Below are 46245 nucleotides of genomic sequence, written 5' to 3'. Positions count from 1 at the left end.
ACAGAATTGCGATTTCTCCTATGTGTCAGTATTCGGCCGAAGATGGATTGGCCGGCGACTGGCATTTTGTTCATTACGGCAGCAGGGCTGTTGGCGGTGCGGGACTGATCTGCCTGGAGGCTACAGCAGTCTCTCCCGAAGGAAGAATATCCCCCAAAGATTTAGGTATTTGGTCCGACCACCAGATTGAACCTTTACAGCGAATAACGACATTTATACATGGTCAGGGTAGTGTGGCAGCAATTCAGCTTGCTCATGCCGGACGTAAAGCTTCGCATAGTGATCCGGGGAATGGTGATTGTCAGTTGCATCCGTCTCAAGGTGGATGGATAACCGTTGCGCCCAGTCCCATTCCATTTACCGAAGGCGAATCGATTCCTCAGGCATTGGACACCGAAGGTATCGACAAAGTAAAATCCGATTTTAAATTGGCTGCAGTCAGAGCCTTGAAAGCCGGTTTTAAGGTAATAGAGATACACGCGGCTCATGGATATCTTTTACACCAGTTTTTATCTCCCCTCAGTAACGAACGTTCCGATGCGTATGGAGGTTCCTTCGAAAACCGAAGCCGCTTGCTTATGGAAGTAGTACGCGAAGTACAGTCTGTTTGCCCGGATGGATATCCGTTGTTTGTGAGGTTGTCTGCAACCGACTGGACCGAAGGGGGATGGGACATAGAAGAAACGGTGCGCTTGTCGGCACAACTAAAAGAGGCCGGAGTTTGTCTGATCGATTGCAGCACAGGAGGAAACGTGTCCGGAGCCCGTATACCCGTTGCCCCCGGTTACCAGGTACACTATGCAGCCCGGATCAGAAAGGAGGCAGGTATTGCTACCGGTGCAGTAGGTATGATAACCAATGCTGCTCAGGCCGAAGAAATTTTACAACAAGGCAAGGCCGATCTTATTTTTATAGGCCGGCAGTCGCTCCGCGATCCATATTTTCCCCTGCATGCAGCTAAGGAGTCGGGCGACGAGGTATTGTATCCATATCAATATGCACGTGCTAAGTAAGTCGTGAACTTTCATTATATTTGTATCATTACAACAATCATAAACTAGTTAATATGAAAAGGTATTTGCTTATCCTGCTTACAATCTGTGCATTTGTCTCCTGCGCCAAAAAGGAGGAGGGTTTTGTTATTAACGGCGAATTAGCCAACACATCCGAAGGGATGATCTATTTAAAATCGTTCCGTAATAAAATGTTTTTCAATGTAGACTCAACCCAGATCGTAAATGGAAAGTTTACGTTTAAAGGGAAAGTGGACATGCCTTCTCTGTATGGATTACAGACAGAGGATATGCAGTATCCTATTCAATTCTTTGTGGAGAATGCAACTATGACGGTTAAAATAGCAGACGACCTGGATGCTGTAACAATTACAAACTCTCCTGCAAACGATTTGTATCTGGGTAATGCCGAAGCAGTGCTTGAAGATAATTATAACATTGATAGTCTGGTTACTGCTAATACGACTTCGCCTGTAGCAGCATTTTTCTTGTATCGCTACTTTACCTATCGTGTTCCGCTGGATCAGCTTAAAACGATCCGTGCTAAATTCGCTCCGGAGCTTAACGCTACACCCTATCTGCAGGATCTTGATAAAATTATCGCCACCCTGGAGAATATTCAAATAGGTAAGGTTGCTCCGGAATTTGCGCTTCCTGACACAGCCGGTGTGTCTGTTTCGCTCTCTTCTTTCCGTGGTAAATATGTGCTGCTCGACTTCTGGGCTTCCTGGTGTCCTCCATGCCGTAGGGAAAATCCCAATGTAGTGGCTACTTACAACCGCTTTAAAGATAAAAACTTTACGGTGGTGGGTATTTCTCTGGATGAAGATAAATCAAAATGGTTGCAAGCCATCGGCGACGATAACCTTACCTGGACACATCTGTCTGATCTCAAATATTGGGATTCCGAAGTGGCAGAGCTTTATGGTGTAAGAGCTATTCCATCCAATGTTCTGTTGGACCCGGAAGGTGTAATTATTGCTAAGGATATCCGCGAAGAGGCATTGCCTGCAACGTTGGAGAAGCTATTAAAATAAACTACCTATGAAAAGAAAACTTTTGTTGACCTTAATGGCATGTATCGGATTGCTAGTCTACGCAGGCGAATCAGATCCGTTTGAGGCTTCGGTTCGTACCGCAGTTGAAAGGCAATTACAACAATATCCTAAATCTACGCTGAAAGATCTGTATAAGAATTTCTTTCAAGATATTTATGGCCCCGGGCACCTTGTCAACGACACGGCTTCGTCCGGGGCTTATCTGCGTAAGGAACTTGCGGGAATGCGTCATTCTTCTGGAGCGATCTGTGAGCCAACCGGAAGAGAAGGTAACTTCTACCGGGTCAATCTTTCTGTAATCAAGGAGAATCAAATAGGTTATGAGACCTTTTTCGATGCTTTTGTGCGCAGTGTAAATGGTATCAAACCTATGCCTGTAAGGGAATGGGCTGTACAATGGGAGCAGATTCAGAAGGTAATTGATAAAATGAATCTGCAGCTCGACGATTATGAAGCCGACAAGCTCTTTATCCGGTCAAACCTGGATAAAGGCGAGTTTGTTGGTCACCACAGTAAGGCTTTCGAAGTCAATTATACCCCTCATTACAGAATAATCAGTAAAGAGGTTTTTGAAAAAGAATTTCTTCCGTTGCTTCGTAATAGCAACAAGCCTTACATCGTGGCATACGTAACATCGTGGTCGGCTAGTGTACCCGATACACGGTATGTGACTCATATCAACTATGCTTTTGGTCATGTAAATGAGCGGTTCGATGGATTGAAAATTGACAATGAAAGCCGACTTACGGAGATTGCCCAACTTAAAAGGTATTCTCCAACATTGAAAGTGCTTCTGTCTGTGGGTGGATGGGGTAGCGGCCGGTTTAGTGAAATGGCTGCTAACGAAACAACTCGTAATCTATTTGCGGCAGATTGTAAACGGGTGGTCGATCAGTTTAATCTGGATGGCATTGATATCGACTGGGAGTACCCAACCAGCTCGGCAGCAGGAATCTCGTCGTCGCCCGGGGATAAGGAGAATTTCACCTTATTGATGACATCCATCCGCCGGGCAATCGGTGCCGACCGGTTGCTAACGCTGGCTTCGGTTGCTACAGCTAATTATATTGATTTTAAAGCCATTGAGCCTGTGGTTGATTTTGTTAATATAATGACATACGATATGGGCAGACCTCCGGTACATCATGCGCCGCTATATCGCTCGCATCTGGTACGTGGCTTGTCGGTTCACGAATGTGTAGAGGCATATGTGCAGGCAGGTATGCCTCTTACTAAATTAACTATGGGAATCCCTTTCTATGGACATGGCAAAGAATATCTTCCCGATTTTATTGACTATAAAGATATTATGAATCTGGAGGGTTATGGCTGGCGCTGGGATGATAAGGCGCTGGTTCCCTACATCACCAATGATAGAGGGCGCATTGTTTGTACATACGAAGATCCGAGATCTATAGCTGTTAAATGTAGCTATATTCTTGAAAAGGGAATGTTGGGTGCCATGTATTGGGAATACGATGGCGACGATACGACAGGAACTTTGCGGAAAGCTGTTTTTGAAGGCGTAAGAAAATAAAATGTAAAGAGCATCTTGATGCTACTTACGATGTTTAATAGAAAAAGAAAGAGGCAGTTTCGTGGTTGAACTGCCTCTTTCTTTTATTCGTATAGTTGAACATTTATTTATACTTAAGCCATTTGATCATCTCTTTAATGGTTGGTTTTTTACCATACATCAGGATTCCTACTCTGTAAATTTTGGCAGAGAACCATATAATGCCGATAAATGTAATATAAAGCAATCCAATTGATAGAAGCTTTTCCCACAAAGGAATCTCAAAGGGTAGCCGAATCATCATTACAATGGGAGAGGTGAAAGGAATTATAGAACACCAGAAGGCTAATGGTCCGTCCGGATTTTCCATACTATAAATTCCTGCGTAGAGCGAAAACATCATGAATACCATAATGGGAGTCATAAACTGTTGCGTGTCTTCCTGACTATCAACTGCAGAACCTATGGCTGCAAATACAGATGCATACAACATATAACCGCCAATAAAATAGATAACAAAGAAAAAGCCAATTTCTGCCCAGTTGATCGTCTGAAGCATTCCAAGTATTTTAACAGCTGGCTCCTGAGATGCTTCAGCCATCCCCGGCATCGTTCCGTTAGCACTCATCATAGCTCCTTGTTGCATCATTTGAGCATCTACAGTCCCCCCCATAAAGAGAAATTGACCGCCCATAATCAATGTCAGAGTAAGAATGGCCCATAAAAGCATTTGAGTGAGCCCAACGAATCCGATTCCTATTATTTTACCCATCATGAGTTGAAACGGACGAACCGACGAAACCATCAATTCTACAATGCGGTTGGTTTTTTCTTCCATTACTCCTTGCATCACCATGGCCCCATAAACCATAATAAACATGTACGAAATAACGGTGAATAACATACCAACTATTGATGCAACCAAAGCGGAAGATTCACTTTCGCCTCCATCTTCACTCCATTTAATCGTGTTGATTTCAAACTTGATCTGACTCTCTTTAATAATCTCTTTCAGGTTTGGAATATTATAGGTGGCCATCTTGGCATTTTCAAGGTACCTGCTTAAGGTTTGATTAACGATCCTGCTAAGCTCTCCCGGAATCTGTTTTTCGGAATATAAAGTGGCCGCTTTAGGATTTTCCAATAAATTGTCTGATATGCTTAAAATTGCAAAAACAGATTTGTCATCAGATGATTTATATTTTTCCAAAGACTCGGTACCTGCTATGAATTTATAATTATCCGTATTTTCGAATAAGGGTGCATACACACCTGTACGATCCAAAATTACTACATTCTTAACTTCATCTCCTTTGATAGATGAAAGCCAGAGGGGGACAAATATAAGGGCTGAAAACAATATCGGAGTAAGAAACGTGAGGATGAGGAACGATTTTTTACTTACCCTGTTCAGATATTCTCTTTTGATGATTATTCCTATTTTACTCATATTTGTGGTTTGTTTTTACCTGCAACGGTATTAATAAAAATTTCATTCATAGAAGGTAGCTCTTCTGTAAATGCAATGATTTCATTCTGCTTCAATATAGACATAAGCAGCTCAGCGTTGCTTACATCATTGCTTTTACGAAGCAATACTTCCAATGAGTTTTGTCCTTGCTTTTGCGATAGTATGGAATACTGATCGGCAGAAGACAGCAGGGCGGTACCTTTTAATTTTATTTTAAATGTATTGGTGCGAAAACGTTCCCTTACTTCTGTAACATGACCGGATAACACTACCTGTGCATGATCTATTAATGCTATTTCATCGCATATTTCTTCCACAGACGACATGTTGTGCGTAGAAAAGATGATGGTGTGACCGGCATCCTTGAGTTCTAAAATTTCTTTCTTAAGCAAATCAGCGTTTACAGGATCGAAGCCGCTGAAAGGTTCATCAAAAATTAATAGTTCGGGATTATGAATCACCGTTATTACGAACTGTACTTTCTGTTGCATACCTTTCGAAAGCTCTTCAACTTTCTTGTTCCACCAGGGCATTATTTCGAATTTCTCGAACCAATGGCTAAGTCTTTTTTTAGCTTCAAAATAATCCAGACCTTTTAATTGTGCCAGGTATAGGGCTTGTTCACCCACCTTCATTTTTTTGTATAATCCCCTTTCTTCAGGCAGGTAGCCAATTTTAAAAATATCTTCCTGCATGGAAGGCCTTCCATTAAACAATACTGACCCGCTGTCTGGTGCCGTAATACGGTTGATAATTCTGATCAAAGTGGTTTTTCCGGCTCCATTGGGACCAAGAAGTCCGAATACCTTGCCTTGGGGTACTTGTATGCTCACCTTATTCAGGGCCAGATGGTTAGCATACTGTTTAACCACGTCATTGGTTTCTAAAAAATTCATGTTACAATTGTTTTTACATTTTTAGTATGATTCTTTCACCTAATTCTTTTGCTAACGCACTTTTAATGGCATTCAGATTTGATAATTCTTTCATAAGCTCGATCGACTTATCCATATTTTTTTCTTTCTGCGCCTCTTTCAGCTTTTGCTGTGTATCCTTTATCCGGTTTATTATGTAAGCATCTTTCAAAGCATACAAATCCCTTAATACAAACGATTCAAGTCTGTCTTTTTCCTCTTCAATCTCTCTGTATTTGGTGTGATATTTACTAAGCTGATATTTATCGCTTAACAAATTGGCTGCCAACTTACTTACATCGGGGTTGGAGTGACTTAAAAAGTAACGCGAAGATACAAATCCGGATGAAGGACACATCGCGGCAGCAGATTCCAACATTTGTCTGTACATCGGATTCAAGAAGGTAAGATCGTCTTCCTCCAAGCTGTGTTTAATAAATTCTGCTACTTTTATAACTATATTTTGTTGTGTTTCAGTATCAGTATAATCGTATAAAACAGATTCGCCGTACCTAACAACGTAACGAAGCAATGCCAGTTCGTACACTTCATAGGGAGAAGGCCTGCGCAGGGAGGGCTGATGGATTTGTTGCCCGGCCTGAATAACAGCCTCTTCCGGAAGATATCCCTCGGGAGGGAATGGGGGAGCTTCAAAAGGCATTCCTTCGTCCATATATTCGGGTAAAGGAGGATAGTCTGGTACTGGGGTTGCCGGAACCTCTTGTACCGGAGCCACACCTGCCTGCTTTTCATTTTTAGTACGGACTATCTTTACTATTTCATTCAACAGCACCCGTTCGTCTATTTCCAACATAGAACTACATTCCCGTATATACACAGAGCGTGCAATTTCATTTGGAATAATGGCAACAGAGCGAACAATATCTGAGATAAGATTCGATCGTTTTATAGGGTCGCCCGCTGCATCATCCAGCAGTAACTGCGTTTTAAACCGGATGAAATCAGTCTCATTCCGTTGAATAAATTCGGTAAACTGACTGGCGTTTTGTTTTCGTGCAAACGAGTCGGGATCTTCTCCGTCCGGTAAAAGAACCACTTTGATATTCATACCCTCCTCCAGTAACAAGTCAATACCGCGAAGAGCTGCTTTGATACCTGCAGCATCTCCGTCATATAATACTGTTATGTTGTTTGTAAAGCGATGAATCAGCCTGATCTGTCCGGGCGTAAGAGCTGTGCCGGAAGATGCGACTACATTCTCAATACCCGCCTGGTGCATAGATACCACATCGGTATATCCTTCAACTAAAAAACAGCGGTCGGCTTTAACAATAGCCTGTTTGGCAAAATAAATACCATACAGCTCGTTGCTTTTATGGTAGATTTCGCTTTCTGGAGAATTAACGTATTTAGCAGTCTTCTCGTCTTTTTTTAGAATTCTCCCTCCAAAAGCCACCACTTTGCCACTCAATGTGTGAACCGGAAAGATAACGCGTCCGCGAAAACGGTCGGCCACCCCTCCATTGTCGTAGGTGATGATCAGTCCGGTCTTTTCCAGAAATTCTTTTCTATAACCACTCCTGGTTGCTTCCTGATAAAGGGCGTCTCGTTGTTCCAGGCTATATCCCAGCTGAAACTTTCGTATAATATCTTCCCTGAAACCTCTTTCAACAAAATATCTCAAGCCAATACTTTTACCTTCCATATGTTCGTGAAGCATGGAAGAAAAATACTTTTGAGCGAAACTGTTTACAATCAGCATACTCTCGCGATCGTTCTTTACCTGCTTTTCGGCTTCGGTAAGTTCACGCTCCTGTATTTCAATATTGTATTTTTTTGCCAGCACCCTCAGAGCGTCAAAGTAGCTCACCTGCTCGTGCTTCATTATAAAGTGCACAGCAGTGCCTCCTTCGCCACAAGCAAAACATTTGCAAATGTTTTTTGAAGGTGAAACGTAAAATGAGGGAGTTTTATCTGAGTGGAACGGACATAAGCCTACATAATTCACTCCCCGTCGCCTGAGGGTAACGAATTCGGATACTACGTCAACTATATTTGCAGCATCCAGGATTCTATCTATTGTAGGTTGGTCGATCATATTTTTTCATTAAATGAGTTACAAAGATAATGAAAGAAGCCGATAAATTTAGGAAGTTATATAATTTGGATTTTCGTTTGCAAGATTAATGTATATTTGCAGCATGCTAAATATAATAAAAACTGAATATGAAGAATCTTTTTTTGACGGCAATCCTAGCCCTTACTTTTATTGGAGCAAAAGCACAAAGTCCCAATGATGACCTGGTAAAGGTTGGAGATAAAATGCCTGCGTTTTCTATTGTTTCGGATAATGGCGAGGTAATTAGTTCGGATAAGTTTAAAGGGAAAGTAATACTGATCAATTTTTTTGCTACGTGGTGTCCTCCTTGTCAGAAAGAACTTGCATCGGTTCAACAAACATTATGGCCCAAGTACAAAGACAATAATAAATTTGAGATGTTGGTAATTGGCCGGGAGCATTCAGATAAGGAATTGGCTACCTACAACGAAAAGAAAGGGTTTACATTTCCATTGTATCCCGATAAGAACAGGGCTATTTTCGGGGCTTTTGCAAAGAATTTAATTCCCCGTACTTACTTAATTGGTAAAGATGGAAAAGTACTTTATGCCGGTAAAGGATATACCGATAAGGAATTTACCGAATTAATGGAAAAAATAGAGAAGACATTGTAATAATCTATTGCAAAGCAGATAAAAATAGGCGGAGTTCCGATTTGGATACTCCGCCAATTTTATTTGTTTACTTATTTACTACCAGTTTATAAATACATTTGCTAGTGTATTTTTCACCTGGTCTGAGTACAGTCGAGGGGAAGGCCGGTTGATTAGGGCTATCTGGATAGTGTTGTGTTTCAAGACAGAATGCACCGCGATGAGGGTAAACAGTACCACCTTTACCTTTGTCTTCACCTGTCATAAAGTTGCCGGTATAGAATTGCACCCCAGGTTCTGAAGTATAAACTTCAAGCGATATTCCGCTAGTCGGACTGGTGGCTTTGGCTGCCAATACATTAATATCTCCTTTAGAGTTTAAGATCCAGTTATGGTCATAGCCACGACCTTTAACCAATTGCTCGAATGTTAAGTCTATCTGTGCACCAATAGCAATGGGGTTGCGCAGATCCATGGGGGTACCTTCAACAGACGGTGTTTCACCTGTAGGAATCAACAAGCTGTCCACCGGAGTATAGGTGTCGGCATTAATCCTGATGTCGTGGTCAAGAATTGTAGAACCCGGTACACCAGATAAGTTGAAATAACTATGGTTTGTCAAGTTAACTACCGTTGGCTTATCTGTTTCTGCTTCATATGCCAGTTCGATGGCATTGTCGTCAGTCAGGGTATATGTAACTTTTATTTGCAGGTTACCAGGAAATCCTGCCTCGCCATCTTTAGATAGATAGGTAAGTTCCAGTGTCTGGTCGTTTAACTGTTTTGCATCCCAAAGTCTGGTATGATAACCTTCTGGTCCACCATGTAGACAATGACCGTTGTTGTTTTGAGGAAGTTGGTATTCTACACTGTCTAAAGAGAATTTACCCTGGGCGATTCTATTTCCGTAGCGACCGATCAAGGCTCCAAAATTACCATCGGATTTCAAGTAGTCGGATATGCTGTCGTATCCAAGCACTACATCAGTCATCTTTCCGTTTTTATCCGGAGCCATCAATGATACCATTCTGCCCCCATAGTTGGTGATACAAGCTTCTAAACCATTTTTGTTTTTCAGCACGTATAATGCAGTAGGTTTACCTTCTACTTCAGAAACGAAATTCGACTTTAAAAGACCGGAAAGTGTGGCCTCTTCTTTTTTTTGTGTACATGCAAACAGTGTACATGCAGCAAGAGCTGTAATAAAAAGTTTTTTCATCTCAATAGGACTTTTTTTTAATAATTAAACAATCCTTGCAAAGGTATACTTTTATCATAAATTATATGCTTTGAATAACAAAAAGTTAATGTCTTATCTAAAAACTATTTAAATATTTTCGTTTGCAGAGTCATATAACTTTTGTACATTTGCCAGCCTGGACTATATTTTACGACATGAAACAGTATTTATCATTGCTGGAAAGGGTTTTAGCTGAAGGAGTTAAGAAAGAAGACCGGACAGGTACCGGAACTTTGAGTGTGTTTGGTCATCAGATGAGATTTGATATGTCGGAAGGATTTCCTTTACTGACTACCAAAAAAACGCATCTGAAATCCATTATTTATGAATTACTTTGGTTCCTTAAAGGGGATACTAATGCAAAATATCTGCAGGATCATGGTGTTCGCATATGGAATGAATGGGCTGACTCCAATGGTGATTTAGGTCATATTTATGGATATCAGTGGCGTTCGTGGCCCGATTATAAAGGAGGGGCTATAGATCAGATAAGTGAAGCTGTACATGCAATTAAACACAATCCTGATTCAAGGAGAATAATTGTTAGCGCGTGGAATGTCGGCGATCTTGAAAACATGAATCTGCCTCCCTGTCATGCTTTTTTTCAGTTCTATGTTGCCAATGGTAAATTAAGCTTGCAGCTCTATCAGCGCAGTGCTGATATTTTCTTAGGAGTTCCCTTTAATATTGCATCTTATGCCTTGTTGCTTCAGATGATGGCGCAGGTTACCGGCTTACAGGCTGGCGACTTTGTCCATACTTTGGGCGATGCACACATATATAGCAATCATCTCGAGCAGGTAAAATTACAGCTCACAAGAGAGCCTCGTAAATTGCCTCGGATGTTGTTAAATCCGGAAGTGGATAGTATTTTTGATTTTAAGTTTGAGGATTTTGAATTAGTAGGATACGACCCACATCCGCATATTAAGGGAGAAGTGTCCGTTTGAATCTGGTGATACATTAATATTCTATATTATGAGTACGATTTCAATTATAGCAGCGATTGCAGATAATAATGCAATTGGAAAGAATCAGCAATTGTTATGGAGTTTGCCTTACGACATGAAACGATTTAAGAGTTTGACTACAGGCCATGCTGTTGTGATGGGACGTAAAACATTCGAATCTTTGCCCAATGGGGCATTGCCTAATCGGAAGAATGTAGTTCTTACCACTTTACCTGAAGCTATTTTTATGGATAGTTTTGCATGCGAATCTATGCATGACGCATTGAATCTTTGTGAAAACGAAGATGAAGTATTTATGATAGGAGGGGCGATGGTTTATCGGCAGGCACTTAAAATTGCCGACAAAATGTACCTGACCCTTGTGCACCATACTTTTGAAGACGCTGATACATTTTTTCCAGAAATAGATTATAGTGAATGGATAGAAACGGAACGTCAGGACTTTCCTGCAGATGAAAAGCATGCTTATCCATATACGTTTGTAACCTATATACGGAAAAAATAAAATAGTTTGGTGATACGATTCGTATTAATGGACTTCGTGCGCGTCTTTGTTTAAAAAACAAAGCAGTGTTTAATAATGTGTTATTCTAATAATAACATAAAATGGCTGTTGATTTATATCAACAGCCATTTTCCTTGAAATTAAAGGAGCTTTATCTTAATGAGAATGACCGCTTTTTCCGGATTCTTTAATTCCTCCAATAAGTCTTAATACAAGTGTGGTGACTGCAGAAATACCTAAAGCGATCATCGTGATGTTTTTTGCAGTTTCATCGTTAAATTCTGATGTGCCTACCAATACCAGGCCTATAACAGAAAGCATCAGCACGGCATCAATCAAGTCTTTGTTTATTTTCATTTTAGTATGAATTAATATGTTTTTATATCTATTTATTTACTTTCGCTGGATTCTTTTGACTCAGATTTGCTCAAGCTCTTTGAGATGCCATATATACCTATAATTAAGGATGCCATTACAACAACCAGTTTCAAATATACATTGGGGATAATTGATGAACAAGCCAGAATACAGCCAAGAATTGTAAGAGCTATGTAGAAATATGTTTTGAACTTTGATGAATTATTTGTTGCCATAATTTTGATATTTAAATAGTTAATAATCATAGATTTGCTCTATTTATGAATAGTTTACACAGAGCATATATATATTGTGTATGAATTTTTTCACACACAAATAATAAACATATGAATATTAACGATCTAAATAATAATCTTTCGCAGTGCAAATACATGATATCCTGCACTGGAACGCAAGGCAGAAACTAGCAACGATTCGGTCAGCGCTACTCCTTCAGAGGTTTTGCGTAATAAATTTTCTTCCTTGATCCGGACATCCTGAAGGATCTTCTCAGCCAGGCGGGTAATTCGTTCGCATAAAAAAGAAGGTGTAAGCTGAACTGTTCGTGGAGTTAAACAAGTTGAAGTGCTTAGATCGCTTTTGAGAGTCATGATGCGATCTTGTATGTCTGAATAATCGTTTTTTTCTTTTACTACTTCATTATTTGATGCAGCAAACTTGTCATTACCGGACCCGAATTGATCCGGGTTCAGCAAGAATATGCCACAGAAAAGTAATATCAGATAAAACAATTTTTTCATGTTGCAAATATAGGGATTTAAATAAGTTTTTCTTCTTTCGGGTTGCACAATTTTAGATTAACAGGTACTTTTGCATAAAATTTAATATATTGACATTATGGTAAAGATAGGCACCCCTCTGTCCCCTTGTGCGACAAAGGTAGTACTTTGCGGATCAGGAGAACTTGGTAAAGAATTTGTAATTGAATTGCAACGCTACGGAGTAGAAGTAATTGCCTTGGATAAATACCCCAATGCACCGGCCATGCAGGTGGCTCATCGCTCATATGTAGTTTCAATGCTTGACGGTGCCCGTTTGAGAGAGATTATTGAAAAAGAAAAACCCGACTATATTGTTCCGGAGGTGGAAGCTATAGCGACTACTACGTTAATGGAGCTTGAGAAAGAGGGATACCATGTTATACCTACAGCAAAAGCCACTTATCTAACGATGAATAGAGAAGGAATTAGACGTCTCGCAGCAGAGGAGTTGAATATTCCTACTTCACCCTATCGTTTTGCCAGTGATTTCGAAGAATTTTCGGAGGCTGTTAAAACGATTGGCATGCCATGCGTTGTTAAACCTATTATGAGTTCGTCTGGTCATGGACAAAGTGTTATCCGTAAAGAAGAAGATATACAACATTCGTGGGATTATGCCCAGGAAGGTGGTCGTGCCGGAGCAGGCAAAGTGATTGTTGAAGGTTTTGTCGATTTTGATTATGAAATTACACAACTGACAGTTCGTCATATCAATGGAACCTCTTTCTGTGAGCCAATTGGTCATATTCAGGTGGATGGAGATTATCGTGAATCATGGCAACCCCAGCAAATGACTTCTTCTGCTAAAGAAAAGGCTCGCGAAATTGCCCGTAAAATTACGGATGCTTTGGGAGGAAGAGGTATTTTTGGCGTAGAATTGTTTATAAAAGGAGACGATGTGATTTTTAGTGAAGTATCTCCTCGACCCCATGATACAGGGATGGTAACTATGATTTCGCAGGATCAGTCACAGTTTGCCCTTCACGCTCGTGCGGTACTTGGATTACCTATTCCAAATATTACTTTTCACGGACCATCAGCTTCACGTGCTATTGTAGTTGAAGGAGATAGCAATCAATTGCAACTTGGTAATTTGGATCAGGTATTAAGCCAGCCCGATACACAAATGAGATTTTTCGGTAAGCCGGAAGTTCACGGTCACCGTCGTATGGCTGTTTTACTTGCTCGTGGTGCTTCGGTAGAAGAGGCCCGCAGCAAGACCGGTTTTGCGTCAGATGCATTGGATATAATTTTATGAAATGAATAAAACTCCTATACAAGCTTGGATAGAAGCAGCCCGTCCCAAGACATTGCCAGCTTCTTTGAGTCCTGTTTTGGTTGGATCGGCATTGGCCTATCGTGATGGTGCCTTTGAAATGGCTCCTGCAGTAATTTGTCTTATGGTCGCCTTACTGTCGCAGATTGCCAGTAACTTTGCAAACGACTATTTCGATTATAAGAAAGGGGCGGATAAAGAAGATCGCTTAGGCCCCGAACGTGCAGTGGCCTCTGGATGGATTGCACCTAAAACAATGCTTATAGCTACGTTTATTACTTTGGGACTCGCTTGTTTGTGCGGATTATTGCTATTGTTTTATGGAGGCTGGGTGCTTCTTCCGGTAGGAATTGCAATTGCAGTATGTGTATTGGCTTATTCGGCTGGCCCGTTTCCTTTAGCATACAATGGTCTTGGTGATATTTGTGTATTATTATTCTATGGTATAGTTCCGGTTGTTTTCACTTATTTTGTACAAGCAGGTAGTATTACCTTGTTGACATTAATATTGTCTGTTGCCATGGGGCTTCTTTCTGTTAATATTTTAATAGTGAATAATTATCGTGACTATTTTCAAGATAAGGAAGTTAACAAGCGTACTACTATTGTGTTGTTTGGCAGGAGATTCGGCCGTTGGTTTTATCTGTTCAATGGAGTTGTGCCAATCTTATTGGTCATTCCATTAATAATGCAGAGCGCTGCATGGATAGTGGCATTGTTTGGAATCTTTTTTGTGATGTTTTACCAAACATGGCGAGAATTATGTTCTCTTGAAGGAAAAGCATTGAATGTTACATTGGCTTATACCGGAAGAAATGTACTGCTGTTTGCTTTGTGCCTTACTGCTTTGTTGTTATTTTAGATAATTTATTTATTAAATATCTTTGAATTTAACGGATAACATTCAGAGCATACGGCTGAATGTTATCCGTTTTATATTATATAAAAATGATCGTAATATTACTGAAACTTATTTATATGATAAAATCATATAAATAAATGTTTGTTGGATGATTAGTACTGAAATAATAAAGTTCCTCCTTTTAGCATCTCCCCATGAGATATGGAATAATTTGAAACTACCTTGCCGTTCATTGTAATTCGCTTGATTATATCTTCGGCTGTTTTACGTCCCTTTGTTTTTATCTCAAATGTCTTTCCGTTACCCATGTCGATGGATATACTGTCAAAAATCGGAGAAACTAATTCATAACTGTCTCCTCCCACCAGGAGTGGATAAAATCCCGCTGAGGCAAATATATACCAGGCACTCATCGTTCCATCGTCCTCGTCCATTTCCGGACTATAACCTTCCGGATGATTTTTAAAGGCTCTTCCAACGTAAGGAATCTTAAATTCTGAATTGCCACCATAACGATGAGTCATTTCTTTAGTAAGCAGATACCGAACCAGTTGTTGGGAAGATTCCGGTTTCCCAAATCTATTGAATAAAAAAGGAACATGAATGTCCGGTTCATTTCCTTGATTGTACAAGTTTTTTTCGAAAAAGTATGAGAGCTGATTGCTAAGAGTGTCCTTGCCTATCCAACGTATCATTTGGTCTATATACTGGGGGGCAGCCCAACGATATTGCCAACGCGTACCTTGATATAGTCCATTATTTTTCATTATTTCAAATGCAGGGGTGATTTGCATGAACTCCCTTGTCCATGTGTCTTCAAATAATTTCTCCGATTGTTCCCGGTATTTTTTTTCGTCGGAGCTATTACCCATTATACCTGCAATTTGGGATAATGCCCAAAGATCGTATGCCGATTCCAACTTTTGGTCTGGAGATGCCATTGGTAGCTCGTCTGCCTCTTTTTTCATACCTTCATATCCTATTGCAAAGTCTAGATCACGAATTCCTTTGCGATATGCATCAAGCAGCAATATAGATGCATGTTCAGTACGTACAGTGGGGGTTGACTCAAAAACTGTTGACCAATTTTTTTTACCGGTGCGATATAGTGATAGTAATGAGCGGCATATATCCCGCATTAATGTAGGCTCTGTAATAACAAGCAAAGGGAATTTACTGCGAAATGTATCCCAAATTGACCACGAGCTAAAATATCGCCAGCCATCTGCTTTATAAATCTGGCCATCTGATCCCAGATAACGGTGGTCGTTGGTGGTAACATCTGCCGGACTCATATAGATACGGTAGAGTGAAGTATAAAAAATCATCCTGTCATCGTTGCTTCCTCCCTTTAGATTTATTTTATTTAATTTGTTCTCCCAGAGATTATTTGCCTGCAGTTTGAGCTGTTTGAAGGATAATGATTCACTTTGTTTTGCTTCCAGGTTAGCTGTTGCAGCATCCAGTGGAGACACAGCAATACGTAGCTCTAACGGATTTTCACTTTTCTCAAAACGAAGTTCTGCTTCATAACTTTTATCCTTTCCCTTTACAATCGAAAAAGATTCATTGGATGACAAGTGAAAATAGAGTTTATACATTCCGTGACCACAAGTATTCCGTGCTTGTATAAACCCGATAATTTCATGATTGGATTTTAATTTAAATTCACAATCAACCATCCCTTCAAATGAAGAGGCAAAGTTAATCCATATCGATCGGTCAGCATCTTTTCCGAAGTCGTACTGTTGGACAGCCATATTGTTTGTAGCTGTGAAAGATCCTTTTACACCGTTGTTAAAAGTGACTTCATAATATCCGGGTGTCGCTTTTTCTGTGCTTTTAATAATGTGTAACTCTTGATCCGGAGCCGAAGTACGGACACTCAGATTACCTCCGCAACCACTACACCCTACACCAGACAGCCGATTGATAGATACCCCTGAAATTTTATCAATAGCATAATCGTATCCCGCATGAGTTCTGGGATTACTGTCCGGACCAACAGCTATCATCCCGAAAGGAACCGTTGCGGCCGGACTTAACTGCCCGTTGTCGCCAGATGTTCCCATAAATAGATTTACATATTTTGTATTCTGTCCATGTCCAAAAACAGAAACTAAAAGAAACAGAACTATAATTTTTATTTTCATCACTATACTCTATGAATTAAGAATTGTCAATACCGATTAAAAAGAAAAATGTGCTAAGAAGCTATGTATTAGTCCGGGGTTTAGCAGTAAAGGAAACACGAACCCATAAACCGCTCCGTAGAAATGAGCATTGTGATTTATATGATCTCCAGCTTGTTTAGCCATATACTGGCAATAAGCAAGATAAATAAATCCAAAGATAATGCCAGGAATTGGCAGAACAGCAAAAAAAAGTATTTTCCCCCACGGATTAAAAAAGATCGATGTAAACAAAACTGCAGAAACTGCACCCGATGCACCGATGGATATAAAGTTAGGGTTCCTCTTCTCTTTAATTATATCGTAAACAGATGCTATTACCATACCTCCGAAGTAAAGTGCAAGATATGCAATCCAGCCAAATCCATTTACCGCGAAAACCTGCTCCATATATGTTCCGAACGACCAAAATGTAAACATGTTAACCAATAAATGGGTATAGTCGGCATGTACAAAGCCATGTGTAATAAGTCTGTACCATTCATTGTTCTTTACAACGCGATAAGGAATAAAAGAGAGTTTATTAAATAATGAATGGTCTTTGAAGCAAAGGTAAGATACTAGTATTGTAGCGGCTATCAATAAATAGGTTATCATATCTGTTTATTTTAATTTGCTGCAAAAATAGGGATTGTTTATTCAAAAAAAGACTCAATATATTATAATTGAAACATAATTATACTCATTTACGTTTTGATAATGTATTTTTGTAAAATTAAACAGTAATTTATCGCTTGAGAAGTATAATCCTGCGAATGGATTTTGATTTTTATGGGTGATAAACGAAACAAACAATGTAATCCGGTTTTACAAATAAATACCTGTTTGTATGAGAAAAGTGATTCTAGTATTTGCCTCTCTTATGTTCTTTTCATGCATTGATAAAAGCGTTGCACAATGTTCTGACTTGAAGCATATAAAAAATCTTTGCGATGAGTCTTACTCTGTTATGTCTCCTAATTCTGAACATAGTATCCCCCTAATTGCTCTTTCTTCTTCCCAATATGGTGATAGGGGAAGCAGTGTATCTGGTACCTATGTGAATGCTATATTAAAGGCCGGCGGATTGCCAGTCATCATTCCTTTGATGACAGATGCCAAAACTGTCCGAATTTTATTAGAGAATGTTGACGGACTTATAATGACAGGTGGTGAGGACATCCGGCCGCATTTATACAATGAATATCCGATTGAGCAGATAGGAGCCGTAGATTCCATAAGAGATGTATACGATTTGATGTTAATTCAACTGGCTTCAAATCGGAATATGCCCATTTTAGGTATTTGTCGTGGTGAGCAACTCATGAATGTGGCTTTTGGAGGGAGCCTCTATCAGGATATTCCTACCCAGCATCCCTCTTCTGTGAAACATTTACAATCAGCACCCAAATCCTCAGGTACCCATTCGATTGATGTATTGTCCTCGTCTTTACTAAGTAGTATCATAGGTCGGGATAGCCAGATTGTGGTAAACTCTTTTCACCACCAGTCAGTCAAGGGGCTTGCCCCTGGTTTTAAGGTCGGGGCCTATGCGTCCGATGGGATTGTAGAATCAATTGAAACGACTGATGGCCGACCTATGCTTGCAGTTCAATGGCATCCGGAAGCAATGGTTAATGGTGGCGATACAATCATGGGTAAGATTTTTCAGTATTTAATAACACAGGCTGGATATTACAGAAAGGCCAGATCAATTCACCAGCGTATATTATCGGTCGACACTCATTGTGATACGCCTCTTTGGTTTCGTCGTTCAAATTTTAATATGGGGAAACGTGATACGAATCAGATAAATATTCCAAAGATGAAAGAAGGATATTTAGATGCCATCTTTTTTGCAGCATTTATAAGTCAGGGAAACCGGGATGTTGAGTCATCCGAAAAAGCAGTATCAGCTGTAACAAATCTCATCAACGGAATTTATAAACAAGTAAATATGAATACTGAGGTTTGTGGAATTTCGAGAACAGCTAAAGAGGCACAGCTTCTAAAAGAGGATGGTAAAAAGGCTATTTTTATTGGAATTGAAAATGGATATGGAATTGGAAAAGATCTGAAAAATTTATCTCTATTTAAATCTATGGGGGTAACTTATATGACGTTGTGTCATACAAAAAATAATGATATCTGTGATACTTCAAATCGTAAGATTGAAAAGGAGTGGGGTGGATTAAGTCCATTTGGTAGTCAAGTAGTAAAGGAGATGAATCGCTTGGGAATTCTAATAGATATCTCACATGCCAGTGATAGTACTTTTTGGGATGTAATCCACACATCTAAACAGCCTGTAGTTGCAACACATTCAGCAACCCGTACTCTTTGTAACCATGATCGTAACCTTTCTGATTTACAGTTAAAGGCCCTGGCGGACAAAGGAGGAGTCATACAGGTTTGTCCGTTTGCCAGCTATATAAATGTAAGTAAGGATAAGGCAACATTCAATCAATATATAGATCATATTGAGCATGCTATAAAAATTGCAGGTATTGACCATGTTGGTATAGGATCTGATTTTGACGGAGGTGCCGGTATAGCCAGAATTAACGGAGCCAATGATATGATTAATATTACGATTGCCCTTCTTCAAAGGGGGTACAATGAAGACGATATTGAGAAGATATGGGGTAAGAATTTTTTTCGTGTTCTTGATCAGGTCCAGGCGGCCTATGATTCACAAAGATCAAATCGGATTAAAAGTTCTAAAATCCAAAAAGCACATCAATTATCTTATTGAAACAAGAAAAATAGGTTATATAGAAGGAGGGTAGAACAGACCTCTTTCTATATAACCGGAGTAGTTAAAATAGAAGCTTAATCCCCCCAAAATAACTGCGAGGCAATGACGGCCCGTATATATATCCGGAATCCCGGTCTTTACCTTTATCAAAATCTTTCTGGTAGGCGTTAAACAAATTTTGGATTCCTCCACTTAATTCTAGTTTAACTTCGTCGTATAATGGGAACTCGTAACTTAATTTTAAATTTACATCTACAAAGTCAGGGGTATTAACTGCTACATCTTTATTAACACCCGATCCTATATGATGTTGCACCAACATGCTTCCTGTGTAGGTGCCTGAGATGGAGGCAGAAAAATGCTTTATGGGTGTTATTGTGGACGTGAGATATCCATAAGAATTTGGTGTACGGAACATTTGTTTCTCGGCTTTTACTGTAGGATCTGTACTCCATTGTTCGGGTTTTTTATAGTGGCTTTGCTGCCAGGTGATTCCTCCTTGCATTTGCAACCATGCGTTCAATACAGACCTGACTTCAAATACCATTCCTTTGACCCGTGCTCCCGATCCGTTCTGCCGTTCTTTGATTAATAGACCGTTGCTGTCCAAACCAACCTCTTCCAAAACAAAAACATTTTTGAGATTCGTGTAAAATCCTTCTACCAATAGATTAACCTGGATTCCATTTCCAAACCGGTGATAATAATCGATGGATGTACTTATACTGCGCGAACGTTCTTCTTTCAATCCTTCAGCATTTCGAACGGTTGACATTAATCCACTTCCGACAGACTCAATATGTAAGTCTTCATCAAATGCCTGTGGTGCCCTGAATCCTTCGGAATAGCTGGCTCTGACATTGATGTCTTCAACCGGATTATAGCGAATATTCAACCTCGGACTAAATACTGCGTGATTAATAAGACTATGTTTATCCATTCTGGCACCCAATAAGAAACTCCATTGATTGTTTTTCCACTCATTTTGAAGATAAGCACTTACTATTTCAACTTTTTGATCGGTATAGCGATTGTAACCTGTCATTTGATCCTTTAACCTGTCATAATTGTATTCGACGCCTGCGGTAAGATCGGCCGGTAAAAAGAGCATCCTGTCAAAACTCACTGCATATTGTGACCCGCTAATCCATGTTAAACCTGTTGTATAGCCATATGCATTGGGGTCCTGACCAACGCCGTAGTAACTATCCCTCACCACATTTTGAATCGAAGTGTAGATATTAAACCTATGTTTGTAATTACTCGAGAAAAGATCGAACTTTATTCCGCCTCCATCAATAGAATGTTCTAATTGTTCTGCAATAAACGCTTCATGTGCTGGTCGATCCAATAGATCACCTCCACGCCTGAATTCTTCCATGTGATGATATTCGAACGATAATTTTGAATAGGTTCCGGTTTTAAGATACGATCGTAAACCAATCGTCTGAGCTTTTAATTTGGGAACTTCTGTAAAACCATCCCCGTCGTGATCATATCCATCTCGATTCCGATTCTGACCATATAAATATAAACCCAGTTTCCGATTGTCTGTCACAAGAGAAGCATTAACTGAGGTATTGTTATCAATCGAAGAACTCCCGCCAATCGATTGAATTGTATGATTTATTTCTCCACTGTTACGTAAAGGCTCCTTTGTAATAATATTAATTGTACCTGCAATTGCAGATGATCCAAACAGAGCAGAACCTCCTCCGCGCATTACCTCTACGCGTTCAATCATGTTTGCTGGTACCTGCTCCAATCCATAAACCCCGGATAGGGCACTAAATACAGGTCTGGAATCAATAAGTATCTGCGAATAAGTTCCATCTAATCCGTTTATTCGTACCTGGGTGAACCCACAATTCTGGCAATTATTCTCGACACGTAGCCCTGGTTGAAAATTAAGCCCTTGTGCTAACGTGGGAGAGTTTGTTACAGTAAAGGCTTTCCCATCTAATATATTCACCAATGATGGTGCCGTTCGTCTGGATGTTTCGCTTCTGTTTGCAGAAACAACTACACCATCCAAAGCAATGTGATCTTCTTCAATTTCGAAATTAACTTCCATGGTTTTACCTTTTTTCAGTGCAACCTCTTTCGAAACCGCTTTATAACCTAAAGCTTTAACCTCCAATGTAAATTCTCCTTCCGGTAAATTTTTCAAAAGGTAATGCCCTGAAGCGTCTGTCGTTGTTCCAATGGTTGTGCCTTTTATAACAATATTGATATATGGTATGTGCTCGTTGGTCTTTTTATCTACCACATGTCCGAATATGTTTGCATCCGACTTATTATATTCCGGATCAATGTTTTTAGCATTTATGTGTGTAATTATGATGCAAAATAATATAACTACATAATGTTTCATATGAATTGTATTTAGTTTATGGGATATAACTTCTTGCACGAGATTGCCTCTTACTTAGCGGATTATCTATGCCCGTTACAAACCATTAATATTCTATTAAATTTGAGAATTGTTTGAATACCTGTTGTAAATAATTGATAAGTTGTCTTGTTTGTAAAACCAATACACCAATCAACTTAATCATATAAGAACATATATGATATGTTCGATATGCATTCGACAAGTTTAATCTGTCTAAAAAATTATACTTTCAGAAACAGGGTTATTGGCAAAACTAGTTATAAATTAGAGGGAGGGGCTCTCAGATTAAATGCATCCGTAGGAGAAAGAATAAACATATTGTTTACGGAAGGAAACAATAGGATAGTTTCATTTACATAGGTAGGTGTAAGCTGAATAGAACAATAAATATCTCCTTCAGCCTGGATGGATGAAAACTGTTGATAAAGCTGCAACTGCTGACCTGTATGTTGGTGATCAGAAGGAGGATTGGTTTGTTTATTATAGGGATGTGAATGGACTATAGTTACCCCATTTACAATGTGTACATGGGTAAACGATATGATGCATGCAAGATACCCGATAAATAATATCGGTAACACAACCTTAAGATATTTAATCCATGTTGCTTGTTTCATCTCTTTTGTCCTTGATCCTTTAACCAAAAATGTAAGGGTTAAGTTTGTTATTTTGCGTGTTGTTAGCATAAATTGTGTTTTGTAAATCTTTTTTTGCTTAATAATGATCGCATGCGATATGTTTATTTGTATATTTGTATTGTAAGCGATATATAAGTATGGAAAAGATATTTTATTCATTTAGTGCTCTCTCTTTAAAGGGTAAAGAGATTTGCATGGATCAGTACAAGAACAAGGTTGTTGTAGTTGTAAATACAGCTAGTAAATGTGGTTTTACCCCTCAGTATGCTCAGTTAGAGGAGCTATTCAAAAAATACAAAGAAGATGGCCTGGTTATTTTAGGATTTCCTTGTAATCAATTCGGCCAGCAGGAACCTGGTACGGATAAAGATATTTCAGAAGGGTGTCTTGTTAATTATGGAGTAAGCTTTCCAATGTTTTCAAAAATAGAGGTTAATGGTCCCAATGCTCACCCGTTGTTTAATTATCTAAAAGACGCACTTCCTGGTTTCATTACAAATAAAATCAAATGGAATTTTTCAAAATTTGTAATAGACAGACATGGTAAACCTGTAAAAAGATTTGCACCAATCACATCTCCTTTAAAAATGGAAGCACTTATTGTTTCTCTACTAAAAGATGAATAAGATCAGCCATCTTATCTAATCTTATTTTAGAACTTTACCGATTCCGATCTTCTTAATGATATTGCTGTTTCCTGTTTCTTTTTTAATAAAACCACGAAACATGCCGTTACTGTTGAATGACATGGCAATATTCCCATTCCGGTCGACGGCGATTAGCCCTCCGTTACCCTCTTTTTCATTCAACTCTTCAAAAATTATATGATCGGCTGCTTCTTGAATAGATTCCTTTAGCAGTTTAACCCGCGAACATAAATTATATGCAACAATATGGCGGATAAAGTATTCACCATGTCCTGTACAGGATACGGCAGAACTGGCATTATCAGCATAGGTTCCTGCTCCAATTAATGGAGAATCGCCAATTCTACCCCATTGTTTTTTAAACATACCACCCGTGCTCGTCCCAGCTGTAAGGTTACCCTTGCTGTCAAGAACGACACAACCTACAGTACCGTTTTTTTTGCTTTCTTGCTTTAGTTTATCAATCCATTCCATTGTTTTTGGGGTGGCAAAATACATATTATCATCAACCATCTCAAGGCCATGTTCCAAAGCAAAGTGATCAGCTCCGGCGCCGCTTAACATTACATGCTGAGTTTGAGTCATCACTGCATGTGCCGCCTTGATCGGATGCTTGGTAAGTTTCACCCCAGCCACGGCTCCAGCCATTAAATCTTTTCCACGCATTATTGATGCATCTAATTCAAATTGACCGTCGGCTGTACATGTTGCACCAATACCTGCATTGAAAAGTGGATTTTGTTCGAAATAACTAACCACTGACAACACAGCCAATTCGCCATCACCTCCTTTGGCAAGGATTTCATTTCCTATTTCTAAAGCAGAATCAAGAGCTGCATAATATGCTGCTGCATGAATTGAATCTTTTTCAAGATCCTTCATGTTTCCCGCACCTCCATGGACTACCAATACATAATCAACTTTTTGAGCCTTGACTTGAATGGATAAAGACGTTAATAAGGCAGCTAGTAAAAAATAATTACGCAGCATATGCAATTATGATTTAAAGTGAACGATTCATTTAAATTTTTTTTCTACTTCCCAATACCGGAAGCACTGTATCAATTAAAGTTACAATAACGACAAGTGCACCCCATAACAAGACCTCCCTCCAAGAAAGTACCTCAGTAAAAGAGGAGGAAAACTTCAGAACAACCAAGCCCAACCAGCTTAAAGGTGGTCCGGGTAAGATTGGCAGCAGACAGCCTGCCAGTCCGACCAAAAGCATTAACGATCCAATAATAATTAGTAAAATATCCAGAGTCATTTCAATACTATTTTACACATAATAGACGGTTTTAGAGTTGAGACAAGATATCTTCGAAAGATTGTTTTTGACAGAATCTCACCAATTATCCATTTCGTTGCTTTCGGAGATAGTGTAAGTGTCAAGTAGATAACATGTTAGTATTTTACGGATACTGTTGGAAATACCTAACGGATTTTTAAATTCGCATTCTTTGTTTAAAACGTACCATTCCAGGTTGTATAATGCCTTATTCTCAAAAGAATAGAGCGATACATCACTGATGGTAACCCTATATTTTCCATCTTTAATATCTATTCTAACTTTGTAACTTACAGCTTCACGAATGTATTCCCTATAATTACACCGACCTCCCAGTACAGATATTTTAGATACTTCGCCTAATAAGGTCTTGTCATCGAATTCTTTAAAATTAGTAATATTCTTAAGTTCTATAGCCTTCTTTATTTCTTTTGCAGATAAATTGGTCTCGAATATATTAATCCACGTTACCTTACAATTGGAAATATGATAATTATCTAAATCATAAGTATCAATTTTGCCTTTGGTCATATTCTGCGACGATAGGACTGTTGATATAAACAGCGTCAAAAAGAGAATCATGTATTTCATAGCGTATCAGTATTAATTTAAAATACAAATATATTGATTGTTGCTTATATTATGATTTAGTTTTGATTTATTATAAAAAAATATCGGGCAAATCAATAGTTTAAGATTTGCCCGATGATTTTACTTTGTTTTATTCAATGATTTGGCTATACCTAATTCGAGTCCCCGGAGTTCGGCCAAACCTCTAAGTCGGCCAATACAAGAATAACCAGGATTGGTTTTCTTCTTCAGGTCGTCAATCATTTGGTGTCCATGGTCCGGTCTCATGGCTATAGAGCATTTTCTTCGCTGCTGAAGTTCAAAAAGAGCTTTCATAACTCCGTACATATCCACATCACCTTCTAAATGGTTTGCTTCATAAAAATTACCTTCTTCGTCACGTTGAGTACTGCGGAAGTGAACAAAGTCAATTCGGTCACCATAACGTTCCATGATTCCAGCAAGGTCGTTGTCACTTCTTACGCCGAATGATCCCGTACATAAACATAATCCGTTACTCTGATTGGGAACAGCTTCGATAAGTTTTTTGAAATCATCTTCAGTACTTAAAATACGAGGCAAACCCAAAATAGAGTAGGGGGGATCGTCGGGATGAATAACCAGACGAACGCCTGATTGATCAGCAACAGGCGCTATCTCGCTGAGAAAGTAAATAAGATTTGCACGCAGACGATCTGCATTTACCTCTTTATAACGGTCAAGAGCCTGTTGAAATTGTTCTACAGTAAAGCTCTCTTCCGAACCGGGTAAGCCTGCTATCATGTTGCGGGTAAGAAGAACCTTATCCGCTTCGCTCATTTCCGCAAAGCGCGCTTTCGCTTTTTCTTTTTCAGCTTCTGTATAATCAGCTTCTGCACCAGGACGCTTCAGAATAAATAAATCAAAAGCCACAAAAGCAGCACGCTCAAAGCGTAATGCCTTGGATCCATCTGGCAATGTATAGGCCAAGTCGGTGCGTGTCCAATCTAATACAGGCATAAAATTATAGGTGACAACCCTGATATTACAAGCCCCCAGATTACGTATACTTTCTTTATAATTGTCAATATATCGTTGAAAATCGCCAGTCTGGGTTTTGATGTGTTCGTGCACAGGGACACTTTCAACAACAGACCATCGTAATCCTACGGATTCAATCAATTCTTTTCTTTTCATAATCTCGTCTACACTCCACACCTCACCGTTAGGGATATGGTGTAAAGCTGTTACGATGCCGGTAGCTCCCGCCTGTTTGATGTCCCAAAGGCTAACGGGATCATTGGGTCCGTACCACCTCCAAGTTTGTTCGCAAAGATACATGTTACAAGTTTTTTTAAGTTCGTATTTATTAGATCGAAAATGCATCGAAACCGCCGTCAACAGGAATCACAACACCCGTAACAAATGCAGAAGCGTCACTCACAAGCCATTGCAAAGTGCCTAACAACTCCTCGGGTTCACCAAAACGGTTAAACGGAGTATGTGCCAGAATAGTTTTACTGCGGTCAGTATAAGATCCATCGGGATTTAATAGTAAGTCCCGGTTTTGTTCAGTAATAAAAAAACCCGGAGCAATAGCATTCACTCGTAAACCCGGACCGAATTTGGTGGCAAGTTCACCAGCCATGTATTTAGTGAAATTGCTAACAGCTGCTTTTGCTGCTCCGTATCCGGCTACGCGAGTAAGAGGACGAAGCGCCGATTCGGAAGAAATGTTTATAATACATCCTTTTTTACTATTTACCATAGGTTCTGCAAAAACCATTGTAGGAAGTACGGTCCCAAAAAGATTCAGGTCCACCACCTTTTTAAATGCATCTATCTGAAGATCAAAGATAGTTTTATCGGGAGCAATGGTTGCACCAGGCATATTTCCTCCGGCAGCATTGATCAATACATCGATGCGTCCATATTTTTGCATGATATTCAACTTGTTTTGCTCCAAAATCTCCTTGTTAAGAACATCTGTTTCAAGAAAAAGAGCATCGTATCCTTTGGCAATCATTGAGTCTACCAATTCGTTTCCTAGCTTGGCATTTCTATCCAGAATTACAACTTTGGCTCCTTCGGATGCCAGATGGTTGGCCATGCTTGTGCCTAACACACCACATCCGCCGGTAATGATCACCACACGATCTTTAATGGAAAAAAGATTACTCATAGTTTTAGATATAATTATTGTAGTAACTGATATTTTCTTTTATTAAAATGTCGATAGGCATGAAGTTCATCTTCTTTACCTTTTCTTTCAAAATAAGATGTCTGAATAGATCTCTGACACAATTAACGCCTTGTACTTCTGGGCGTTGGGCAATAAGGTGTGTTACTAATCCGTTGTTAAGATAGGCCACATTTTCATCCAGAATATCGTATCCGATTAGCTTAAAGTCTTTTTTCTTCCGCGCTTTAAAGTAGTCCCCCAATACATGGACTCTCGAATTGAAAATAATACCAGCCTTCACATCACCGTGCAGCAGGAAAAATGAATCCAGGATATTTCGGTTGCCTTCGTTGTCGTCTGCATGGATATGAACCGGATAGATAGTGCCCCGGAAATGATTTTCATCCAGATAGGTCCTGAATCCTTCTTCCCTTTTAAGCACCTGAGTTGAACAACTATCTCCTTTGCGAATAAAGCGGAAAACAGCTAGTTTATCGTCCGGACCGATCTGCTGATACATCAATTTAGCTGCAATATAACCCGAATTGAAAGAATTTGTACCGTAATACGCAAGACAATGCGTATTTTCTATAAAGGCATCAATCAGTACGTATGGAATTTGCATTTTATCCAAGCGGGTTGTGAACCGGAGTACACTTTCCTTAAACAGTGTGGCTATTACGATACCGTGAAATTCCATACCTTCAAGTATCTCCATCTGTTTGTCAAAACTATCTTTATCATATTGATCGAAAAATACTCTTTCAATCTCAATGTGATAACCAGAAAGCTCCTCTTCTGCTCGCTCAATTCCCTGATTAACAATTTCCCAGTAGTCTCCTTTGGAAAATGCAGGAATAAGCATGACGAACTTGTAAGTTTTTTTTGAAGCAAGAGCACTTGCCACTATATTTGGTCTGTAATCTACTTTTTTTAGAACCTCTTCAACTTTAACCCTTGCTTCTTCCGAAACCTTGCCACGATTATGAATAATCCGATCTACCGTACCTGTGGAAACGCCAGACATAATGGCTATATCTTTGATTCTGTAACTTCCTTTTTTTCTCATGCAGTTTTATCTTCTATATAAATTAAAGTTAACTTATATTGCCATGTGTTCGTACACATGGCAAATATAAAGCAAAATATTAGTATCACAAATTAAATGAAAGAATATTAGCTGTATTCATAAAAAAAGCTCCTGCCAACGTCGTAGCAGGAGCTTTTGGATAAATTAGAACTTATTTATTCTTCTATCTTAACTGCATCAAAAACATCGGCAGCCATTGGTGCTGATAATACTCTATAAGAAGCAGCATACATCATATATATCAATGGGTAGGCAACAAATATACCTACTACGAATAAGAGTATTCCTAAAATGGCTATTCCAAAGAAGGTAAGCCCCAGTAAGAAGAGTGGCCAGAAATTTCCTTTGGTAATCTCCCAGCTTCTTTTCAAGCTGCTAATTATTCCACCATTATCTTCCACAATTACAGCAGTGAAATACTGTAGCCGAACTGCTAAATATATACCAGGAAGAATTAAAAGGCAAAATCCGATACATACAATAATTGACATTATAATGCTGGCAATAAAATAGGTAAGTATTTTGCGGGCCTGTTGGCCATAAGCCGAAAACTGTGGTTCGTCTCCATCAAGGGCCTGAAATATATTTTTTAGGTAACCTAAATTGAAGATACATCCTATGAGAGCAAATACAATATTCATAAGAATAATGCCCAGGGTGTAACCAGACAGTCCCTGACTAGGATCAGGAGTGCTGAATATACTTAATGTAAACGTAATGATAGTCCACCCGATCAACAATCCTGCTAATACCCATATTTGGGCACGGGTCTGTTTCCAGGAAATTTTAAATAAGTCCGAAATTTTTAAAATAGGTTTCATAGCCAATAGATTTTTATCTTTTAAGACTGTAAATGTAAACTTTATTGTTTAATAATCAAATATTAACTATTCTTTTATAACGAAATATTCCGGTTTTCCTGATCAGGAAAACCGGAATATTCATTTTAGGGCAGTATTTACTCCATTTTATCGCTTGATAGCTTTAACAACGGTTATTTTGTTGTTTTGATAAAGTCGGATGATATAATATCCCGGCACTAAGCTTTCCGTATTAATAACCGTTCCAGGCTTTGCTAGGTTTCGGACTAATTTACCCTCGGCCGAGACGATTTCAATCCGATCTATAGTATGTCCATTATCTATATTGAGCTGGTTGTAGAAGGGAGAAGGGTACACTTTCGGATCACTGGCTTGAGGTGTTTCAACTCCTGTATATACAATAGTGATGGATTGGTTGGCCGGATCGCTTTCAATAGCATTATACAATGTATTTACACTATAATAATGGCTTCCTTGTCCCACTAATAGATCCTTATAGCTGTTGCCTGTAAGTACCGAACTATTTAATCTGATATTGTTTCTATAAAGGTTATACCCTGTAATAACAGGAAAACTCAGAGGAGCATAGGCACGCACATCATATTCTGTAGCCAATGGAGTCGCTTCGGAAATTTTTAAGGTACGTAAATCTGTAGATGTTGCCAATTCTTTAACCAGATTTGCCTCATCCAGACTTTGGGTGATTACCCCCTCTTCCGAACTTACCAACGCCCTTACGATGAAGTTATAGTTATAATCGGCAGGAAGTTTTGTCCAGATGGTAGAATCAGTCGTAAAGATATTTCCCCTGTTATCAACAGCCGGTCCTTCATCGCTAGCTGCAGGATAATCTGCACCCTGATAATTGAATGCTTTAATTGTTACATATAATTGATTATTCCCGTCAATCACAAACGGAGTAGTAAGATAAACGGTTTGAAGCTTATTTACCTGTTCAGACGTAACACTACCGATATGCTGGTAATATTTGCGCGCTCCCTGAGCAATATAGATGGCATATACTGGTGTAATCCCGGTTGGAACATAACTTACAGCCTTTATTAGTTTCTTTTTTAACGGAGCAATATCGGTTTTACCCCAAGTCTGACCAAAAAAGAAGGGAGCAGCGTTATTTGCTTCAATTCCCCAGGCGTATTTAGTCGTTCCCCATTGGATAGTCTGCTCATATAAAGGAGCATTCCATGTTAAGTTAACGTCCTTAACTTCTTGCTGAGCAGTAAAGTCTACGGGCGATTTAAAACCAAAAACATACAATTTCTTACCAATTTCCTTTGATGAACTGCCATCATTGTATGTTGTAGTAATTGTATAGGTTTGGAATCCTTCGCCTGGATTGATGTCTGTATGATTGGTGCCTGTTTTGCTGGCTAATAAATTGCCGTTTCTGTAAATCTTGTATCCAGTTACATTAGAGGTGACAGATGGAGCTGTCCAGGAAATAGTAACGTTATAACCGGATTGTACAGCAGTTATACTTGATGGAGGCATATGCGTTATTATATCTACACTGTTTCCAACCGGAAACGATTCGAATCCTCCGGTATAGGTGGCAGTTACGCTGTAAAACACATTTCCCTGAGGTAAACTGTTGTCGGTATAGGTTAGCACAGAAGAGGATGTAGTGGTTAATACATTGTTATTCCTGTATATCTTATATCCAGTAAGTCCAGATGCAGACAAAGGTGCCGACCAGTTGATTGTTACAGTAGAGGCTACATTGTTATAATTAACGGACACATTTTCTGGACCAGCTTTAGGCGTAGACCGGTATCTGCCATTCAATGTATTAACATCTTGATTGTTTGGATTTAAGTAGATGTCCATCCGTGCAGTGTCGGCTGTGCTGAAGCCATTCCAGTGAACGGATAATTTACCATAAAGATTCAAACCGGTCAGATCCGTGCATGAAGAATTCCCTCCGGTCAATGTCCCCACAATCCTACTTTCTTGATTAAATAGCGGTGATCCGGAAGATCCACCTTCGGTAATGCCATGTCCATTGGCTGTTTGAGCAAAAACTACATTCCAGTGGGCGTTAGTCATTCCCTTTGTCGTGTCCGATCCATTCCATGTATAACCCGATGCAGGCTTGGTGAAGGTGGATATTTTCATTGCATCACCTGCAGGATGATGAATGCCAACACCCGACGTGGCAGCAGTTACGCCTTTATCCCAACCGTTGTAATACACATTATAATTGTCTGGGATCTCATTGTTAATCAATAACAGCATACCGTCGGATCCACCATCAATAGGGGTGGTTGCTTTTTTAGTACAACCTACCATTGATTTACGTATGAGGGTTGCACCGGATGCATTATTACATCCAGCCTCTTCGTAATGAAAATAAAAAATCCACTGGTTAAGATCCGATACGCTTGCCTCTTTGTCGTTGGGAATCAGGCAGTGATAAGCCGAAAGGATGTAAGGCTTAAAATCGACTGCCGTATTATTAACCAATGCTCCAGAGCAGATGTAAGTGGAAGAGCCATTTTTCATCACAAGCTGACAAACTCCATTTTTCTCATCTTGCCAGTCATTACCTTCAGAACAATTAATGTTGACGTTGCAGCTGCCAGAAGCCCCTTCTCCGGTAGCTCTCGGAGTAAGTACAACACTCAGGTGATTATATCCATATCCCACTTCTTCAATGCTGATACGGGCCTTTTCTCCCGAATCAGGAGCCAGGTATTCCAGAATAATATCGTCGCCAGCTACAAATTCGGTCGCAAACCTTCCCCCTTTGGGATGGGTTTCGTGTGTATAAGCACCTATAATTTGAGTATGATCTGCATTGTATATAAACAGCTTACCTCCTTCAGGAATATAAAAATCATTGTAATAAAGATTTATAGCAATGGCGTCTTTTGCTTGTATCTTTAACTGCCAAATTTGTTCACCTCCGGGTAATGAGATCCAATTCCCGGAATTTTCGATTGATAGTTGAACCGGAATGAGCGTAGCTACTTTCAAAGGAGCTCCTTGCGATACATTCCATGCATCCACTGTTTTAAGGTCTTCCACACTAAAGGTTACAGGTATATCAACGGCAGACGAACCGCTTTTAAGCAAATTGGTGTAACCAAAACTTGGCGGTAAGCCTCCTTCACTAATTTGCGCAGTTGCGGAAGAAGGGAACAGACAAATCAAACTTACGGCAAGAATGATATAAATGAGTGCAGAGCTTTTTTTGAACATGTGGAATTTTATTAAGTATGGATGCAAATCTAAGAAAAAAACTTACAATCAAAAGAAAACGTACGAGCTTTCAATCAGGTAATTATATAAAAAATGCCGGTCCTTTAGGCAACCGGCATTTTTCAGGTAAATATCTATTCAATATTTTTGCGGACTCTGGTCAGGAATTCTTTCATCGCTGCAGCATCTTTGCGATTTATAATATCGAGCAAGATAGTCAGCTGCTCCTGTATCCGTTCAATCTGGTTGGGGGTTCGCGGGTTAAATAAAATCTCAGTTAAGAGATAATCGTCTTCCGACAATAAACCGTGAGCAATTTTCATATGCCGTTTGAACGTTGTACCCGGAGCATCCTGATGCTTCATAATAGATGCAAATACAAGAGTAGAAGCAAAGGGTATTCCCAGCGAATAGGCTACCACCTTGTCGTGTTCTTCAAAAGTGTATTCGCAGATGTTCAGCTTCAACATGGTATACAGATCCTTGAAAAAGACCTTTCCCAAGTGATCACTCTCGGCAATGATAATTGTATTTTCCTTGCTTAAATTTCCCAGATTTGCAAAAGTCGGTCCAAACATGGGGTGTGTAGATACATAAGGGAAACCACAGGTCTGGTAAAACTCCTGCAGACCAGTCTTCACCGAAGCAATATCTGAAATAATACAGTAAGGCTGCAGGTAAGGAAGCACCGCTTTAAAGGCATCAATGGTGTAATTTAATGAAACACAGTTGATAACCAGTTCCGGTGCAAACTCACGAATCTCTTCAGGCGAACTCATCCGCACCGCATTGTAAATAAAACGCATTCGTTTTGGGTCCTTTTCCAATACGGCCACATCATGGTCGAAACTAAGCAGGTCGGTGAAGAAAGATCCCATCTTTCCAGCACCCAATATTAGTATTTTCATGCTTGTTCGTTCATTATAATCATCTGTTGTCGAACAGATTCTTCGTGAATTTCAGTTAAAATCTCCTTTACAAATTCCGGACTCAGCTCCAATGTCTTACCCATAGCCGAACGTTTTTCCAGAATTTCACTGTATCGGGGAGACTGCAAAATAGGCATATTGTGTTCCTTTTTATAGACACCTATTTCTTTCGAAATACGCATCCGTTTTGCCAGAAGTTCAAGCAGTTGTTCATCAATCGTATCAATCTGACTACGTAAAGCTGCCAGGTTTTCGGTTGTCTGTGTTACGTCACGTATAACCAACAGGTTTATAACGTAATCAAGCACATCCGGGGTTACCTGCTGTGACGCATCGCTCCATGCACAATCCGGATTACAATGCGATTCAACAATCAAACCGTCAAAACTTAAGTCCATCGCCTGCTGACATAGCGGGGCGATCAGTTCCCTCTTCCCTCCGATATGGCTGGGATCACAAATGATTGGGAGATCCGGCATCCTGCGACGCAGTTCGATGGGGATGTGCCACAAAGGAAGGTTGCGGTAGATTTTCTTATCGTACGAGCTGAATCCACGGTGAATGGCTCCAATCTTACGTATACCGGCTCCGTAGATCCGTTCGATAGCTCCAATCCATAACTCTAAATCCGGATTTACAGGGTTTTTTATCAATACCGGAATATCCACTCCCTTCAGAGCGTCGGCAATTTCTTGAACTGCAAAAGGATTAACAGTAGTACGTGCGCCAATCCAAAGCATATCGATTCCTGCTTTCAGAGCCTCGAACACGTGCTGCTGGGTTGCAACCTCAGTTGCTACATACATCCCGGTTTCTTTTTTAACGCGTTTCAGCCAGGCCAGCCCTTCTACGCCAACCCCTTCGAAACCTCCGGGTTTAGTACGAGGCTTCCATATCCCTGCACGAAATATCTTTACTCCCTTGGATGCCAGTAATCTGGCTGTTTCCATTACCTGTTCTTCGGTTTCCGCACTACACGGTCCCGCAATTACCAACGGACGTTCATCGTTTACCCCCGGAAGTAAGATTGATTCTAGTTTCATTTCCATATATTTGTTTTTTTATATTATGCTTGTAATTTGTTGATTCTGTTTAAAGCCTCCTGCAACATCTCCTCTTTGCAGCAAAGCGAAATTCGGATGTGGCGATTCCCGCCGCTGCCAAAAATAAAGCCTGGGGTAATAAATACATTTGCTTCGTAAAGCACCTTATCTGCCATGGCCTCGCTCCCAAGGGAATTTGTAGGAATCTTACCCCATAGAAACAGACCTACCTGCTTTTCGTCGTAGCTACAATCCAGAGCCTGCATTATTTTTCCTGCCAGATCACGGCGTTTGCGATAGGTTCGATTCATTGTGTCGTACCATTCTTTAGGAGCTTTCAACGCTTCAACTGCAGCCAGCTGCATCGGTTTGAACTGCCCCGAATCGATATTACTTTTTACTTTCAGAATCCAGTTTACAAATTGGGCATTACTTGCCAGCATCGCCATACGCCATCCCGGCATATTATGAGCCTTACTCATCGAATTCATCTCGATACAGATATCTTTTGCTCCCGGAATACTCAAAATACTTAACGGCGATTCATTCAATACAAAACTGTAAGGATTGTCGTTGCAGATAATAATATTGTGACGTTTGCCAAAATCAACGATTTTTTGATAAAGCTCTACTGTCGCATCAGCTCCGGTTGGCATATTGGGATAATTTATCCACATCAGCTTAACCCGGCTTAAATCCATTTTCTCCAGAGCATCAAAATCGGGATACCAGCCGTTTTCTTCCTTTAGTTCGTAAGGAACTATGGTTGCATCCACCAGATTACTGACCGACGTATAAGTAGGGTAACCCGGATTGGGAACCAGCACTCCGTCGCCCGGATTTAAAAAAGCCAGCGAGATATGGAGTATTCCCTCTTTGGAACCGATCAAAGGCTGAATTTCGGTCTGCGGATCCAATGTAACGTTAAACCATGTCTTATACCATGAAGCAAATCCTTTACGCAGCTCCGGAATGCCAACATATGGCTGATATCCGTGGGTGTCGGGTTTATGCGCTTCGTCGCACAATACATTAATCGCTTGCTGTGAAGGAGGAAGATCCGGACTTCCCACACCAAGATTAATTACGTTTTTACCTTCGGCATTCATTTGAGCCACCTCCTTCAGTTTTTTGGAGAAGTAGTATTCGCTTACACTATGAACCCGGTTTGCCGGTGTTATATTACACACTTTGTTTTCCTTCTGCATATTCTCCTAATATTCTAAAGTCTTTTGTTAATGGAATGATGGCATCTAATGCCTGTTTGTATCTTGTATAATCTGTAAAAGTAAGATCAATGTAGAAAAGATATTCCCATTCGCGCCCGATGATCGGCAAGGATTGTATTTTGGAAAGATTCATGTCGTAGAAAGAGAGGACTGAGAGAACTTTGGACAGACTGCCGGAAGTGTGAGGAAGAGCGAAAACGATGGACGATTTATTTTTTTGGACACCGCGTAGCAGATCATCCACATTCCACCTGTCGGCCAATACAAGGAAGCGGGTGAAATTTCGTTTATTTGTCTCGATTCCTTCGGCCAGTATCTCCATGTGGTAGATCTCTGCGGCCAGTTTTCCGCAAATGGCGGCGTGACCTGTCAGCTTGTTTTCCGAAATCCACCGGGCACTCATAGCCGTGTCTCCCTTTTCAACCACCTTTACATTGGGTAGCGTATCCAAAAAATCGGCACACTGCATCAAGGCGATCGGGTGTGAGTTTATCTCTACAATATCTTCCAGCTTACTTCCCGGCAAGGCAACCAGCGAATGGGAGATACGCAGTTTGTATTCTCCTACAATGCTCAGTCCGCCTTCACGGATCAGTTCATGGTTTTGTAGTAAACTTCCCGCGATGGTGTTTTCTATGGCCATAAGCCCAATGATATCCGGGTCATTTTTGATGGCCGAAATTACATCGCGGAAGGTTTTACATCCGATAATTTCGATCTCTTCACCTTCAAAGTAATTACGGGCGGCTATGTCATGATAGGATCCGTCTATTCCTTGTATTGCAACTTTCCTCATTTTCTACCTGTGTGTTAATAACAAAAAAAAGTCCCACCAAATCGGCAGGACTCTCTATGTTTTATTGATATATTTTTCTTTTCAATGCTTTACATATAAATTCCTGCCTTCACCTACTAAAGTAAAAGTAATAAAAGGAATATGTAAAGCTAAAACTATTCATCTGTTTCATTTCGTTTTTTATACGCCACAAAAGTAATACTTTTTTAGAATCTGCAAATAATTAATTACATTTTTTTGAGTCCCCTGCAAAAAAAATCTGATTTCATTCCATAGTCCGTCTTTTCATTATACAATTCGCTGTATTGCCTGTAGTGTATGCATCTGTTTGGGTACATTATCCCGGATGCTTTCGATGATGATGGAAAGCAGCTTGCTGCGGATAAAATCTGTACGGGTAGCCAGAATGATTTGTCGTGCCGGTTTCGGAATGGCAAAGGGGCGCACCAACTCTTTTTGTTCGGAGCTCAATTGATGTACAGCCAACTCCGGAATAAACGTAATTCCGTTACCGCTCTCCACCATACGCATAAAAGTCTCCATACTTCCCAACCGATAGGCTGCCTGGTTTATTTTTACACTTTCCATCTGGCAGTAACGCATCAACTGGTCACGGAAGCAGTGTCCTTCATCCAACAACCATAGTTTTTCCTCGTTTATGTCGGCAGAACGTACCAGATCATTTTTAAAGATAGCTTCGTTTCTTGAAATATAACCAAAAAACTCCTCATAATATAATGTATCATATTGAAGCTGCTTGTCGCCCGGTAGCGAGGCAATGATAGCTGCATCTATTTCTCCGTTGATAAGTGCATTGATGGAAGGCTGTGTTTTCATCTCCAGAATCCGGATATCCATTTCGGGGTGACTACCTGTCAGCTTATGAAAAAAGCGGGGGAGCAGGTAAGGGGCGATGGTGGGCAATACGGCCAGGCGAAATGTTCCTTTAAGTGATTGTTCAGCTTCATTTACGATGTCCTGAATAAGTGATGTCTGATACAGGATTTTGCGCGCCTGTTCAATAACCTTCCTTCCCGTAGGCGTAACCTTTACAGGTTGGATACTTCTATCAAAAATCTTTACGCCAATCTCGTCTTCCAGTTTAAGAATCATCATGCTCAGGGTAGGTTGCGTTACATTACAATGTTCGGCCGCTTTGGCAAAATGGCGGAAGGTATCTACCGCAAGAATGTATTCCAATTGTTGTATATTCATCTGTTGCTGCTTATAATAGATTTCATCTATGCAAAGATAGAAATTATCAGTTTGACAAGCGCCATTTAAGCTAGTATCTTTGTAATACAAAAAAGAAATAGTACTTACTTTTAATAATAAAAGAATATGAAAACATTAGATTTTATCAAATTAAACGCAGGTTCAGCAGAAAAAGTAGTTGGTTCATTGCAACAGTTATTATCAGATTATCAAGTGTTTTATGCAAACCTGAGAGGTTTTCACTGGAACATTAAAGGATCACAATTCTTTGTATTGCACAAACAATTTGAGGAGATGTACGACAATGTAGCCGAAAAGGTGGATGAATTGGCAGAACGTATCCTTATGCTGGGAGGAGTACCCGTAAATAACTTCAGCCAATATCTGAAAGTCTCTAAGGTGAAAGAGGTAAGCGGCGTATCATCTGCTTCCGAATCACTGAAACATGTACTTGATACTTACAGCTACCTGATTGGTGAAGAACGCGCGTTGTTGTCGTTAGCTTCCGAATCTGGAGACGAGGTAACGGTTGCCTTGATGAGCGACTATCTCAAAGAACAGGAAAAACTTGTGTGGATGCTTGTAGCATACGCTTCAGAAAGTAAATAACATATCCCAAAACCAAAGCTGTGTTAGACGCCATGGAGAGCGAAAGTTCTCTGTGGCGTTACTTATTTATATACATTGAAGAATAACGTCAATGGGCTCTTTCCCGAAACTCAGAAGGAGTCACCCCCTCTTTTTTGCGGAAAAAGGTAGAGAACTGTCCCGGATTCTCAAAGTTCAGTACAAACGCAATCTCAGAGATACTTTTGCCCGAGGTGGTAAGCAGCTCCTTGGCACGCAATAGCTTTTGTTGTAGTTGATACTGGGCAGGCGAAGTGCCTGTATATTCCTTGAACATCCGCCGGAACCAAGAGTAACCCACCCCGATCTCGGCTGCAACCTGTTCCGGTGAGGGAGATTTCTCCACCATGTTTTTCATCAGGATACGTGCCTCGTTTATTTTTTCTACGGCGTAGGAGTCGGTAAAAGAGTTATTTCTTTCCTTATAATAAACACTTCCTAAAATATGAAGCACAATACTCGAAATCATGGGCTGATAACCCGCCTTCTCCTGACTGGCAAAGCGTAATATATCTTGATACAAGCCTACAATTGTGGCACTTATCCCTATCGAATGCAACGGCTCTTCTTTGGTGAAGAACCTTTTCTCCACCCGTTTATCTATATGAACTCCCCGGAATCCTACCCAGTACTCATCCCACCCGGTCTGCTTGTCGGGATAATAGCTGTGCCATTCGCCCGGAAAGAGCAAAATCATCGTACCGGCGGAAATCCGTTGTTTCCTGACCGACTGCGACGAAAAGTATCCATTACCCTTTATGATATAAACCAGCTGATATTCATTTAATATTCTGCCGGTCTGAGGTTTGAAATTGTACGACTCCGGATGGGCTGATTGAGGATACTGCCCCTCAGGTGGTATAAACTGATACCCTACGGTGGTCACCACAATTCCCCAGTCTTCATCCTGCGAATTGATTGATAAATATTTTAGCTGGTCAGCCGAAGATTCTTTCATGTCAAAATTGAAAGGTTTAAGGTCACTTTCGAAAGCAAAAGTAATAACATAAGCTCTATTTTTGCACCATTACAACTAAAAAACTTTGTTCTTTTATGAAGAAACACACCTTTTTAGCGATTGATCTGGGTGCAACCAGCGGACGAAGCGTATTGATCACCCTGTCTCATGGCAAAATTGAAATGCAGGAACTTACCCGCTTTCCTAACAATATGCTCGAACTGCATGGAAAATATTACTGGAACATCTATGCTCTCTATCAATACATAAAGGAAGCCCTTACCCTTTGTGCCGAAAGAAAATTCCCGCTCGAATCGATGGGTGTGGACACCTGGGGTGTGGATTTTGGATATATTGCACCAGATGGAACCTTGTTGGGATTACCAAGGGCATATCGTGATCCCTACACCGATGGCGTACCCGACGAATTTTTCAAAAAGATATCACGGGATGAAGTATACCGGCTGACAGGTATTCAGGTTCTAAATTTCAACAGTCTTTATCAACTGTATGCCGCATCACGCGAACAGTTTACTCCATTAAAAAGTGCCGCACGGATCTTATTCATGCCGGACCTTATATCCTACCTGCTTACCGGCGTGGAGGTATGCGAATATACCGGTGCCTCTACCTCTCAAATACTTAATCCTGTAACCGGATGTTTTGAACCTTCATTGCTGGAGGTGGCGGGTGTATCGCCAACCTTGTTTGCGAATCCCGTACCCTCCGGCACCAAGGTGGGTTCCCTTACTCCGGCACTTGCAATGGAAACCGGATTGCCACAGCTACCGGTAATTGCTGTTGCAGGTCATGATACGGCATCGGCTGTTGTAGCGGTGCCGGCTTCCAATCCAAACTTCGCCTATCTTAGTTCCGGTACCTGGTCGCTTATGGGGATTGAGACGGAACATCCGATAATAAATGATAAATCCTGCCTGTTTAATTTTACCAACGAAGGAGGTATAGAAGGTACCACCCGTTTCCTTAAAAACATCACCGGTATGTGGCTTGTAGAGCAATGTCGAAAAGAGTGGGAACATCAGGGGCATACCTATACCTATCCACAACTTGTGGAGATGGCTACGGATGCCCCCTCCTTTATTTCACTTGTAAACCCGGACGATTCCCGGTTTGCCAATCCGCGAAGTATGACACTTGCGATTGCAGATTATTGCCGTGATACCGGCCAGCCAATCCCTCAAAGTCATTCCCAATACCTGCGCTGTATTTTTGAAAGTCTGGCGTTGCGTTACCGGGAAGTGCTGGACATGTTGAGAGAGCTGGCTCCATTTCCCATCCTACAGCTACATGTAATAGGTGGCGGATCACAAAACCGGCTGCTTAATCAGTTTACAGCCAACGCAACGGGCATACCTCTGATAGCCGGACCTGCCGAAGCGACGGCAATGGGTAACGGACTGGTGCAGGCAAAGGCCTGCGGACTGGTTGCCGATCGTTGGGAGATGCGCCGCATGGTGGCAGCCTCGGTAGACCTGACAGACTATACCCCCTGCGACACTGCTTTGTGGCAGGATGCGTATGAAAAATATCAACGTGTAATCTTAAAATAATACGTATATGACAAACGAGAATCATGTGCTTCAGTCATTTCAACTGGCAACCGAACGCTATGCATCATTGGGCGTGGATACAACCCAAGTGCTTGAAAAAATGAACAAAATATCCCTGTCGCTGCACTGCTGGCAGGCCGACGATGTAACGGGATTCGAGAATCAGGGCGGTTCGCTTACCGGAGGTATACAGGTTACCGGAAACTATCCGGGTAAGGCTCGTACGATAGACGAGCTTCGGTTGGATGTGCTCTGTGCCAAATCCTATATTCCGGGTACGCACCGACTAAACCTGCATGAAATCTATGGCGATTTCGAAGGGAAGGTGGTAGACCGTAACGAGGTGGAACCTTGTCACTTCCAGAGCTGGATGGAGTGGGGCAAGGAACATAATATGAAGCTGGACTTTAACAGTACCTCATTCTCTCATCCAAAAAGTGGCGATCTTACATTAGCCAATCCCAATAATGATATTCGTAATTTCTGGATCGAACATACAAAACGCTGTCGTTGGATTAGTGAAGAAATGGGCAAATATCAGGCAGATCCATGTATGATGAACCTTTGGATTCACGATGGGAGCAAGGAGGTACCTGCAAGTCGCATTAAGTACAGACGTATTCTGGAACAGTCGCTGGACGAAATATTTTCTACCGAATATGCAAACATGAAAGATTGTATCGAAGCCAAATTGTTTGGAATCGGATTAGAAAGCTATACGGTGGGATCTTATGATTTCTATCTGGGATACGGAGCAAAGAAGGGCAAGATAGTAACACTCGATACAGGTCACTTCCATCTTACGGAAAGTATTGCCGATAAGATTTCTTCCATGTTATTATTCACTCCTGAAATCATGTTGCATGTTAGCCGGCCCATTCGCTGGGACAGCGACCATGTAGTTATATTGAACGATGATCTTCAGGACTTGGCCCGCGAAATTATCCGCTGCGACGCATTGGACCGTGTACATATCGGACTGGATTATTTTGATGCAACTATCAACCGTATCGGTGCCTATGTAATTGGATGCAGGGCTACGCAGAAAGCTTTTATTCAGGCCTTGCTTGAACCTTCAGCATTATTGAATTCATACGAAGAAAACGGACAATATTTTGAACGTCTTGCACTACAGGAAGAGCTTAAAAGTATGCCCTGGCAGGCGGTCTGGGATTACTACTGCTTACTTAACAATGTCCCTGTGGGAGAAAACTATATTTCCGAAATACAGAAGTACGAACAAACAGTAACATCCAAACGTTAGAGGTATGAACGTCATAATCGGCTTGTTGATTATTGCTATCGGAAGTATGGGGCAATCCAGTTCATATGTGCCAATAAAGAAGGTAAAACAATGGAGTTGGGAAAGCTTCTGGCTGATACAGGGCATATTTGCCTGGCTAATCTTTCCTTATTTAGGAGCACAGCTGGCAGTTCCAGAAAGTTCAAGTCTGATTGAATTGTGGCAGGCAGGTGGTGCACTAAAGGCTTGCTTTTATGGAATGCTTTGGGGGATTGGAGGATTAACCTTTGGTTTAAGCATGCGTTACCTGGGAGTAGCTTTAGGACAATCCATAGCTCTGGGTACATGTGCTGGATTTGGAACATTACTACCTGCTGTTTTCGGCGGAACAGACCTGTTTTCAGGCGAGGGTTTGATTCTTTTACTTGGTGTTTGCATCACATTGGCCGGAATAGCAGTAATTGGCTATGCAGGTAGTTTGCGTGCGCAGCGAATGAGTGAAGAGGAGAAACTCGCTGCAGTAAAGGAGTTTGCTCTTACCAAAGGATTATTGGTGGCTTTACTGGCCGGGGTAATGAGCGCCTGCTTTAATTTAGGACTTGATGCGGGAACACCTGTTCTGGAAAAAGCAAAGGAGTTGGGAGCCATCGAATTATTTGCCCTCAACCCGGTAATCATATTGGTTACAATGGGCGGATTTATTACAAATGCAGTTTATTGCCTTTTCCAGAATGTAAAAAATAATACGGGGAATGATTATTTTAAGGTATCGGGTCCGATCCTGTTAAATAATATCTTATTTTGTGCATTGGCCGGAATCTTATGGTACTCACAGTTCTTCGGATTGGGTATGGGTAAGAGTTTCTTTTCGGAACATCCGATAATGCTGGCTTTTTCGTGGAGTATTTTGATGTCTTTAAACGTAATTTTCAGTAATGTGTGGGGAATTATTCTGAAAGAGTGGAAAGGAGCCGGAAACAAAACACTGGTAGTATTGTTTGCTGGAATGCTTATTCTAATCTTTTCGCTGGTTTTTCCTAACTTGTAATGATGATATAATTTATTAAATATTTATGATTCGAAACAATCAGGCCTTAATGGCCGAAATAGACCGGATATGTGAAGTTGCCGGCTATCTTTGGGAGAAGGGATGGGCAGAGCGTAACGGTGGAAATATCTCTGTCAATATAACCGAACTTCTTACCGAAGCAGAAAAGAATTTACCGGCTTTGGCTCCGGCAACCCAATTGCAGGAAGTAATGGGAGAGTTGGGCGGACATATTTTTTATGTGACAGGTACAGGTAAGAGAATGCGTTATATTTCTCTTAAACCCTTCGAAAACGGATCAATTATTCGTATCACACCCGATGGCAGTGCTTACGAAATAATTGCAGAACAACCTATTTCACCTACTTCAGAGTTGCCCTCGCACTTGTTAATGCATAATTTTCTGCTATCAAAGGGGCGTAATAATAAAGTGGTTTTACATACGCATCCTACCAATCTGATTGCCCTGTCTCATAGTCCCCGCTGGCTTAATTCGGCCTATATAACCCATACGCTTTGGTCTATGATACCCGAAAGCCGGGTAATCGTACCAAGAGGTATCGGAATTGTACCTTACGAATTGCCAGGCTCCATGAAACTGGCATATGCAACCATCAAACAACTGGAGAAACACGATGTGGTTCTTTGGGAAAAACATGGATTGCTGGCAGTGGGAGAAGATATCATCGAATGTTTCGATGCTATAGACACCATGGCCAAATCGGCACAGATTTACCTTGATGCCCGCACTGCAGGCTTCGAACCGGTGGGGATGACAGACAAACAGCTGGATGAATTGGCGGTAGCCTTTAATCTGCCGTTAGAGTAGTCCAAATAATCATACCGAACGATGCAATCTTTAATTTAATGTTGAAAGTGTAATTGGAATGAATTTTAAAAAGATACTGATATATAATTTTTTGTTGGCAGCTACGATGCAGCTTCACGGTCAGTCGGCTCTGCCTCCGGCATGGAACGGCATACATTCGGAACAGCTTCAGCGAGACCAGCGCACAAGAGTATACCTACCTCCAACACGCATTGTATGGAAAGAGGAGGGGGGAGGCGCTTCCATTCAGGGAGAGGCTAACCTGCTTCGTCCGGGAAACGGACAGACCGACCTTGCCAATACTTCGATCTGTGTAATGAAAAGTTCGGTAAACGGACATCCCTCGCTTTTACTTGATTTCGGCAAAGAGCTGCAAGGCGGCTTGCAGTTGGTAACCGGCATGCCCGGGTCACAAAAACCGGTCAACATCCGTATCCGCTTTGGCGAATCGGTGAGCGAAGCCATGAGTACTACCGGTATACGTGGGGCTACCAACGATCATGCCATGCGCGATTTTACCTTATCTTTGCCCTGGTTGGGAGTAGCTGAAGTGGGAAATACCGGATTCCGGTTTGTACGTATAGATCTGCTGGATCCGGCAAGTGAATTAAAACTTAAAGAGGTGCGGGCAATTTTTACCGCCCGGGATATACCTTACAAAGGCAGTTTTAGCTGTAACGACGAGCAACTCAATAAAATATGGCTTACCGGTGCCTATACGGTGCACCTCAACATGCAGGAATATCTGTGGGACGGTATTAAGCGCGACCGCTTGGTATGGGTGGGAGATATGCATCCGGAGGTGATGACTATCAACACGGTTTTTGGGTACAACGAAGTAGTGCCTAAAAGTCTGGATCTGATACGGGACATTACTCCGCTCCCCCAATGGATGAACGGTATAAGCTCGTATTCCATCTGGTGGCTGCTTATACACCGCGACTGGTATTTGTACCAGGGGGATTTAGATTATCTGATGCAGCAGAAAACCTATATGGAAGGGTTACTAAGATATCTGCTGACTAAAGTGGATGCCAATGGAAGGGAGAAGCTAGACGGTAACAGGTTTCTTGACTGGCCATCCAGCGAAAACCAGCCTGGAGTGGATGCAGGCCTGCAGGCATTACTTACCATGGCGATGGATGCCGGAAGCGAACTGTGCCTTTTACTTAAAAATGATTCATTGGCTGCACAGTGTGCCGAGGCAGCCGGCCGTATGAAAAAACAGGTGCCGGATGCAAATCATTCTAAACAGGCAGCGGCCTTGATGGCGTTGTCGGGACTGATGGATCCGGTAACTGCAGACAAAGAGGTGATTGGTGTAGGCGGGGCAAAAAACTTTTCCACTTTTTATGGATACTATATGCTGCAAGCCATGGGCAAGGCTCAAAATGTGCAGGGCGGTCTGGATATAATCCGTACCTACTGGGGGGCAATGCTTGATTTGGGAGCTACTACATTTTGGGAAGATTTCAATATGGATTGGTTGCCCGATGCCGCCCCCATCGATAACCTGGTGCCCGAAGGGAAAAAAGATATTCATGGCGATTACGGCGATTATTGTTACAAAGGTTTCAGACATAGTCTTTGTCATGGCTGGGCATCGGGCCCTACCTCCTGGCTAACTCAACATGTGCTGGGATTTAAGGTCCTTGAACCCGGATGCAAAGTGGTTAAAATCGAACCATCTCTGGGCGATCTGCTTTGGGCGGAAGGTACTTTGCCAACACCTCAGGGATCCATATTTGTCAGACACGAGAAATTGTCCGATGGATCTGTCAAGACTACAGTCAAGGCGCCCAAAGGCATTCGTATAATTAAATAAAACGTTGTGTATACTATAAATTAAAGAGAGAAATGAAGAAAAAAAACTGTATCAAGGGTTTTATCGTATGGCTGTTGGCTGCAGGCATGTTCTGCAGCTGTCAGACCATAAACAAAGAGGTAGTCCCCGGCGAACTACGAACCGAGTACCTGTCAGGACCCATCGGTCTGGATACCCCGTCGCCCCGCTTTACCTGGAACTTCAGCCCCTCCCAGAAAGAATTCAGCCAATCGTATTATCAAATCCATGTTGCCACTTCGGCCGGATTGTTGGAAGAGGGAAAAGTCGATGTGTGGAATTCTGACAAACAGGAAGGTACGCTGCCTTTTGCCCGATATACCGGAACAACTCCTCTCGAGTCCCATCGAATGTACTACTGGAACGTTACGGTTTGGGATGCAAGCGGTAAGAAAACAAGCACTTCCCAAACGGCCACATTCGAGATGGCAAAGATGAATCCATCCGATTGGCAGGCCAAATGGATAACCGACAAACAGGATAAGGAATTTGAACCCGCTCCTCTGTTTCGTAAAACC

41 protein-coding genes are annotated in these 46245 nt (G+C 40.9%); 17 read left to right on the top strand and 24 right to left on the bottom strand.

What is annotated here, in order from left to right; translation table 11 throughout:
- From AB7E53_RS01350 to AB7E53_RS01340, 3 genes are all read left to right on the top strand, one after another.
- Positions 1-1013, top strand: a 1013-nt coding sequence (locus AB7E53_RS01350; RefSeq protein ID WP_446773713.1) for an NADH:flavin oxidoreductase/NADH oxidase, incomplete at its 5' end; no start/stop codon positions are given.
- 53 nt (positions 1014-1066) lie between these two features.
- Entirely contained in the window at positions 1067-2050 is a 984-nt protein-coding gene (locus AB7E53_RS01345; RefSeq protein WP_446773711.1) for a redoxin domain-containing protein, read from the top strand.
- Positions 2051-2057: 7 nt separating this feature from the next.
- Complete coding sequence (locus tag AB7E53_RS01340; protein ID WP_446773709.1) at positions 2058-3608, top strand: glycosyl hydrolase family 18 protein; 1551 nt, start codon at positions 2058-2060, stop codon at positions 3606-3608.
- Between the two features lie 103 nt (positions 3609-3711).
- On the opposite strand, the gene AB7E53_RS01335 is transcribed toward AB7E53_RS01340, so the two are convergent.
- Genes AB7E53_RS01335 through dnaG form a run of 3 tightly spaced genes read right to left on the bottom strand, consistent with a single transcriptional unit; the run spans position 3712 to position 8031 of the window.
- Positions 3712-5037 (bottom strand): ABC transporter permease, encoded by a 1326-nt coding sequence (locus tag AB7E53_RS01335; protein ID WP_446773707.1) that lies wholly within the window; start codon positions 5035-5037, stop codon positions 3712-3714.
- Positions 5034-5954 (bottom strand): ABC transporter ATP-binding protein, encoded by a 921-nt coding sequence (locus AB7E53_RS01330; RefSeq protein ID WP_446773705.1) that lies wholly within the window; start codon positions 5952-5954, stop codon positions 5034-5036. The genes AB7E53_RS01335 and AB7E53_RS01330 overlap by 4 nt, the downstream gene beginning before the upstream one ends.
- A gap of 13 nt (positions 5955-5967) precedes the next feature.
- On the bottom strand, positions 5968-8031 hold the full coding sequence (gene dnaG, locus AB7E53_RS01325; RefSeq protein WP_446773702.1) for a DNA primase: 2064 nt from the start codon (positions 8029-8031) through the stop codon (positions 5968-5970).
- Positions 8032-8159: 128 nt separating this feature from the next.
- Between dnaG and AB7E53_RS01320 the strand changes: the two genes are divergently transcribed.
- The gene (locus AB7E53_RS01320) at positions 8160-8666 is read left to right on the top strand and encodes a TlpA family protein disulfide reductase (RefSeq protein ID WP_068187274.1); all 507 of its coding nucleotides are present in this window, start codon (positions 8160-8162) and stop codon (positions 8664-8666) included.
- A 67-nt stretch (positions 8667-8733) separates the two neighbouring features.
- Here AB7E53_RS01320 and AB7E53_RS01315 read toward each other — a convergent pair whose 3' ends face one another.
- Positions 8734-9864 carry an aldose epimerase family protein gene (locus AB7E53_RS01315; protein WP_446773700.1) on the bottom strand — a complete coding sequence of 377 codons (1131 nt, stop codon included), beginning with the start codon at positions 9862-9864 and terminating at the stop codon, positions 8734-8736.
- A 176-nt stretch (positions 9865-10040) separates the two neighbouring features.
- Between AB7E53_RS01315 and AB7E53_RS01310 the strand changes: the two genes are divergently transcribed.
- Both AB7E53_RS01310 and AB7E53_RS01305 read left to right on the top strand, forming a co-directional pair.
- Complete coding sequence (locus tag AB7E53_RS01310; RefSeq protein ID WP_421467078.1) at positions 10041-10835, top strand: thymidylate synthase; 795 nt, start codon at positions 10041-10043, stop codon at positions 10833-10835.
- Between the two features lie 28 nt (positions 10836-10863).
- Complete coding sequence (locus AB7E53_RS01305; RefSeq protein WP_079684360.1) at positions 10864-11361, top strand: dihydrofolate reductase; 498 nt, start codon at positions 10864-10866, stop codon at positions 11359-11361.
- A gap of 156 nt (positions 11362-11517) precedes the next feature.
- On the opposite strand, the gene AB7E53_RS01300 is transcribed toward AB7E53_RS01305, so the two are convergent.
- Both AB7E53_RS01300 and AB7E53_RS01295 read right to left on the bottom strand, forming a co-directional pair.
- Positions 11518-11718, bottom strand: coding sequence for a hypothetical protein (locus AB7E53_RS01300; protein WP_079684359.1), 201 nt, complete (start codon positions 11716-11718; stop codon positions 11518-11520).
- A 362-nt stretch (positions 11719-12080) separates the two neighbouring features.
- A complete protein-coding gene (locus AB7E53_RS01295; protein ID WP_079684358.1) occupies positions 12081-12479 on the bottom strand; it encodes a hypothetical protein in 399 nt (132 codons plus the stop codon).
- A gap of 97 nt (positions 12480-12576) precedes the next feature.
- Between AB7E53_RS01295 and purT the strand changes: the two genes are divergently transcribed.
- Positions 12577-13758 carry a formate-dependent phosphoribosylglycinamide formyltransferase gene (purT, locus tag AB7E53_RS01290; RefSeq protein ID WP_079684357.1) on the top strand — a complete coding sequence of 394 codons (1182 nt, stop codon included), beginning with the start codon at positions 12577-12579 and terminating at the stop codon, positions 13756-13758.
- Position 13759: 1 nt separating this feature from the next.
- Positions 13760-14638, top strand: coding sequence for a 1,4-dihydroxy-2-naphthoate polyprenyltransferase (locus AB7E53_RS01285; protein WP_179398541.1), 879 nt, complete (start codon positions 13760-13762; stop codon positions 14636-14638).
- A gap of 152 nt (positions 14639-14790) precedes the next feature.
- Here the strand turns inward: AB7E53_RS01285 and AB7E53_RS01280 are convergent, their stop codons facing one another.
- Together AB7E53_RS01280 and AB7E53_RS01275 are read right to left on the bottom strand one after the other, a co-directional pair.
- Entirely contained in the window at positions 14791-16791 is a 2001-nt protein-coding gene (locus tag AB7E53_RS01280) for a glycoside hydrolase domain-containing protein (RefSeq protein ID WP_446773698.1), read from the bottom strand.
- Positions 16792-16827: 36 nt separating this feature from the next.
- Positions 16828-17427, bottom strand: a complete 600-nt coding sequence (locus tag AB7E53_RS01275; protein WP_446773696.1) for a rhomboid family intramembrane serine protease — start codon at positions 17425-17427, stop codon at positions 16828-16830.
- Positions 17428-17659: 232 nt separating this feature from the next.
- Between AB7E53_RS01275 and AB7E53_RS01270 the strand changes: the two genes are divergently transcribed.
- Entirely contained in the window at positions 17660-19564 is a 1905-nt protein-coding gene (locus AB7E53_RS01270) for a membrane dipeptidase (protein WP_446773694.1), read from the top strand.
- Between the two features lie 64 nt (positions 19565-19628).
- Here AB7E53_RS01270 and AB7E53_RS01265 read toward each other — a convergent pair whose 3' ends face one another.
- Both AB7E53_RS01265 and AB7E53_RS01260 read right to left on the bottom strand, forming a co-directional pair.
- On the bottom strand, positions 19629-21941 hold the full coding sequence (locus tag AB7E53_RS01265; protein WP_446773692.1) for a TonB-dependent receptor: 2313 nt from the start codon (positions 21939-21941) through the stop codon (positions 19629-19631).
- Between the two features lie 278 nt (positions 21942-22219).
- Entirely contained in the window at positions 22220-22579 is a 360-nt protein-coding gene (locus tag AB7E53_RS01260; RefSeq protein ID WP_446773690.1) for a hypothetical protein, read from the bottom strand.
- A 158-nt stretch (positions 22580-22737) separates the two neighbouring features.
- Here AB7E53_RS01260 and AB7E53_RS01255 point away from each other — a divergent pair, with 158 nt between their 5' ends.
- Complete coding sequence (locus tag AB7E53_RS01255; protein WP_446773688.1) at positions 22738-23226, top strand: glutathione peroxidase; 489 nt, start codon at positions 22738-22740, stop codon at positions 23224-23226.
- A gap of 21 nt (positions 23227-23247) precedes the next feature.
- Here AB7E53_RS01255 and AB7E53_RS01250 read toward each other — a convergent pair whose 3' ends face one another.
- The 13 genes from AB7E53_RS01250 to AB7E53_RS01190 form a co-directional block, all read right to left on the bottom strand.
- On the bottom strand, positions 23248-24237 hold the full coding sequence (locus AB7E53_RS01250; RefSeq protein WP_446773686.1) for an isoaspartyl peptidase/L-asparaginase family protein: 990 nt from the start codon (positions 24235-24237) through the stop codon (positions 23248-23250).
- Between the two features lie 31 nt (positions 24238-24268).
- Positions 24269-24514, bottom strand: a complete 246-nt coding sequence (locus tag AB7E53_RS01245) for a DUF456 family protein (RefSeq protein WP_446773684.1) — start codon at positions 24512-24514, stop codon at positions 24269-24271.
- Between the two features lie 78 nt (positions 24515-24592).
- Positions 24593-25126 carry a hypothetical protein gene (locus AB7E53_RS01240; RefSeq protein WP_446773682.1) on the bottom strand — a complete coding sequence of 178 codons (534 nt, stop codon included), beginning with the start codon at positions 25124-25126 and terminating at the stop codon, positions 24593-24595.
- Between the two features lie 120 nt (positions 25127-25246).
- On the bottom strand, positions 25247-26425 hold the full coding sequence (gene uxuA, locus AB7E53_RS01235; protein ID WP_371688892.1) for a mannonate dehydratase: 1179 nt from the start codon (positions 26423-26425) through the stop codon (positions 25247-25249).
- Between the two features lie 28 nt (positions 26426-26453).
- Positions 26454-27266: an SDR family oxidoreductase gene (locus tag AB7E53_RS01230; protein ID WP_079684345.1), complete on the bottom strand. Its 813-nt coding sequence runs from the start codon at positions 27264-27266 to the stop codon at positions 26454-26456.
- Positions 27267-27270: 4 nt separating this feature from the next.
- Positions 27271-28335, bottom strand: a complete 1065-nt coding sequence (locus AB7E53_RS01225; protein ID WP_179398531.1) for a LacI family DNA-binding transcriptional regulator — start codon at positions 28333-28335, stop codon at positions 27271-27273.
- A gap of 176 nt (positions 28336-28511) precedes the next feature.
- The gene (locus AB7E53_RS01220; protein ID WP_179398530.1) at positions 28512-29177 is read right to left on the bottom strand and encodes a glycerophosphoryl diester phosphodiesterase membrane domain-containing protein; all 666 of its coding nucleotides are present in this window, start codon (positions 29175-29177) and stop codon (positions 28512-28514) included.
- A 147-nt stretch (positions 29178-29324) separates the two neighbouring features.
- Positions 29325-32396, bottom strand: coding sequence for a T9SS type A sorting domain-containing protein (locus AB7E53_RS01215; protein ID WP_446773680.1), 3072 nt, complete (start codon positions 32394-32396; stop codon positions 29325-29327).
- A 134-nt stretch (positions 32397-32530) separates the two neighbouring features.
- Positions 32531-33304, bottom strand: coding sequence for a prephenate dehydrogenase (locus tag AB7E53_RS01210; RefSeq protein WP_079684341.1), 774 nt, complete (start codon positions 33302-33304; stop codon positions 32531-32533).
- The gene (locus AB7E53_RS01205; RefSeq protein ID WP_179398528.1) at positions 33301-34374 is read right to left on the bottom strand and encodes a bifunctional 3-deoxy-7-phosphoheptulonate synthase/chorismate mutase type II; all 1074 of its coding nucleotides are present in this window, start codon (positions 34372-34374) and stop codon (positions 33301-33303) included. The genes AB7E53_RS01210 and AB7E53_RS01205 overlap by 4 nt, the downstream gene beginning before the upstream one ends.
- 17 nt (positions 34375-34391) lie before the next feature.
- A complete protein-coding gene (locus AB7E53_RS01200; protein ID WP_446773678.1) occupies positions 34392-35576 on the bottom strand; it encodes a pyridoxal phosphate-dependent aminotransferase in 1185 nt (394 codons plus the stop codon).
- Complete coding sequence (locus AB7E53_RS01195) at positions 35551-36393, bottom strand: prephenate dehydratase (protein ID WP_079684338.1); 843 nt, start codon at positions 36391-36393, stop codon at positions 35551-35553. The genes AB7E53_RS01200 and AB7E53_RS01195 overlap by 26 nt, the downstream gene beginning before the upstream one ends.
- Positions 36394-36681: 288 nt before the next feature.
- Complete coding sequence (locus tag AB7E53_RS01190; RefSeq protein ID WP_079684337.1) at positions 36682-37608, bottom strand: hydrogen peroxide-inducible genes activator; 927 nt, start codon at positions 37606-37608, stop codon at positions 36682-36684.
- A gap of 126 nt (positions 37609-37734) precedes the next feature.
- On the opposite strand from AB7E53_RS01190, the gene AB7E53_RS01185 reads away from it, so the two are divergent.
- Positions 37735-38217 (top strand): Dps family protein, encoded by a 483-nt coding sequence (locus AB7E53_RS01185; protein WP_079684336.1) that lies wholly within the window; start codon positions 37735-37737, stop codon positions 38215-38217.
- An 88-nt stretch (positions 38218-38305) separates the two neighbouring features.
- On the opposite strand, the gene AB7E53_RS01180 is transcribed toward AB7E53_RS01185, so the two are convergent.
- Positions 38306-39193 carry an AraC family transcriptional regulator gene (locus AB7E53_RS01180; RefSeq protein WP_446773676.1) on the bottom strand — a complete coding sequence of 296 codons (888 nt, stop codon included), beginning with the start codon at positions 39191-39193 and terminating at the stop codon, positions 38306-38308.
- 95 nt (positions 39194-39288) lie between these two features.
- Here AB7E53_RS01180 and AB7E53_RS01175 point away from each other — a divergent pair, with 95 nt between their 5' ends.
- The 6 genes from AB7E53_RS01175 to AB7E53_RS01150 form a co-directional block, all read left to right on the top strand.
- Positions 39289-40764, top strand: a complete 1476-nt coding sequence (locus tag AB7E53_RS01175; RefSeq protein ID WP_446773674.1) for a rhamnulokinase — start codon at positions 39289-39291, stop codon at positions 40762-40764.
- A 7-nt stretch (positions 40765-40771) separates the two neighbouring features.
- Positions 40772-42028 carry an L-rhamnose isomerase gene (locus tag AB7E53_RS01170; protein ID WP_446773672.1) on the top strand — a complete coding sequence of 419 codons (1257 nt, stop codon included), beginning with the start codon at positions 40772-40774 and terminating at the stop codon, positions 42026-42028.
- A gap of 4 nt (positions 42029-42032) precedes the next feature.
- Positions 42033-43055 carry an L-rhamnose/proton symporter RhaT gene (gene rhaT / locus AB7E53_RS01165; protein WP_446773670.1) on the top strand — a complete coding sequence of 341 codons (1023 nt, stop codon included), beginning with the start codon at positions 42033-42035 and terminating at the stop codon, positions 43053-43055.
- A 19-nt stretch (positions 43056-43074) separates the two neighbouring features.
- A complete protein-coding gene (rhaD, locus tag AB7E53_RS01160) occupies positions 43075-43884 on the top strand; it encodes a rhamnulose-1-phosphate aldolase (RefSeq protein ID WP_446773734.1) in 810 nt (269 codons plus the stop codon).
- Between the two features lie 58 nt (positions 43885-43942).
- Positions 43943-45709 (top strand): alpha-L-rhamnosidase-related protein, encoded by a 1767-nt coding sequence (locus AB7E53_RS01155; protein ID WP_446773668.1) that lies wholly within the window; start codon positions 43943-43945, stop codon positions 45707-45709.
- A gap of 86 nt (positions 45710-45795) precedes the next feature.
- The coding region (locus tag AB7E53_RS01150; protein ID WP_446773732.1) for a glycoside hydrolase family 78 protein at positions 45796-46245 on the top strand (450 nt) is incomplete at its 3' end.

It is taken from the genome of Macellibacteroides sp., assembly GCF_050251695.1.
GTDB classification, from domain to species: Bacteria; Bacteroidota; Bacteroidia; order Bacteroidales; family Tannerellaceae; genus Macellibacteroides; species Macellibacteroides fermentans.
This window is presented reverse-complemented; position numbering and strand designations above follow the sequence as displayed.

Bases quoted from the DNA above. Each gene is read 5' to 3' on its own strand.
- AB7E53_RS01345 (WP_446773711.1), top strand. From the start codon at position 1,067: ATGAAAAGGTATTTGCTTATCCTGCTTACAATCTGTGCATTTGTCTCC.
- AB7E53_RS01340 (WP_446773709.1), top strand. From the start codon at position 2,058: ATGAAAAGAAAACTTTTGTTGACCTTAATGGCATGTATCGGATTGCTA.
- AB7E53_RS01335 (WP_446773707.1), bottom strand. From the start codon at position 5,037: ATGAGTAAAATAGGAATAATCATCAAAAGAGAATATCTGAACAGGGTA.
- AB7E53_RS01330 (WP_446773705.1), bottom strand. From the start codon at position 5,954: ATGAATTTTTTAGAAACCAATGACGTGGTTAAACAGTATGCTAACCAT.
- dnaG (WP_446773702.1), bottom strand. From the start codon at position 8,031: ATGATCGACCAACCTACAATAGATAGAATCCTGGATGCTGCAAATATA.
- AB7E53_RS01320 (WP_068187274.1), top strand. From the start codon at position 8,160: ATGAAGAATCTTTTTTTGACGGCAATCCTAGCCCTTACTTTTATTGGA.
- AB7E53_RS01315 (WP_446773700.1), bottom strand. From the start codon at position 9,864: ATGAAAAAACTTTTTATTACAGCTCTTGCTGCATGTACACTGTTTGCA.
- AB7E53_RS01310 (WP_421467078.1), top strand. From the start codon at position 10,041: ATGAAACAGTATTTATCATTGCTGGAAAGGGTTTTAGCTGAAGGAGTT.
- AB7E53_RS01305 (WP_079684360.1), top strand. From the start codon at position 10,864: ATGAGTACGATTTCAATTATAGCAGCGATTGCAGATAATAATGCAATT.
- AB7E53_RS01300 (WP_079684359.1), bottom strand. From the start codon at position 11,718: ATGAAAATAAACAAAGACTTGATTGATGCCGTGCTGATGCTTTCTGTT.
- AB7E53_RS01295 (WP_079684358.1), bottom strand. From the start codon at position 12,479: ATGAAAAAATTGTTTTATCTGATATTACTTTTCTGTGGCATATTCTTG.
- purT (WP_079684357.1), top strand. From the start codon at position 12,577: ATGGTAAAGATAGGCACCCCTCTGTCCCCTTGTGCGACAAAGGTAGTA.
- AB7E53_RS01285 (WP_179398541.1), top strand. From the start codon at position 13,760: ATGAATAAAACTCCTATACAAGCTTGGATAGAAGCAGCCCGTCCCAAG.
- AB7E53_RS01280 (WP_446773698.1), bottom strand. From the start codon at position 16,791: ATGAAAATAAAAATTATAGTTCTGTTTCTTTTAGTTTCTGTTTTTGGA.
- AB7E53_RS01275 (WP_446773696.1), bottom strand. From the start codon at position 17,427: ATGATAACCTATTTATTGATAGCCGCTACAATACTAGTATCTTACCTT.
- AB7E53_RS01270 (WP_446773694.1), top strand. From the start codon at position 17,660: ATGAGAAAAGTGATTCTAGTATTTGCCTCTCTTATGTTCTTTTCATGC.
- AB7E53_RS01265 (WP_446773692.1), bottom strand. From the start codon at position 21,941: ATGAAACATTATGTAGTTATATTATTTTGCATCATAATTACACACATA.
- AB7E53_RS01260 (WP_446773690.1), bottom strand. From the start codon at position 22,579: ATGAAACAAGCAACATGGATTAAATATCTTAAGGTTGTGTTACCGATA.
- AB7E53_RS01255 (WP_446773688.1), top strand. From the start codon at position 22,738: ATGGAAAAGATATTTTATTCATTTAGTGCTCTCTCTTTAAAGGGTAAA.
- AB7E53_RS01250 (WP_446773686.1), bottom strand. From the start codon at position 24,237: ATGCTGCGTAATTATTTTTTACTAGCTGCCTTATTAACGTCTTTATCC.
- AB7E53_RS01245 (WP_446773684.1), bottom strand. From the start codon at position 24,514: ATGACTCTGGATATTTTACTAATTATTATTGGATCGTTAATGCTTTTG.
- AB7E53_RS01240 (WP_446773682.1), bottom strand. From the start codon at position 25,126: ATGAAATACATGATTCTCTTTTTGACGCTGTTTATATCAACAGTCCTA.
- uxuA (WP_371688892.1), bottom strand. From the start codon at position 26,425: ATGTATCTTTGCGAACAAACTTGGAGGTGGTACGGACCCAATGATCCC.
- AB7E53_RS01230 (WP_079684345.1), bottom strand. From the start codon at position 27,266: ATGAGTAATCTTTTTTCCATTAAAGATCGTGTGGTGATCATTACCGGC.
- AB7E53_RS01225 (WP_179398531.1), bottom strand. From the start codon at position 28,335: ATGAGAAAAAAAGGAAGTTACAGAATCAAAGATATAGCCATTATGTCT.
- AB7E53_RS01220 (WP_179398530.1), bottom strand. From the start codon at position 29,177: ATGAAACCTATTTTAAAAATTTCGGACTTATTTAAAATTTCCTGGAAA.
- AB7E53_RS01215 (WP_446773680.1), bottom strand. From the start codon at position 32,396: ATGTTCAAAAAAAGCTCTGCACTCATTTATATCATTCTTGCCGTAAGT.
- AB7E53_RS01210 (WP_079684341.1), bottom strand. From the start codon at position 33,304: ATGAAAATACTAATATTGGGTGCTGGAAAGATGGGATCTTTCTTCACC.
- AB7E53_RS01205 (WP_179398528.1), bottom strand. From the start codon at position 34,374: ATGGAAATGAAACTAGAATCAATCTTACTTCCGGGGGTAAACGATGAA.
- AB7E53_RS01200 (WP_446773678.1), bottom strand. From the start codon at position 35,576: ATGCAGAAGGAAAACAAAGTGTGTAATATAACACCGGCAAACCGGGTT.
- AB7E53_RS01195 (WP_079684338.1), bottom strand. From the start codon at position 36,393: ATGAGGAAAGTTGCAATACAAGGAATAGACGGATCCTATCATGACATA.
- AB7E53_RS01190 (WP_079684337.1), bottom strand. From the start codon at position 37,608: ATGAATATACAACAATTGGAATACATTCTTGCGGTAGATACCTTCCGC.
- AB7E53_RS01185 (WP_079684336.1), top strand. From the start codon at position 37,735: ATGAAAACATTAGATTTTATCAAATTAAACGCAGGTTCAGCAGAAAAA.
- AB7E53_RS01180 (WP_446773676.1), bottom strand. From the start codon at position 39,193: ATGAAAGAATCTTCGGCTGACCAGCTAAAATATTTATCAATCAATTCG.
- AB7E53_RS01175 (WP_446773674.1), top strand. From the start codon at position 39,289: ATGAAGAAACACACCTTTTTAGCGATTGATCTGGGTGCAACCAGCGGA.
- AB7E53_RS01170 (WP_446773672.1), top strand. From the start codon at position 40,772: ATGACAAACGAGAATCATGTGCTTCAGTCATTTCAACTGGCAACCGAA.
- rhaT (WP_446773670.1), top strand. From the start codon at position 42,033: ATGAACGTCATAATCGGCTTGTTGATTATTGCTATCGGAAGTATGGGG.
- AB7E53_RS01155 (WP_446773668.1), top strand. From the start codon at position 43,943: ATGAATTTTAAAAAGATACTGATATATAATTTTTTGTTGGCAGCTACG.